The sequence below is a fragment of the Marinomonas sp. G8-14 genome, from assembly GCF_055808935.1.
In genome coordinates this window covers 4519326-4576996 of the sequence record NZ_CM147891.1, presented here as the reverse complement: position 1 = coordinate 4576996, position 57671 = coordinate 4519326, and the positions used below count along the sequence as shown (strand labels likewise).

Genomic DNA, 57671 nt, shown 5'->3' with positions numbered 1-57671 from the left:
TTGGGCCGTGACTACCATAAATTAATTCGCAAACGCCTTACTCAATTAGCCAAGAAAATAGAGCAAAAAGTCGGCGATCATGGCTATAGAGCGTTTGTCGATAGCGCCCCTATCTTAGAAAGACAAATTGCCGAGCAAGCCGGCATGGGCTGGGTTGGCAAAAACACCTTATTACTGACCCCTAAAGCCGGCAGCTGGTTTTTGCTCGGTGAAATATTTACTAACTTACCACTTCCTGTCGACAAACCTACTGAAACAAGACATTGCGGAAGCTGTACCGCCTGCCTAACTCAGTGTCCAACTGATGCCTTTGTTGAGCCTTGGGTTCTGGATGCGGGAAAGTGCATTTCTTATCTCACCATTGAACATAAAGGCGCCATTCCAGAAGAACTACGCAGTAAAATGGGCAATCGGATTTTCGGCTGTGATGATTGTCAGCTAGTTTGCCCTTGGACCAAGTTCGCAAAATACACCGAAGAAGAGGATTTCCAACCTAGACACAATCTGGATTCAGCAGATCTAGTTGAATTATTTGAGTGGGACGAAGAGGCCTTCTTGAAAAATACCGAAGGCTCCCCTATTCGTCGAACTGGTTTTGAAAACTGGCGTAGAAACATTGCTGTCGCGCTTGGTAATGCACCTACTAACCAAACCACCATACAAACATTAAAAAATGCACTCCCTCACTCCTCTGAGTTAGTGAAAGAGCACATTCTATGGGCATTAACGCAGCACGACCTTTGATACATAAATAGTGTTTGCTGATTGACAATTAACGTGAGTAACGCAGCAAACCTTCTTGAGCAGTAGAGGCCACCAACTCGCCCTTTTGATTAAAAATTTGCCCACGAACAAAGCCGCGAGCCGCATTCGCCGACGGGGAGTCCGCTACATACAGTAGCCATTCATCCAATCTAAATGGACGATGAAACCAAATAGCATGATCTAAACTAGCAACCGTTAGGTAAGGACTACCAATTGAAATACCATGCGGCATCAAGGCGGTTTCGATAAAACCATAATCTGTTGTATACGCCAGCATAGACTGATGAACTAATGCTTCATCGGGTAAAGCAGACACACTACGAATCCACATATGACGTTTCGCAATACCTGGACGCGGACGAAATGGATTCTGATTTTCCACGATTCGATATTCAATAGGTCGGTCTGCCGTAAACAAATCTCGCACTTTTGATGGAATTTCATCTGCATGCTCTCGATAAAGTGACAGCTCAGACTGAAAGGATTCAGGACCCGGAACATTGGGCATGGCATCCTGATGGTCTAACCCTTCTTCGGTGATGTGAAACGACACCGTCATCGCTAAAATACTTTTACCAAACTGCGAAGCAATTACCCGCCGAACACTGAAACTTCCGCCATCTCTAATCACCTCAACGTCATATTCGATAGGGTGAGCGGAATCTCCCGGCCTTAGAAAATAACAGTGCAGTGAATGTGGAAAACGTCCCTCTACGGTTTGAGTTGCCGCGCTTAGACCTTGACCAATAACTTGCCCACCAAATAGTTTCGGAAAACCAATATCCTGACTACGACCAATAAATTGAGTGGCGGAAACACGCTCTAGTTTTAATAAACCGATTAGATTATTCACAACTTGATTCACAACGTCCCTCCTACTTAATATACTACTTTCTATTATGCCGTCTTTTTTGCGACAGTCTGAACAGAAAATCTGCACAAAATACAGTAATACTAAGAATCTGATCAAAATCTTTTGTCTCACTTTGCTAAAGTGACATTTTTTTGCTTTGATGGACACCTAGATTGTGAGGTATTTTGTCCATGTCCGCTCTAATCGATCCATTTGGTCGAAAAATAGATTACCTACGTATTTCGGTCACTGACCGATGCGATTTTCGTTGCACCTATTGCATGGACGAAGACGTCACTTTTATGCCTAGAGATCACATATTGTCTTTAGAAGAGATCGTTTATGTAGCAAAAACCTTTATAGCAATGGGCACCAAGCGCATTCGTATCACAGGTGGTGAACCTTTGGTGCGCAAAAATATTCTCTGGGCCATTGAGCAAATAGCCAATACGAACGGACTAGAAGAACTGACCATTACCACAAACGGTTCACAACTTTATAAAATGGCGCAAACCTTGCTCAACGCTGGCGTCTCACGCATTAACATCAGTCTCGACACACTAAAAGCAGATCGCTTTTACGCCTTGACTCGCAGAGACAAATTTCAACAAGTAATCGACGGTATCGACACCGCCAGCAAACTGCCTTTTAAACGCCTAAAAATTAACAGCGTCATGCTCAAGAATCATAACGATGATGAACTTTTTGATCTTGCACAATTTGCCTTAGATCGCAAAATGGACATCAGTTTCATTGAAGAGATGCCGCTTGGAATAATCACCGACCATAATCGTGCAGCCACCTATTTATCTAGTGATGAGGTCATTAGAACCCTAGGGCGTCATTATGAATTAACCCCCAGCTCAGTGACCAGCAGTGGTCCAACACGCTATTATCAGGTAGCAGGTTACGAGCATAAAATTGGCGTTATTTCCCCTCATAGCCATAACTTTTGTGATACCTGTAATCGTGTTAGGTTAACCGCTGAAGGTCGTTTATTACTCTGCCTAGGCAATGAGCACTCAAAAGACTTAAAAAGTGTCATTCGAAACACATCAACAGACTCAATATCATTGGAAAGCGCTATTATTGAAGCGCTTGCACTCAAACCTCAAAAACATCATTTTAACCTCGCTGAAGCCCCGCAAATCTTGCGTTTCATGAGCGCAACCGGAGGCTAACTAAGGAATTCTTATGGCAAAAACACCGACTCCTTTTCGCCCACTCAATATCAGCGTTCTAACCGTATCCGACACTCGATCCATTGCCGAAGACACATCAGGGGATGCCTTGATAGAACGGCTGACTCAAGCGGGTCATAAACTCAATGAAAGAAAGCTGGTCAAAGACGATGTTTACCAAATGCGCGCTGTTGTTTCCAACTGGATCGCCGACAAGGAAACTCATGTCGTACTCATCACTGGTGGTACAGGGTTTTATTCTCGAGACAGCACACCAGAAGCAATGACACCGCTATTTGATAAAACCATCGAAGGCTTTGGGGAACTATTTCGACATATTTCTTACACAGAAATAGGTACATCAACCATCCAATCTCGTGCTATTGCGGGATTAGCCAACCAAACACTTATTTTTTGCTTACCAGGCTCAACTGGGGCTTGTAAAACCGCATGGGATGGTATTTTAGCCGAGCAACTCAACGCTTCACATCGTCCTTGCAATTTTGTCAGTATGTTGATCGGCCCAGATACCACTCATCAGCACGAGGCCTAACACTTATGTCTACTTTACTCGCCTTTGAAGAAGCTTTAGAGGCAATCAAACAGAGTGCCAATGTACGTGTAGGACAACAAATAATCCCCCTAGCAAGCTCGGTAGGTCGCATCCTTGCAACCGATGTTGTGGCAAGCATTTGCGTGCCACCTAATGCCAACAGTGCCATGGATGGCTACGCGCTCGCCACAGCCGATTGGCAAGCCGGAAAACAATTCAGCATCAGTCAGCGCATAGCAGCTGGGCACGCTCCTCAGCCTTTGATGCCAGGCACCTGCGCCCGTATTTTTACAGGGGCAAATATCCCAGCTGGCGCAGATACTGTGATTATGCAAGAAAACGCCCAAATCATGGGCGAAAAAGTGGCTTTTAATGAACAGCCTAGGCAAGGTGAAAACATTCGCCCAAAAGGACAGGATATGCAAACAGGCCAAACCGTTGTGCAAGCTGGTGAGACACTTTCAGCAATGCACATTGGCCTTTTATCCAGTTTAGGCATAACTGACATCACGGTTTACAAGCAATTGCGCGTGGGCATACTCACCACTGGCGATGAGCTGATCGCACCAGGTGAAACATTACAAGCTGGGCAGATCTATAACTCAAATGGTCCTATGCTGAGCGCACTTGTCACTCAGGCAGGTTATCTAGTGAGTCACTGTATTCATGCCGCTGACACCCCAAAAGACACAGAAGACGCATTGCAAATACTCCTTGAATCTTGCGATGTCATTTTATCTTCTGGTGGGGTTTCTGTTGGCGAAGAAGATCATGTGAAAAGTGTCTTAGAAAAACGGGGAACCGTACATTTATGGAAGATCGCCATCAAACCGGGAAAACCCCTTGTTCATGCCACTCTTCAAGGCACTCCCTTTCTTGGCTTACCCGGTAACCCAAGCTCCACGCTGGTCACCTATCATTGGTTCGCACGCCTTTTACTGTCTATTTGCTCTGGTCAGAAAGTACAATTGCCACAATCTTACCTAATTGATGCGGGCTTCAACCGATCAAAAACAATCACGCGTGACGAATTCCTACGAGTATCTATCGGTCAAGATGGTCTTGCTTATGCGCACCCTCAACAAAGTTCTGGCGCCTTGTTAGCGGCTTGCCAGAGCCAAGGCTATCTGCACGTCAAAGCAAATACGCAAATCGAATACGGCCATTCTTATTCTTTTTATCCTTTCTCTGGTTTCTGACTTTCCTGTTTCCATAGAACTCATCTAAACTGAAAGTAGTGCTCGGCAAGATTAGAGTGCTACTTTTTCTCGTTATAAGGCGAATTAATATGCGTAACATTGAGTGGGAACAATCTCTCTATGAACATCAACATGCGATGATCAAACGGCTCGATGCTTTCAGGAAAGCCTCAAAAACCGTTGCTTACTCAAAAGATGACATGATGATAATCGAGCATTCCTTTCAACTGCTTGTTGCTTCGATGTTAGATCTTGCCCAATACGTTTTAAAACACCATTACAAAACTGAGATTTCGTCACGCAAAGAAGTGCTTCACGCTCTTATCACAAACAAAGACGTCACCTATGAACAAGCGGAGCAAATACGCTCACTCATTCTACTAAGAGACAAAATCTTAAACGATTATCTCGAAGAACATTTCGCGGATTTAGACGAGGCGATGAAGCTTAGACGCTACAGCCTAGTGGAAGTATTAACAAAAGAATGGACTACGCGCTTATCAACTAAAGATTTGTAAACCTTTATGGCTGTGGCTTTCTAACCGAAGCATCAAGAAACGCTTTTCTTAATAGCCCCCTAAACCAAACATGAGCGGCATCGTGTTGGAAACGCTCATGCCAAATCATCGAATAATCAAACTCACGCGTTGCAAAAGGCAACTCATACAAGGCTATTTCAGAGACGGTTCCCACCATATCTTCGGCAAAAAGTCTTGGCACTGTCAGTAATAAATTACTGTCCATAACCACTCTTGCGGCAGGTACAAAATTAGGCAAATGCACAGCGACGTGACGCTTGTGGCCTATTTTATCCAATTCACGATCTACTGCAAAATACTCTCGACGCCCTAATACCACTTGAACATGGCTGGCCTGCACATAGCCTTCTAAAGTGAGCGTACCTTGGATACTAGGATGATCCTTACGAGCCAAACACACCATACGATCACTTTTTAAACGCATAGCTCGAATCCCCGCAGGAGGCTCTTTCGACAACACAGCAACAGCAACATCGATATTCGTTTGATCAAGCTCAGCAACCATGTCTTCATTCCAAGATTTAACATCCAAAATTGCGCTCGGTGCTTTTTGACGAAATTGATCCAGAATTTTAGGCAACACAGTTAAGGTACCAAAATCCGTCGTTGATAATATAAAGCGACGTTGACTGGTTTCGGGAGTAAACAAGCTAGGCTGAATAAGGCTCTCTAACCCTTTTAAAGTATCTGCCAAAAGCGGGGCTAAACTTTGTGTTTTTGCTGTAGCTGACAAACCATGAGAAGTACGAATGAACAAAGGATCGGCAAACACATCACGTAGGCGTGACAATGAGCGACTTACCGCTGGCTGAGAAACATTAAGCCGTGTCGCCGCCTTGGTGACATTGAGTTCTTCGATTAAAACCTGAAAAACATACAACAAATTTAAATCGATATCAGACAATTTTATCTCTGACAAAATAACACCTCAGCCAAGCTTGTTATCATTATAACTCCGAATCATAACAAGCTTTTTATAGGGACAATAGCGGTCTTTTACATTACTTATAAGACAGCAATGCCCGAATGTCCTTGGAGGTCATACCCAACAAATATAAAATACCATCCAGTCCAAGGTTGTTCATTGGGCAAGGAGCCTGCTCTCGCACTAAAGGCTTCGCATGCAAAGCCACGCCCAACGCGGCGTGATTCAACATTAGCAAATCATTCGCACCGTCACCGCAAGCAATTGTCTGCTTCATGTCGATCTTTTGTTTTTCGGCAATGCTCGTCAACAAGAATTTTTTACGCTCGCCGTCAACAATAGGACCTAAATGCTTACCCGTTAAGGTATGACTCTGAATTTCTAATACATTAGCGTGCACTTCAGCTATTCCATATTCGGCTTGAACTCGATCAGCAAAATAAGTAAAACCACCCGACAAAATCGCTGTATGCCAACCAAAATGATGCAGCACTGTCATTAACGTAGAAATACCATCCATATGTTCAATGCGGTTATAAACGCCATCCATAACATCGCTACTCAAACCTTTTAACAGCGCCAAGCGCTGAACGAAACTTTCGACAAAATCAATTTCACCACGCATTGCGCTTGCCGTAATTGCGGAAATTTGTTTGCCAATGCCAGCTTCAACGGCCAACTCATCCATGACTTCCGCTTTAATCAACGTAGAGTCCATATCAAAAACAGCCAAACCACCAGCCTGTATGTCCAACATCGTCGCTTGGTAGATATGATCAATACCGGTTTCATTTGATAAACTCAAAAGCGCAGCTCGAAAATCGTTGCTATCGGTTATCTCAGAGGTAAGGCGTATCTGCACCACAGACACATTATCACTCTCTTCCGTTAACACATGGCTCACTCCATACAAGCCTCGTTTATCCAACCAAACATTAAATTGATTAAGATATTCAGGGGTCAAAGACCCGATAAGAGTAATACTGGCTGACATAAAGGTTCCTCATTCGATAAGGTCGTTACTATAGCAAATCGTTTTCTTTTCGCTAAGCACCTGTTCTAATTTAAAGAATTTAGAAAATGGCCGTTATGGTGTATAGAGACACTTTAATGTGCAATAAAAGTGATGCTCAACCCGATAGATTAGTTATTTTGCTTGAATCGTCACAAAGTCACGGTCGTTACGATAGTTGAACAAAAGTCTCGTGTATACTTGAGTCGTTGTTTTACGAGTTACCCCTAAAGGAAGTGAATGGACACCCAACCAAAAACAAAAGCTATTACGGCTTTTATTCGTAAAAAGCTCAGTGCCTATACTGTCACTGTTGCTACTTTTATTTCACTTATGATTCTGACCGTCTGTATCTTTTGGTACACTATGACGCACGCACTTGGCAATTATTTGTCTCAACAGACGGAAGTATTAGGCAGTAGTTTAGCCACCCAAGCTGCTTTCAATGCCACACAATCCATTTTAAATAACGACTTGTTAAGCCTAAACGTGCTACTCAATCGTCTCGTCGTTGATGACAATATTTTAAGTGCTCGAGTTTACAATAAAAAAGACGAACTACTCGCAGAGGCTAATAGCGGCAGTACTAGTCGAATTTCAACAGAACAAGACTTACGCCCTAATGAGCAACGTCGTGTGTACAGTTCAAGCATTAAGTTTAGAGATGAAATAGTCGGACATGTCTTAATAACTTTGGATAAAACGCCAGCACAAGCGACCCTACAACACCTCAATAACTTACTAATTGGGGTAGCCATTTTTACTTGCACTATTGCCTTATTGTTGATCATACTGATAACAAAATGGCTTTTCTCCCCTATCAATGACGCCACGACCGCATTGCTATCCCATAGCAAAGGTCGTAAGCCAAAAGCACTACCTTCACCTATTTATAAAGAAGCAAGGCAGCTTTACGATGCCGTTAAAACTATACAGACACTCCCACAGACTAAAGAGGCAATCGAAAAAGCCCCCCAAGAAGATCTTACAAAAGCGACAAAAGTACAATTCGAGATCAATTTTGATGCCATTTTCGAAGAATCCAGACAACGTAGCTGCATTCTCTACTTTGATATCTTAAATTTAGAAACTTGGCATAAAGACCTGACACCACTCCAAGTAGCAAATTTACTGACACCCGTATATCGAGCTATGTTTCAAGCAAGCGAAGTGTACTTAGGTCAAGTACATCAATACAACAGTGACTCCGCTGTGATTCTCTTCAGCGCTCATCACTGTGAAGATAATCTATACATCAATGCAGTATGTACCGCTCAACTTTTCTTAGGTTTGATCAATAAGCTTTTAGAAAACGAGTTATATGCAGAGACACCGAAGCTTACATTCCATCTAGGATTACACCAAGGCAACCAACAAATAACCAATATGGTGAAAGAGAACAGCTTCGAACCAGAAAAAATAGAACCCTTACTAGAGAGTATCCACCAACTCAGTCGATCAGAAAGCGTCAACAAGCTTATCATTAGTGATGACATTTTTACTCTGCCTCACATACAGAACAGAGTATTTACTGGATTACCAGAAATAATAGAAGACAATGGCAAAGAAATTTTAGCTTATGAAGTAAAAGGTATGTCGGACAAATATAAGCGCCAAATTCATCAGCACATTACTAACATTACCAATCCAGACACAGAGCATTAAAAACACGGCGGTGAGCCTTAATAAAAAAGACCCGTTATGAAGTGCCCCCATAAAATTGGACACTTCATAGAACGGATCTTTTATATATCAGTTTATCTTTATTAGGGCTTTCCTAAGTTATCAGCACAACAGAAAACCGTACAAACTTCGCAGCAAAGCTCTTAATCCTCAAAACGAATCACATCATCAAGTGACAGCCCTTCTTTATCCATAATCAAGCGCAGTTTGCGCAGCGCCTCCACTTGAATTTGGCGCACTCTTTCACGTGTTAAGCCAATTTCAGCTCCCACATGCTCTAACGTGCTGGCTTCATGACCACGTAAACCAAAACGACGTGTTATCACTTCACACTGTTTTTCACTCAATTCATCTAGCCACAGTTCAATACTGTGTAAGACGTCACCATCTTGTCGATCTGCTTCAGGGCCTTGATGAATAGTATCTGCTAAAATCTCCACCAAGCTTTTGTCGTTATCATCTCCGCCAAATGCCGCATCAATAGAGCTGATTTTTTCGTTTAGACCAAGCATCTTTTGCACATCTTCAACGGGGCAATCTAGCATTTCGGCAATTTCTTCTGCGCTTGGCTCATGGTCTAACTTTTGCGTCAACTCACGGGCTGCTCGTAAGTAGACATTAAGCTCTTTCACAACATGAATTGGCAGGCGAATAGTTCGAGTTTGATTCATAATGGCACGCTCTATGGTTTGGCGTATCCACCATGTGGCATAAGTAGAAAAGCGAAAGCCTCGCTCAGGATCAAATTTTTCAACGGCTCTAATTAACCCCAAGTTCCCTTCTTCAATTAAATCAAGAAGAGAAAGCCCACGGTTCAAATAGCGACGTGATATTTTTACGACTAGCCGCAAATTACTTTCTATCATGCGCTTACGCGCTTTAGGGTCACCTTTTAGAGCAAGGCGAGCAAAATACACCTCTTCTTCTGCCGACAGTAAGGGTGAAAAGCCAATCTCACTTAGATAGAGTTGAGTCACATCAAGGTGACGACTCGTATCTGCCTCCGCATAACGAGCACTGACTGCCGACTCAAACTCTTCGTCAATCAGTTCATCATCTTCAACAAAATCCTCAAGCGTATCAAGATCAAAATCACCAGTGTCCGAAATCTTAGCTACTTCTTTATCCATATTGGCTAACTTCATGCCCCCTCCTTAAACGCTCATCTCGCTTAATTTATTTTAGGTAAAACATCTAGCGGATCGATCGGCCTACCATCACGTCGAACTTCAAAATGTAATAATGGCCTGTCACTTCCTTTACCACCAATCACAGCAAGGGAATCTCCAGCCCGAACACTTTGTTGTTCTTTTACTAAAATCCTTTCGTTGTAAGCATAAGCACTAAGGTATACATCATTATGCTTTACAATAACAAGGTTACCATAACCGATAAGACCACTGCCCGCATAGACAACGGTACCATCGGCGGCGGCTTTTACTAATGCTCCCTGCTCCGCTTTTATATCTATACCTTTACTACTAACGCCAGCATTTGAAAACCCCCTAGTGACCTTACCATCCACTGGCCAGGCCCAATTACCAGATATTTTCTCGTCTTTTTTGTCTTTAGTGACGCTTTTAGGCAACTTTTCAGACACTATAATGGCGTCAGCAGAAGCGGGTATAGAGGGAATCGTTTTCTCCGTTTCAACAACTGGCTCTCTCTGTTTGACAATACTTTCCGCTTTGGGTTCCTCATTATTCACGATAACCGATGACGACTTTGAGAGACCGCCTAGACGAATTTTTTGTTTTGGATAAATAGTATAGGGGGCAGCAATACGATTAAATTTTGCCAACTCTCGATAGTCCAAACCATACCGAAAAGCAATAGAAAACAAGGTGTCACCGCGTTGTACTATGTACACACCTGATGTCGGGATAGAAGAAACACTCGCACCATTAGACGCAAATTTTGAGTTGTCTTGTGTAGGGTAATGCAACACTTCATAGGAGCACCCAGTCAGCAAAAGACAAAAAAATACAAGCCTACTTAACAAGCAAGTAGGCAAGAAAAAATCATGACTTTTAAAGACAAGACAACGGATAGTGCTTTACCCCAATATTCGCTTAAATTGAATTATTACTATTTGTCTAATTTTGGTAAAAATATGTAAGAAATAAGAATCACACTCAAGAACCCAATCAAAACAAACACTAAAGGAAGTAATAAATCACTTGGCCAATAAAAACTTGGTAAGTTCCAAGGTAAAACAAGATGCTCTTCTAAAGGCAATTTTTTATCTCCGACCAACGTCCAAGTGTCCGTAACCTTCCAAGGCCAAACCTTTACTAGTGCCCCAAGCATAACACCCGTCAGAAAAGACAAGGTCATCGATCTGGCATGATTAAGCAAATAATGTAGAACTTTGGAAAAACTTAACAATCCGATCAAAGCTCCAACAGCAAAAATAAAGATCACCAAGAAATCCAAGTTTTTCACCGCTGACAAAATAAAACCGTACATCCCCATCATAAGCAGTAAAAAACTACCCGAAATACCAGGCAAAATCATTGCACAAATAGCAATCATACCAGAGGCAAAAACCATCACTAACGAAGTATTTAACTGCGTAGGAACAAGCAACGATAAGCTGGCTCCAGTGGCGACACCTAAAATAAGCCCAACAAAATGACGCCAAGAAAAGCCAATAATTTGATGAATCAAAAAATACGCCGAAGCCAAAATAAGACCAAAAAAGAAACTCCATAAATAACTAGGATATTCCGCCAGCAAATGCGTTATTAGGCCCGCCAGCAAAAAAATACTGGTCACAATACCGGAACCCAACGTCAATAAAAAAGTACCGTCAAAATGACGCCATAATGCCTTTAAATCACCTTTAAGCAGCATGCTTGCACTGTGTCTATTAACACCACTTAGTGCGCCAATCAGGCGATCATAGACCCCTAAAATAAAAGCAATGGTTCCACCAGAAACACCAGGAACAACATCCGCAGCCCCCATCAACAAACCACTCAAATACACTTTTAGCCATTTAGGCATGTTCCAATCCTTCTAATAACGGGACAAAAAACGCCGGTTCAGTTCCCAAACATTTCCAACGCTCACCCTCTTTACGCCAACAACCAATTTGTGGACTAGGATGATCGATCGGCATAATTAAAATGCCTTGTTGTTTTAGACACTCCGTCAAGGCTAACGGAATTTTGCTTGCCATCGCGGTAATAATCACAGCGTCCATTTCTACTTTGTGAGGCCACCCAGTTTGACCATCAGCAAACAAATACTCAACATTTTTAACCCCCATGGACAGCAAGCGCTGCTTTGCCTGCAAGTAAAGCCAATGCTGACGCTCGACGGTATGAACTTTATTAAAAAAGTGCGCTAAGATTCGAGTTTGATAGCCTGATCCTGTACCAATTTCCAACACACGACCAAGACGGGCGTGGGTCAAAAGCCATTGCGTCATTCTCGCCACGGTCAGCGGCTGACTGATGGTTTGATTACGCCCTATCGGAAGAGAGGTCGCAGAATACGCTAAATGGGAAAATGCCGGCTCGACAAACTCATGACGCGGAAGGCTTCCCATCAGCGCCAATAATTCGTCATGCGTAATACCCTGCTCCCTAAGATACTTAACCATTTGAGTTGCTTTGGGTTCAGGGTGTGAGATTAGCCAATTGAGATCATGCAAGCTCATAGCGTGACAGTGTCGGTCCATCCTTTGAGAAGAGGTTGAACCCCATAACAAGTCATATCTGTATGGATCGGTGTAATTGAGACATAGCCATTCTCAATCGCACAAAAATCGGTTCCCTCAGACTCATCATGTGGGCCTGACAAAGCACCAATCCAAAAGCTTGGCATTCCCCGAGGGTGTTGAGCCGAGATAGGTGCTTGCGCCTTATGACGATAACCAAGGCGTGTTACCTGTATGCCCTTAAGCTCATCATAAGGAATATCTGGAACGTTTACATTCAATAGAATTCCTGCAGGCAAAGTCAATGTATGAGCATCTTTCAAGAGTTGCATAACCACCTTTGCCGCCGTATCAAAATATTGACTCCCCACCAAAGAAACAGCCAACGCAGGACGCCCCAAATGTCGAGCCTCCATCGCCGCCGCAACGGTACCCGAATAAATAACGTCATCACCCAAGTTGGCACCATGATTAATCCCTGACACCACTAAATCAACGTCACCATCAATCACGCCAGATAAAGCGAGATTAACGCAGTCAGTAGGCGTGCCATCAACACGGTATTGATGGTCAGCAACTTTAACTGGCTGTACTGGACGCGTTAAGGTCAGAGAATTACTCGCCCCACTGCGGTTACGATCTGGTGCGACGATTAGAATCGAATATTCTTGCTGTAAATATTGTGCCAGCGTTTGTATACCAACCGCGTCTAAGCCATCATCATTGGCGATCAAAATTCTCATGGTATTTCTCAGCTGATTTATCCGTAAAATCTATCATTTCACGCAAAATACTCGTGGCGAAACAGCCCTTGGTTAAAGAAAACTCAACGATCAATTGCGCGCTCCCTTCCCTCTCCCTAAGCAATTCCCACGCCATGTTCATAGGCACAAGGCGCGCTAGTCGGCTGTCTCGGGAAAGATCAAAAGCAATCAGAGCGTCCACCAGCTCGGCACTGTCTGACAAGGAGTGTTTCATGACTTGCTCACGTTGAGCACCTGTACCGGCCTCCCAACCCTCACTAATCATAGGCAACACAGGACTTATGTGACCTCGCATCACACTTAAATGCATGAGTGCGCCAACTTCTTTTACGCGAAATTGCTCATCCTTATGCTGAAACTGTGCAATGTCACCATCACATAAACGCATCCACATACCGTTTTCCACCTGATCACTTAATGCCTCATTGAAACACCAAGAACGAATTGCCGATAACCAAAAGGATTCTGTTTTCGATAATTTACGGCGACTTTGCCGCCCTTTTAAGACAAAGTCTTTGCCGTTATGCAAATTATTACCGTTTATGCCAAAACGTTGGGGGCCATAATAGTTAGGAACACCTGCCTGCTTAATCAGATGTAAGCGCCCTTCTAGCTCGTCCAAATCGCCATTGATCTCACGAAGTCGAATCACAAAACGATTCGCTAAGTGTGTACCAGTGCGCAGTTTTTTTGAATGGCGTAGCTGTGCAATCACACGAACACTTTCCGGCTCCCTAAAAGCTTCCTGAATGGTCGAAAAATCCGGCTCGCGATTCAAAACATGCAAACAAAACCACTGACGTGTACAGGCATGACGATCTTTCACACCACTATAAGTCACCTTATCAGGACCTATGCCAGCAATCTGCGCCAAGCGCTTTGCGAGAAAGTCGGTATTCACCCCTTCCTTTTCTATAAATACAAAGCAAAATTCCCCTCTTCCATCAGGCTCAAAACCCAACTGCTCTTCGACATAAAAGTCTTGCACATGGGTTTTCAAATCCCCAGTGACAGTCGGCTTAGACCAAGCATATCGCCATTCGGTATTCATACATTACCTTGATTAAAAAGAGCTTGATTAAAAAGAGCTTGATTAAAATGAGCCTGTTTAAAAATAAGCGCAACGGCTTCAACAGCAATACCCTCTTTACGACCGGTAAAACCAAGCTTTTCCGTGGTCGTTGCTTTCACATTGACAACATTGATATCTACGGCTAAGTCTTCAGCAATATTAGTTCGCATCGCATCGATGTAAGGGCGCATTTTGGGTGCTTCAGCAATAATAGTGATATCAACATTACCTACACAAAAACCAAGAGCCTGTATTTCCTGGTAAGCACGCTTTAACAGAACCCGACTATCAGCGCCTGAAAAAGCAACGTCAGTATCTGGAAAATGTTTTCCAATATCCCCAAGAGCCGCTGCCCCTAACAACGCATCGGTCAACGCATGCAATGCGACATCACCATCGGAATGAGCAACCAGCCCCTGAGTGTAAGGGATAGAAACACCACCGATGACAATGTGGTCGCCCTCGCCAAATTTATGTACATCAAAACCATGGCCTACACGAAACGGCATCATGATAGTTACTCCTATGCTATGAATGGCACCTATTGTTTGAATTCAGAAGAAAAGAAAAAAGTGCTTCAGCGATAAGCAAATCTTCAGGAAGCGTTATTTTTATATTACTGCTCTCTCCTATAATAAGATCAGGATGCCAACCAACACTCTCCATCGCTGAACATTCGTCTGTGACTGAGATTCCTTGCGCTTGTGTTTTCTCTAATGCCTCTAACAAAGCGTGCGCAGGAAACTTCTGTGGTGTCTGTGCCAACCAGATAGCATTACGATCTAGAGTCGCATCAACCAAGGGCCGATCTGACATCTGTCGCTTTACGGTATCTTTGGCAGGCATGGCTAATAATGCACCTTGTGCAGAGTGATGATTGATGATCCGGTTCAATGCCGTTTGACTTAACAAAGGGCGTGCCGCATCGTGAACCAAAACCTCTTGCTGAAGACCATCCAAGCTATTCAATAAATAACGCAGACCTTTTTGTACGGTATCACTGCGCTCTTTACCACCAATAAAGCTGTGAACACAGTCATGCTGATACCACATAGAATCTAACCAATAAGGATCATTCTCACCAATACCCACGAGCACACCAGCAATAAGTGGATGCGATATGAAAATCTCGATGGTGCGGTCTAAAATAGTTTGTCCGGCAAGAGATAGGTATTGTTTTGGACAATTCGCTTGCATACGTTGACCAACGCCAGCAGCAGGAATAAGAACCCACAGTGGCTTCGTCATTTTTTATTCACCATACGATAAAATACTTCACCATCTTTTATATATTGCAGCTCACTACGCACATGCTCTTCTACCGCCTCTTCACCAAGACGTAGATCGTTCACTTGTGCTCTTAATGCTTGATTTCGATGTTTTAGACGTAGGTTGATACGCTCTTGATAGGCAATCTGTTTTGCTAGCTCTTCCTGACGTTTAATCCCCTGCTCACCAAAATACAAATGATAGGATTGATAGCCAACGGCACAAACAAAAAAGAAAATTAACAACCGTGCCATACAACACCCTCAACATCTTAAAAATACATTCCTTATTATCGAAGGAATTGAAGCAAAAAAATAAAAAAAGGGAGAACCAAGTTCTCCCTTTATTAAGTCAGACGAAATTACGCCTGACCTTTGATCTCAGAGCGACCTTTGTACGGTGCTTTACCACCTAATTGCTCTTCAATACGTAGCAATTGGTTATACTTAGCAACGCGGTCTGAACGGCATAGAGAACCTGTTTTAATTTGACCCGCCGCCGTACCTACAGCAAGATCGGCAATCGTCGCGTCTTCTGTTTCACCAGAACGATGAGAAATAACCGCTGTGTAGCCCGCAGCTTTAGCCATCTTGATAGCCTCTAACGTCTCAGTCAAAGAGCCAATTTGGTTAAACTTGATCAAGATAGAGTTCGCGATGCCTTCATCAATACCGCGCTTTAAAATCTTCGTATTCGTCACGAAAAGATCGTCACCTACTAGCTGGATTTTGTCGCCAAGAATTTTAGTCTGGTAAGCGAAACCTTCCCAATCAGACTCGTTCAAGCCGTCTTCAATAGACACAATAGGGTACTGTTCACAAAGCTCAGCAAGGTAATCAGAGAAACCTTCAGAAGTGAATACTTTACCTTCGCCTTTTAGGTTGTAGTTACCGTCTTCATAAAACTCAGATGCCGCACAGTCCATGGCTAACGTGATGTCTTTACCTAGCTCATAGCCAGCAGCCGAAACGGCTTCTTTAATAACAGCCAGAGCTTCAGCATTAGAGGCAAGGTTAGGAGCAAAACCACCTTCATCGCCCACTGCTGTATTTAAACCGCGGTCGCTCAATACTTTTTTCAACGCATGGAAGATTTCAGCGCCGTAACGCAACGCTTCACGGAAATTTGGCGCACCAACTGGCTGAATCATGAATTCTTGAATATCAACGTTGTTGTCTGCGTGCTCACCACCATTAATGATGTTCATCATAGGCACAGGCATCGAATAAACACCTGGCGTACCATTAATGTCTGCAATGTGAGCGTATAATGGCACTTTCTTAGAAATCGCTGCTGCTTTCGCTGCCGCCAAAGAAACCGCCAAAATAGCGTTAGCACCAAAAGTAGATTTGTTTTCTGTGCCATCAAGATCAATCATAATATGATCAAGCTCGGCTTGTGCAAGGGCATCTTTACCAATTAAAGCATCACGGATTGGACCGTTTACCGCAGCAACTGCTTTTAATACGCCTTTACCAAGATAACGACTTTTATCGCCATCACGTAATTCTAAAGCTTCACGAGAACCGGTAGAGGCACCAGACGGTGCACACGCTGAACCTACTGAACCGTCTGCTAAAATAACATCCGCTTCAACGGTAGGGTTACCACGAGAATCTAAAACTTCTCTGGCTTTAATATCAACGATTTGACTCATAACAAACCTCTTAAAATAAATGAAAAATCACAAACTGCCTGTTTGCTCTACTTATTTTTCTTTACCTGCATATTTCAATGCCGCATGTACAAAGGCGCTGAACAGGCCGTGTCCATATCTAGGCGTCGAAGTGAATTCCGGATGGAACTGACAAGCAACAAACCAAGGGTGATCAGCAATTTCAATCATCTCTACCAAGGAGTTGTCTTCTGAACGACCTGAAATCGTCAGACCTGCTTTTTCCAACGCTTCAACATAAAAGTTGTTCACTTCATAACGGTGACGATGACGCTCTTTAATAACTGCTTTACCGTAAGCCTCAAAGGCTTTTGTGCCTTCCGTAAGATTACAGTTCTGCGCGCCAAGGCGCATAGTGCCGCCTAGATCGGATTCCTCTGACCGGATTTCTTTGGAACCCTCTGCATTAGTCCATTCTGTAATCAGACCAACAACTGGGTTCTCTGCTTTTAAATTAAACTCGGTACTGTGCGCACCGGCTAAATTTGCCACATTACGAGCAAATTCGATTACGGCTACTTGCATACCCAAACAAATACCTAAGTAAGGCACTTTGTTTTCACGAGCATACTGAGCCGTCAATATCTTACCTTCAACACCGCGCTCACCGAAACCACCAGGAACGAGAATCGCATCCATTCCTTTTAGGGCTTCTGTGCCTTTTTCTTCAATGCTTTCAGAATCAATATAGTGCAATTTCACTTTTGTACGGGCATGAATACCAGCGTGATCCATTGCTTCAATCAAGGATTTATAAGCATCCAACAACTCCATGTATTTACCAACCATGGCGATGTTGATTTGCTTCTCAGGGTTCAATTTAGCCTGAGTCACTTTATTCCAGATGTCTAGATTTGGCATATCGCAATCGAGATTGAAATATTCAACGATCAGGCTATCTAAGCCTTGGTCATTTAACATCTGTGGAATGCGGTAGATTGTGTCTGCATCAGGAAGCGAGATAACCGCACGTTCTTCAACGCTAGTAAACAAAGCAATTTTCTTACGCTCTGGCGCTTCAATAGACACTTCTGAACGACAGATAAGAATGTCAGGTTGAATACCAATAGAACGAAGCTCTTTTACAGAGTGCTGAGTAGGTTTGGTTTTTGTTTCGCCAGCAGTGCGGATGTAAGGAACCAGAGTCAAATGCATAAACAATGCGCGACGTGGACCCAACTCTACTTTTAACTGACGAACCGCTTCTAAGAAAGGTTGTGATTCAATATCCCCTACCGTGCCACCAATTTCGACCAACGCCACGTCTGCGCCTTCGGCACCAGAAAGAACACGACGTTTGATTTCGTCGGTGATATGAGGAATAACTTGAACTGTTCCGCCCAAGTATTCGCCACGACGTTCTTTCTTTAAAACATGTTGGTAAACACGACCACTGGTGAAGTTATTGCGTTTGCCCATTTTAGTGGAGATAAAACGCTCATAATGGCCAAGGTCTAGGTCAGTTTCAGCGCCGTCTTCTGTGACATAAACTTCGCCGTGCTGGAAAGGGACTCATGGTACCAGGATCCACGTTAATATAAGGATCTAGCTTTAGCATGGTGACTTTTAGACCACGAGATTCAAGGATAGCGGCCAAAGATGCTGCTGCCAAACCTTTACCAAGAGATGAAACTACACCGCCTGTAACGAAAATATATCGTGTCGCCATGAGTGTTTAACCCGCCTTAAAATATAAAAAAATGAGATTTGATGGCACAGATCAATGCACCTTCAGGACGGGTGAAAATAATAACATTGTCAGCCCCTTCACTCAATGTAAAACACAGTTGTTTTACATTGAGTGAAGAATCAGTTACTCAGCAAGAAGAGGCAATATGATATGAAAAGCAACCCCCATGGACAGACATTACAAGTCTAGCTCTAAAATGGGCGTTTTTGAACGAGAACAGCATGGCATGACAAGCTTTCCTGAGGCGTGCTCTTGATCCGTTAAAAACACATCTCGATGGTCAGGAACACCGTCGATCACCCCCGTCTGGCACGTACCGCACACGCCCGATTCACAGGATACTGCTAAGAAAACACCATTGTTATCTAGTACTTCAAAAATACTCTGATCAGCACCGACATCAAAGACCTCACCAGTGCTATGAATTTTAACTTTAAATGGCGTATTTTCGCTAATATTTTCATCCAGAACAGGGGCTGAAAAAAATTCTCGGTGTAATCTATCTTCAGGCCAACCTAATATTTTCGCTTGCAATAACACATAATCAATAAAGGCAGCCGGACCACAGATATACAATTCAGAATCATGTGCATGACGAGATAAAACACTCACTACATCCATCTGACCAGATTCAGCGACTTCACTGAAATGAAAATGCATTTTATCCGCAAAAGAACCGCTTTTTAATGCCGATGCAAACGCCGCTGTCTCTGGGGTCCTTGCACAATAATGGAACTCAAAAGACAACCCCATTTTTTGTAGCTGTTGCGCCATTGGCAGTATTGGTGTTACACCAATACCACCAGCAATCAAGACACTATGACGTTTTGTGTCCATCAAAGGAAAGTGGTTCTTAGGTGCACTAATAGACAACTCATCACCAATTTCCAAGCAATGCACCTCTACCGACCCACCTCTTGACTGTGGGTCTTTTAATACTGCAATTTCATAGTACTGCGCTTCCGATTGCAAACGACATAATGAATATTGACGAACCAAACCACTTGGCAACTTAATGTCAATATGCGCACCAGCTTCAAAAGTGGGCAACTCTGAGCCATCCAAAGAACCTAGCACAAGCCGAACCACACCTTGCGCTTCGGTAACAACATTTCTTACAATGACCGGAATCATTTGGCTCTCCTGACCTATTATTTTTTTAGACCATAGCCAGAGAGTAAGTGAGAGCTACTCTCTGGCTGGCACTGATTATATTAAAATGACACTGTTTGAAGTGGCGCTGGCTGCGAAGGCGACACCGCAGTTGATGCTCTGGCGGTCTGCTCTTTAGCAATCAGTCGATCAATGATACGTCTTGACTGAACACCACCCGCGTCAATGTCTAACTTCAATAAATCATAATCAGGAAACGCCAAAAGGTTTTGTTGCTGACGTTCAAGCACCTCTAAATCTTCAGCAAAAATCTTACCTTGCCCTTCTCGAATAGTATCAGTTAACGCTTGGTCTTCCGGCTTGAAGCTACGCGCCATTCCCCAAAAATACCAAATTGAGGTCTCGGTTTCTGGCGTAATAAAGTCCACAACGGTACTGCTGGCTTTTTTATCTGCTGGCGCCTCAAAGCCGCCATTTCCTGCATGAGCTACGCCAACATCAATCATCACATGAGAAGGTGGACTGAATCGACAAATCTGCCAACGATCAACGGGGACATTATCGGCTAGCCCGTTACCACGAAGTGCGGCTTGCCAGAATGGTGGTGCCATAATATTTTCCATAAAACGGCTAGTAATAACCTTATCACCATCCACTTTTGTAGCAACAGGTGACTCATCAATTTCTTTTTGACCAATGCTGCTAGCATGCACATATGTTTCGTGGGTTAAGTCCATGAGGTTGTCTATCATCAAACGATAGTCACAGTTGATATGGTATAAACCGCCACCATAAGCCCATTCAGGACTGACCGCCCATTCCAAATGAGGAATCAAGCTTTTATCGGCTTGTGATTGATCGCCCGGCCATACCCAAATGAAACCATAACGCTCTTCTACCGCATAAGACTTCATGCAAGGAAAGCCTTTTACACGCTGCAACGGCATCTCTTTGGTTTTGCCATCAGCGCCCATTTTTAAACCGTGATAGCCACAAACTAAAAGACCCTCTTCGACATAACCTAACGACAACGCCGCACCACGGTGTGGACAAAAATCCAATACCGCAGCAATTTCATTATCGTGAGAACGATAAAAAGCAATGCTTTCGCCACAGATTTTACGGCCAAGAGGTTTGCTGCCCGCTACCTCTTCGGACATGGCGGCCACATACCATGCGTTTTTAAGATAAGTTTGCTGACTCATTTGAAGTTCTCCTGCTTTTATTTTTATTTATTGGATCCAATATAATCAAAATAATTGATAAGACAAGATTATTATGCATAAATTGGATCCAATGATTATATTATGAATAATAGTTCATACGCTAAACAGTTGAAAAATATAAGATTATCAATTGGATCCAATGGTTACTTTTTTTTCCGGTGTATACGTTATGATTATTTTTTACCAATCGACTAAAGGCAGACTCAATGAGCAAACCGGGCCAACATGTTATCAGCCGTTTACGACAAATGATTTTGTCGGGGGAGCTTGAGTCAGGACAACGCCTTGCGGAAATTCCCACAGCGGAACAATTGGGGGTTTCTCGAACACCTATTCGTATTGCTTTTCGCACCCTAGAGCAAGAAGGCCTACTAACCAAATTATCAGGTCGAGGCTATATGGTACGCCAAGTAACACAGGCAGAAATTAGCGGCTCTATCGAAGTGCGAGGCGTACTAGAAGGATTGGCAGCTAGACAAGCAGCGGAAAATACGTTATCGAACGCGCAGACCAAGGAATTACGAGAATTATTAAAACAAGGCGATGATTTGTTTTTGAAAGGCAGTATCAATGAACAAGACCTCGCCATGTACCATGACATGAACCAGCGCTTCCATCAAATTATCATCGAAGCCAGCTTAAATCCAGCCATCGCTGAAGCATTAAGCCGCAATGAACACTTACCTTTTGCATCGGTTAGTGCCTTGGCATTCGATCGCAACAACTTGGCTCAAGAGTATCGCCGCTTTAATTTCGCCCACATGCAACATCATGCCGTGTTTGACGCCATCCACAACGGACAAGGAAGCCGTGCTGAAGCAATTATGCGAGAGCATGCAAACGCCACCCATGGCTACGCGAAAATTTTTTCCCAAAAAGAAAAAAATGGCGAGAAGATGCAAGTTTTAAACAACATGAGGCTCAATCATTTAAGATAAGTCAGTATTTCCAAGTGGCACTTCTAGCGTGTTGCCAACACCAACTGGTTGACCGACCATTTCATCATAAGCACTCTGGTGACATAACACCATGGTGCCAACGCTCTTATCCTTAAACAAAGCCTGTAAGTCTAACTTGTTATGGCTGGTTAAAAAACGCCCTTCATTGGTTGTTATATACTCTTCTTTATCCCCTATGATAACGGACAGCTGATACAAATTTGACTCTAAAGAATGCAGCTTCACTTTATCGATATGAGGAATTTTTTTAAGCTCTTTTAGTTGCATGCTAATACACTCCAGTGATTTTCTTTAGGTACGGATCCAACCATCGATCAGTTCACTTAAAATGCCGAATCAACACAATAAGTTCATGCTAAAGTACTGCAATAAAAAACAACAACAGGAAAATTTATGGCCCTTGATATGAATGATAGCTATGCAAATTCAACAGATGTACATATTGCCTTAGATAAAATCCACGCTTACTTAAATCAACCTAACCGAACATTAATCGGGTTAACGGGAGGTCCAGGTTCAGGCAAAAGCACACTCGCAGATTATTTACTCAACTATTTCAGCAGACAACAAAACATGGAAGTCATTTGCCTTTCAATGGATGGCTTTCATCTATCGAAAGCCCAACTTAACGCCCTGCCTAATGCAGAAGAAGCATTTGCCAGACGAGGCGCTCCATGGACATTCGATAGCACCGCTTTTATCGAACGCGTTAAGCTTATTAAGCAAGGCTATCAGAAAGACGATATTTTGTGGCCAAGTTTTGATCATGCCATAGGTGACCCGATTGAAGACGATATAACCATCAAAAAAGACACAAAGGTCATATTAATTGAAGGACTCTACTTGCTGCATCAAAACGATGGTTGGCAAGCGTCTCAACCCCTCTTCGACGAACATTGGTTTTTAGACATCCCCGTTACAGTCGCCATCGAGCGCTTAGCAAAACGACACATGAAAGCTTGGAACTTCAATCATGAACAGGCTATGGACAGAATAAATCAAAGCGATGGACTAAACGCAGAATTAGTCGCAACGTATAAGGATCAGGCAGATTGGTTGTTAAGAGTCTAGGCTGTCTAGACTCTCTGAGCAGCAATGGCTTCCGCACTCCTTTCAAACGTCAGGTTGATCCGCAAGAACATACCTTGAATGACCTCAACCTGATTAGCATCCCCCACTAACCGAATCAACTCATCGTATAAAGAGTTGCAAGCTTTTTCAAAGCCATCATCACAGCGGCCTTTACTTGCCAATAAAAAAGCATTGGCTAAAGCTGCCTGCCAATTTTCTAATGAGTGCAATGGCTTTTTTCCAGCTAAGCTTTCACAGATCGAACGCAAGCGAATAGAAACATGCCCAAGGTTCAAGGCAGTCAATGCCAGATCTGTAATGGCTCGCGATGTAGAACCTTGATCATAGTTCGTTAAACGTAACAACCGATCCGCCATTCGACGGTTATACCAAGCTATTGGGCTAGCTTGCTGATTGAGCTCTAATAAATCTTGGTAGGTTGTTTTGAAAATACGATGGACTAACAACTGAATACTTGGTCCGGTAATGAGATGAAACACCCAAAATAAAATACACACGCCAGCAAAAATTGCCATCGCAGAACTCAGTGTATAGTCGATAGAAAAAGTCCGACTCATATCACGACTTGGACTCACAAGAATAGAAAAAGGGATACAAAACCCTAAGCCATAGGGCAACGTTTGCCTATCGGCCAAAAGCAATAGACCAATAAAAAACGGCCCAGCCAAAACCAGTAATAAAATCTCTAATTGACCTGAGCTTTGCGACAATACGTTAAGCGCAAAGAAAATCGCCACAAATGACGCCACGACAACGCCAATCAGCAGCCTTTTTAAAACCACTTTCAAAATCATCAGGGGCAACCTTGCTAGCATGATGGAAAAAATAACAGGTAGAATCATGATCATCAACGCAGCTGAAGAACCAGTGCCCACCCAAATAGTTGCACCAATCAAAAACACCATCGTGGTTCGAATACCAATAATTAATCCAGCCAATGGATCTTGATAAGTCTGCATACTTGGCGCATTCAATAACGTACTGTCTCGCTCCTCTAACGCGCGAAAAGCGCGTAACAATACTGTCAGCTCAGAAGTAATCTCTGCCCCAACATTCAACATATGAGATTCAAAAGGCAAATCCGAGTCATTATTCGAGCGATACTTGCTAAGGTCACTTCGCAAGAGTTTCACTTGCTCTAAGCAGTAATCAAAATCATCTGACTCCGCAATGCGCCCAAATGCGTCTCTCAATCGATCAAGAAGTTGAGTTAACACTGGCGTCATCAGTTCAGCATGACGCCGCTGCAAACGACCAAAAATTTGCACTAATGCCAACAAAGATAAGACTTTCTGAGCCAATTGGTTGGCGGCTCGTGTCCGCCCTGGCCCCTTTGGTCCCTCGTAACTGACCGCACTGGAATCCTCACTGACCATACCCAAGGTCGCCATGATGCTATCTATTTGCGTATGACGGTTCTCATGAGTACCGGATTTATCCAACTCCGTCACCAAATATTGCAGTGTCTGATTAATCACCGACCTGGCTTGTCGCTGCAAACTGTCTTTGACTTTGACAGGCCAAAACAGATGACTGACCACACCGGCACAAATAGAACCAATAACAATTTCACTGACTCGAGCCTGTGCAACCACAAACACCGCCTGACTATCGGCCGTAGATGGGACTCACCATGACCATTAATACAATGATTTCAGCGGTCACCGCAGCCATAGCAAAGGCATACACAAAATTAGCCTGACGAACCATAGCAGATAAAGCGGCATTCAACCCTAACCATAAGGCCAGCACCCCCAGCGCCACATAGGGATAAGACATAAATTGCATCAACAGCAAAATACCAAACAATCCACCAATGACAGTGCCAACAATTTGGCAAATGGCCTTTTCAATCACCAGACCACTTTCAGGTCGCATTTGTAAAAAAACAGCGGACACTAGCGCCCAATATGGTCGATCAAGATTTAAAGAAAGGGCTATCGTTAATGCAAGTGCCATGGCAATGACACCTTTAAGGGCAAAAATAACCGCCTGTTTTTCAGGTAAAAACAGATTACGAAGGACGATTCCCAAAACGATTCTCCTTACTACTCAGTAAGGTGAATCGTAGCGGTCATACCAGCACTCAACTGGGTACCATCTGGCAGGGAATCCAGTTTTATATCGACAGGGATTCGCTGCGATAAACGCACCCAATTAAATGTTTGTTGTATTTGCGGGAGAAGCTGCCCATTGCTCTGAGTATTGATATTCGCGATGGCTTTACCAATACTAACCACATGTCCTATCAAGGGCTCACCACCGCTTAATAGAGTGATCTTGGCTGATTGATTTAAATGCACAAGCGGAATCTTAGTTTCCTCAAAATAACCAGTCACATAAAATGAATCAGACTGTACGATGGCAAAAACCGCAACACCTTGAGCAACATAATTACCTTGATGTAAGTTCAAATTAATAATCTGCCCTGACACTGGTGCACGTATCTGGGTTCGATCTAAATTAAGCTGCGCCGTCATTTCTTGAGCCACAGCCAAATCATAATTCGCTTTCGCAATATCAGTGTTGATTCGAGCTGATTCCAAATCTTCATCACTAATAGCATGTTGGCTTCGCAGAGCAGTACGTCGCTCATATTTATGCTTTGCTAGCTGCCAAGAATATAAAGCATTTTCTGTGTTGGCTTTGCTTTGATTGAGTGCCGCTTGATAACGCTGCTGATCCACACTAAAGAGCAGGTCGCCTTTTTTAACCGCTTGATCATTAATCACATTCAGATTTGTCACCCATCCAGAAACATCAGGTGCTACTGTCACGATATCCGCTCGCACGCGGCCATCGCGTGTCCACGGTGAATGCATGTATTCATTCCACACCCAACGCCCAGCAAAAACAGCCAGCAATACCATCGACACAGTCAAAAGAATACGCAGATATTTCGTCATTGATTTACCTTCCATTTAATACATACACAGTGAACGCCAAGTAACAAACAAACAAGGACACTTCAAACCAAGCTACCCGCCAAATGCGATCATACCAGTTCAAACGATGGAGAATAAAACGTGTCAGCGCCGCCAATAAAAAGGCAATCGGAAAATAAATGACCAGTGGGCTAAACTCTAGCCCACCAAAAACAACAGTCTGAAGCATAATCAATACCCTGTCATAGAAAGAAGGCAGGCCGTGTAAACAAGATAAACAGTTTAGTGCTAAATTAAGGATAGGATTATATCGAGATAACACCAAAAAAATGTGCAGCTAACAGCTAAATAAAAGCACAATAACACGAAAAAACGAGATGAAAATTCTATTTTGGAAATGGCAAAATCCTGTTTACTTGCCATGTGATGTTGAGGTGCGAATAATGTGGATGCCGCCAAAGATCACCAATCGCCACCAAAGTATCCCCATGATACAAGTAAGGCAAATGATCTCGCCACCAGCTTGGAATCGCCTGGTCATTAAGCCATTTTTTAAATTTTCGGGTTTGACCATTGGGCATCATAAGATTTTCCCCCTGAGGACGAGCTTTTAAGACACAGCCATCGCTTCCACTGATACAAATTTGATCAAACGCACGTGACAGCATTTCACCGGACACCAATGGTGCCAGCGTCACATCTTCGTCCATAGGAAGCACATAGACCGCATTTTGGTGACGCATCACTCTTCCATGAGAGAACCTGAATTCAGGCTGCTTATCTTGTGCACTAGAAAACATGGCTTCGACGCTCTCTAACTGAGATTGCGACAATGAAACGCCGTTTCCCTGTAGAAAGTATCGCCACCAAAAAAGTCGTTCGTCTGTCGATTTTTCGACAAGATGCGACAAATCCAAACCACCAAATTCATTACACCACATGGTTAACTGTTGCTGAGCAAATTGAGCAAGCATCGCATAATCGGTTGTAATCCGCTGAGTGCTGGACACTATATTTTGCTCCATGCTAGGAAAACGCTCTGTCAGAATAGGCACAACACTTTGGCGAAGAAAGTTACGCGTAAAACGCCCATCAAGATTTGACTCATCATGAATCCAAACAAGTCCATGTTGCCGTGCGTAATCCTCAATATCATTTTTTGATGCGGTTAAAAAAGGACGAATCAAACGCGCCGTTCCATTACCAAGCAACCTTTCTTGCGGAATGCCTGCTAAGCCCTTTCCTCCTGTGCCTCGCAGCAAACGAAATAACACGGTTTCAACTTGATCCCCCGCATGATGGGCAAGCAATATAACATCGCGTCCTCTCATGTGCTTTTGGAATGCTTCATAACGAGCATTACGTGCGGCATCCTCGACTGAAGCTTGCGCCTTTAATCGTACCCGTTCAACGACATAAGGCACGCTAAGGCGTTCACAAATACACTCGCAATGTTTAAGCCAAGCATCTGCATTAGCACTTAAACCGTGATGAACGTGAATCACCGCGATTTTTTGTTTCTGCTCAATAGATACTTGATTAACCAAAGCGTGTAATAAAACATGCGAATCAACGCCGCCACTAAAACCGACCCATACTTTTTCCTCTTCGGAAAATACAGCATCAATCCAATTCATATTAAATCGAAGGGGAGACAAGGAAGATAGTGGTTTCAATGTAGAATACGTCATCACAGGCTCTATAGACAAAGCACACAAAACATAGGATGAGAGACAAAAAAGCCCCCTAAAGATAGGAGGCTTTTCATAATAGAAATATCTTACAAGCCGTAGGACATCAAACGGTTATAACGACGAGCCAGTAACTCTTCTGTCGTCAACGCTTCCATACGATCAAGCGCCGCTAAAATATTTTTCTTTAAACTTTGCGCCATTTCTTCATGAGAAATATGCGCACCACCAAGAGGCTCTCGAATGATTGTATCAACAAAACCTAGCTCTTGAAGACGCTGGGCGGTGATACCCATGGCTTTTGCCGCGTCAGACGCACGATCTGCGCTTTTCCATAAAATAGACGCACAACCTTCAGGAGAAATAACGGAATACGTGCCGTATTGTAACATCATTAGCTCATCACAAACGCCTATAGCCAATGCGCCGCCCGAACCACCTTCACCGATTACGGTCGAAATGATCGGTGTTTTAAGGCGAGACATTACCGCCAAGTTGAAGGCAATGGCCTCACTTTGACCGCGTTCTTCAGCACCGATACCAGGATACGCCCCAGGTGTGTCGATTAATGTAACAATAGGCATATTAAAGCGCTCTGCCGTTTCCATAAGACGCAGTGCCTTACGGTAACCTTCTGGGCGAGGCATACCAAAATTACGCAATACTTTTTCTTTGACTTCGCGACCTTTCTGATGACCAATAACCATCACTGAGCGGCCATCTAAACGGGCGATACCACCAACAATCGCACGATCATCAGCGTAATGACGGTCACCGTGCATTTCTTCAAAATCGGTAAAAGCATGTTTTATATAATCAAGAGTGTACGGGCGCTTTGGGTGACGCGCTAATTGAGAAACTTCCCATGCCCCTAAATTACTAAATAGGCTCTTGGTTAATGCTATTTTCTTATCTTCAAGACGACTAATTTCATCGCTTATGTTGAGTTCATTGTCATTACCAACTAAACGCAACTCTTCAATTTTTTGTTCGAGGCTCAGCAATCGGCTGCTCAAAAGGGAGATAATTTAAATTCATGTTTAATTACACTACTGTTTGGTTGCCATCAAATTCAAAGACAAAAGGCGATAGCCTATTGTCCCACAGCTCTACTAGGCGCGTCTCGACGCCGCATTCCATTGCAAAAACTATTAAATGAGACTAAGTATACACTAACTGAACATTTTGTTTACCGTATTGTTTCTGAAGTTGATGAATTAATTCGTCATCCGGCCGAACTTTCCAACCACTTCCTAAACGAATATCACCGCACGCTTGGGGCGTATCAAAGCCTATCACCACATCACAACCCTCGCCACGATATGACGCCATGGCGTTTGCCAAGGCTTGTATTTCGTTTGGCGTGACGGTTTCGGATGTCCACGTAATACGCAATGCTTCCACATACCGCACACGTGCCTGAGCAATATCAAGAATATTACGAGCAATCACTTTCTGACCGCCACGAAATTCATCTACGGTAATTTCCCCCTCAACAACCACCACTTCATCTTTAACGATTACGTTTTTAAAAGTGTCGTAATTATCAGGAAACACCGTTACTTCAATCCGAGCAGAACGGTCATCTAATGTAACAAAAGCGATGTTACCACCTTTTTTACTCTTGGTAATGCGCAAGTCTACAATCAAACCTGCCATAATCTGCGTATCACCACGCTTAGGCTGTAAATCCACAATTTTTGAACGAACAAAGCGACGAATCTCTTTTTCGTACTCATCTATCGGGTGGCCTGTCACGTACAAACCAAGTGTATCTTTCTCACCATCAAGACGCTGACGTGGCGTCCATTCATGCTGGATACCTATTTCTTTATAGGCATCCTGTGCATTGTCTTCTACCGCGACACCAAATAAATCCATCATGCCTGCATCTTGGTTTTTAGCATCTTGAACAGCTCGTTTCAGTGCCTCATCAATACAAGCAAATAACGTCGCTCGGTTCGGACCTATGGTGTCAAACGCTCCAGAACGAACCAAAGCTTCCATAACACGCTTATTTATTTTACGACCAACACGCTGGCAAAAATCAAAAATATGTTCAAATGGCCCTTCTTTCCGTGCTTCTACAATCGCTTCAATCGGCCCTTCACCCACACCTTTAATCGCGCCAAGCCCATAAACAATCGCACCTTTTGGATTCACGGTAAATTTAAAAACGGACTCATTCACATTAGGCAACTCTAACGCCAGCTTCATTGAGCGACATTCTTCAATGAAAATAACGATCTTATCCGTATTCTGCATATCAGCAGACAAAACTGCTGCCATAAAAGGTGCGGGATAATGATTTTTTAACCACGCGGTTTGATAAGAAACCAGAGCATAGGCAGCCGAATGCGATTTGTTAAAACCATAACCGGCAAATTTCTCCATCAAGTCAAAAATGTTACCTGACAAGTCTTTATCAATATTGTTTTTCAGCGCCCCTTCCATAAAGATTAAACGCTGCTCAGCCATAACCTCAGGTTTTTTCTTACCCATGGCACGACGCAGTAAGTCAGCGCCACCTAGAGAGAACTTAGCCAGCACCTGAGCAATCTGCATTACTTGCTCTTGATACAAGATAATGCCGTAAGTTGGTTCCAACACCGGAATCAAATCTTCATGTTGATAATCAGGGTGGGGGAAGGCAAGCTCTGCACGACCATGCTTACGATTGATAAAGTCGTCCACCATGCCTGAGTCCCAATGGTCCAGGACGATACAAGGCCACCAAGGCGATAATATCTTCAAAGCGCGAGGGTAGAAGCTTCTTGATTAACTCTTTCATACCACGAGATTCCAGCTGGAAGACCGCGGTCGTCTCTGCGCGTTTTAGCAGCTCGTACGTTGACTGATCTTCCAAATCAATCAGCGCAATATCTAAGGGTGGTTTTCCTTCTAGGGCATTGATCGCATCAATGTTTTTTACCGCCCAATCCACAACGGTCAGTGTTTTTAATCCCAAAAAGTCAAACTTGACTAAACCGGCTTCCTCAACATCGTTTTTGTCGTATTGGGTAACCAGACCCGAGCCGTCTTCTTCACAGTAAAGGGGAGCAAAATCAATCAACTTAGTTGGTGCGATTACCACACCACCAGCGTGTTTACCAAAGTTACGCACCACCCCCTCTAAAGAAATCGCCATTTCCATCACTTCGGCGGCATCTTCATCACCAGCCAAAAACTCAGGTAACGCAGGCTCTTCTTCCAAGGCTTTTTTAAGCGTCATACCAATTTCAAACGGGATGAGCTTCGATAACTTATCCCCCAAACTATATGGCTTACCTTGCACCCTAGCAACATCTCGAACTACCGCTTTTGCCGCCATGGCACCAAAAGTAATAATCTGAGACACCGCATCTCGGCCATAAGTGCGAGAAACATAATCGATCACTCGATCCCGATTATCCATGCAGAAATCAATATCAAAGTCGGGCATAGATACCCGTTCTGGATTTAAAAAACGCTCGAATAGTAAATCGTATTCCAGTGGATCAAGATCGGTAATTTTAAGCGCATAAGCCACCAAAGAACCGGCACCAGAACCACGACCAGGGCCAACCGGTATACCGTTATCTTTCGCCCACTGAATAAAGTCCATTACAATCAAGAAATATCCGGGAAATCCCATCTGATTGATAATGGTCAACTCAAAATCCAAACGATCCCAATATTCTTGACGACGCTTTTCGATGCGCTCGCCATATTTTTTGGTTAGAAAATTGAAACGCTCTACCAGACCGTCGTAGGATAGTTTGCTAAAAAACGCCTCCATCGTCATGCCTTCTGGCACAGGATAATCTGGTAAAAAATACTCACCCAATAGAACATCGACACTGCAACGCTTGGCAATTTCTACTGTATTTTCTAGCGCCTCAGGAATATCTTGAAAAAGCTCTGCCATTTCTTCTGGCGTTTTAAAGTATTGCTCTTCTGAATAACGACGCTTGCGCCGAGGATCATCTAAGGTCACACCATCGTGAATACATACACGCGCTTCATGTGCTTCAAAGTTTTCTCGTTTCAAGAAACGTACATCATTTGTTGCCACGACGGGACAGTCAAGCTCACTCGCCAAAGGGACAACAGCATGTATATAACTCTCTTCTCCTGAGCGACTGGTTCGTTGTAATTCAATATAAAATCGATCAGGAAATACCGACATCCAATGAGCCATTCGGCTTCTGGCCTGCTCATTACGGCCTTTCTGTAATAAATAACCGATATCGCCAAACCCTGCACCAGACAGAGCAATCACATCTTCACTATGGGCCTCTATCCATTCTCGCTGTATAACCGGACGCCCCTCCACTTGCCCTAGCTGATAGCCTTTCGAAATAATGGCAATAATATTTTTATAGCCTTTATTAGACATCGCCAATAAAGTAAAACGATATCTCGACTCTACCTCATCGTCTTCAGCAACCATAACATCAGCACCACAGATGGGCTTAATGCCTTTTTCCATCGCACCTTTGTAAAAACGCACAAAACCACAAAGATTATTTTCATCCGTAATGGCAACCGCTGGCATGGACATAAATTCAGTCGTACCAAGTAAGCCTTTGATTTTTACTAAGCCGTCGACTAAAGAAAATTCCGTGTGGACTCGTAAATGTATAAATGATGTGGACAAAATATTATCCCTCTAAAATCTTTTTAACTGGGCCAAAGCTACGTCTATGAATGGGCGTAATACCATGTAGACGAATCGCTTCAAGATGCTGTGCAGTTGGGTAGCCCTTGTGCTTTTCAAAGCCATACTGCGGATAAATTTCTGCAGCTTTAACAATATCTCTATCTCGAGTGACTTTTGCTAAAATAGATGCTGCCGAAATCGCAGCATGCCGAGCATCCCCCTTAACAACGGCTTCTGCCGAACAAGGTAAATTGAGAGGAATACGATTACCGTCGATAAGAACATGTTCCGGCACAATAGAGAGTAAAGCAACCGCACGAGACATAGCTAGCATACTGGCGTGAAGAATATTGATAGCATCAATTTCTTCTATAGAAGCGCTGGCAATACCGTAAGCTAACGCTTTTTCTTGTATTTCAATAAACAAAGCATCACGTTTTTTTTCACTGAGCTTTTTAGAGTCTGCTAACCCTTTAATAGGACGTAATGGATCAAGAATCACGGCGGCCGCCACTACCTCGCCAGCTAACGGCCCTCGCCCAGCTTCATCAGCCCCAGCCAACAAATCGCCAAAATATACCTGACTAACAAAAGGCTCCATTATTTTGTCTCTTTATTAAGCATAGACACAATCGCCTGAGCAGCCTGGCACCCCGCATTTTTACGTAACATTTTATGCAAATCCAAATACTTAGCTTGGATCGCTTTATCTCCTATAAAAGACCGCCAAGTCTGCAATAAACGTGCGGCTAAATTATCAGGTGTCGCAGCATCTTGTAACAACTCTGGCACTAACGCCTCGTTGGCCAACAAATTTGGCAAAGACACATAAGGTACTTTCACCATCCTTTTCATAATAGCGTAGGTCAGTGCATTAACACGGTATGAGACAACCATAGGTCGTTTTACAAGCATCGCTTCTAATGCGGCCGTACCCGAAGCCAACAAAATAGCATCAGCGGCCATCATCACGGTACGTGACTGACCGTCAATCAAAATGGCTTCTGCATTCGCCTCTTGCAACATCGCCTCAATCTGTAATCGCCTTTCAGCGTTTGCAGCTGGTATTAAAAAAGTGGCCTCTGACTCTTTGTGTTTAATTAACTTCATCGCCTCTATAAAAAGCGGAGCCAGACGAGCCACTTCACCTTCTCTGGAGCCGGGTAAAATAGCAAACACCGGACCTTGAATTCCTTCCAACCCTAACGCCTTGCGAGCAGTAACAGCATCGTTTTCAAAAGGAATATCGTCGGCCAACGTATGACCAACACAAACCACAGGGATATCATGTTGATGATAAATCGGTAGTTCAAAGGGGAACAAAGCCAACATAAGATCAACGGATTTTTTAATATTAAAAATACGCTTCTGACGCCATGCCCATACAGAAGGGCTAACATAATGCACAGTTGGTATACCCGCCTGTTTCAATTTACGGGCTAACGGCATATTAAAATCAGGAGAATCAATACCAATGAAAGCCGTTGGCGGGTTCTGTAAACAGGAAACATACAACCGCTTGCGAATACCAAGCAACTCCCGTAGACGACCCAAAACTTCGACTAACCCCATGACCGAAAGGCGATCCATAGGCACCAAGCTTTTCAACCCCTGAGCCTCCATTAGCGGCCCGCCAATTCCTTCAAATACGGCATCAGGTTGCAACGCTTTTAAATGGGCAATAAGGTTAGCACCCAAAATATCACCAGATGCTTCACCAGCAACCAATACATAACGTGTCACAGACGTCATTTGCATCTATCCAACCTCTATAATAAAAAACCCCGAAACAGTCCGGGGTTTTCTTTTTTAAAATATGACGTCTATCGGACGATCCCACGTTTTGACTGCCGGATTGACAAAGTGAAGTCCGCTACTTCAGGAATGCCAAACACGCCTTCTTTTTCTAATTCTTGTAAGGCTGCCTCTAACGTTAAACCTTTAAGGTACACTGTCTTATAAGCCGTTCGTAATGCTCGAATGATCTCAGCAGGCACACCTCGACGACGCATACCCTCAAAGTTCATACCATGTGCTTTCGCGGGACTACCAGAAACCATAACATACCGAGGTACATCCTTAGCCACCATAGATCCCATGCCACACATACTGAAAGAGTTAACCTGACAAAACTGATGAACTCCCGTATAACCGCCAAGAATGACATGGTCACCGACTCGAACATGACCCGCTAATGCTGCAAAATTAGCCATAATATTATGGTCTCCCACAATACAGTCATGCCCAACATGCGTACTCGCCATAAACAGGTTATGATTACCAATTACGGTGACGCCATTATCCTGAATAGTACCCCGATGGATCGTCGCATTTTCACGGATAACATTATTGTCACCAATTATAAGCTGTGTGGGTTCACCCTTATACTTTTTGTCTTGGTTCGCTTCTCCAACAGAGGCAAACTGGTAAATTTCATTATTACGCCCAATTGTTGTGTGACCATTAATAACAACATGAGATTTAATAATACTACCAGCCCCAATTTTTACGTTCGGCCCGATCACGCAAAAAGGGCCAATCTCCACACTGGGATCAATCTCTGCTTTCGAATCGATTAAAGTAGTTGGATGTATCGCCACTATATTTTCCTGTCTGCACACAAAATAGTCGCAGAGCAAGCCAGCTGTCCTTCAACCGTTGCTCTACATTCAAACTTCCAAATACCACGCTTCTCAGCAACGATTTTTGCCTCTAATTGCAAACGATCCCCAGGCACTACAGGGCGTTTAAAGCGCGTATTATCGGCACCAACAAAATAATAAATAGAGCCATCTTCCGGCTTCTTATCCATTGTTTTGAACCCTAATATGCCCGCCGCCTGAGCCATGGCTTCGATAATCAGCACACCCGGCATAACTGGGTGATTAGGAAAATGACCATTAAAAAAGGGCTCATTTATCGTTACATTTTTATAGGCGATAATGGAATCGTTCAGATTTATCTCAACAACACGATCTACTAGTAAAAATGGGTACCTATGAGGTAAATACTGACGAATTTCATTTACGTCCATCATTAAACATCAACCTTTATCTGAAAGCTTTTTAATTTGTTGTTCCAAGTTTGAAATTTGCTTCGCCATACTATCAATTCTTCTAAACCTTGCGGCCGAGCGACGCCACTTAGCGGTTGGCTCCATCCCCATACCAGAAGAATATGAACCAGCCTCTAAAATAGACTTAGTCACCATAGTCATAGCGGTAATATGTACGTGATCCACTATAGTGATATGACCAGCAAGACCCACACCACCGGATATAGTGCAAAACGCACCTATTTTTGCACTACCTGCAATGCCAACACACCCCGCAACCGCTGTATTATCACCAATTATAACGTTATGAGCAATTTGAACTTGATTATCTATGATAACCCCGTCACCAATTAACGTATTTTCGATAGCACCACGATCAATGGTGGTATTAGCACCTATTTCAACATGATTACCTATAACCACAGATCCCAATTGATCAATTTTTTCCCAACGCCCCTGATCCGGAGCAAAGCCAAAGCCATCAGCACCAATCACAGTTCCACTATGAATAATGCAAGACTCACCAATCACGACATCATGATAAAGCGTAACATTGGGGTACAGTCGAGTATTTTGACCTACTCTAACGCCTCGCCCAATAACACAGCCTGCACCAACAATGCAGCCATCAGCAATAATTGTGCCATCATCAATAACGGCATTAGGACCTATTGTTACATCCTGACCTAATAACGCATTAGATGACACAACGGCACTTGAGTGGATCCCAGTCCAACACTGTGTGGCGGGAACGAATAAATGTGACAATTGAGCAAACGCCAAATAAGGGTTTGGAACAATAATGGCGTTATCCACTAGTTGAGCAAGCTCTTCTGTTTTAACAAGTACAGCACCAGCCGAAGTCGTCGATAGATGATTCTGGTATTTAGGATTCGCTAAAAAACTCAACTCTTGTTCAGTGGCTTTTTCGAGCGTACCTAACTTTTCTATGATGAGATTTTCATCTCCTTTTACTATACCGTGAACATTGGCTGCCAACTGCCCTAGCGTATAACTCATAGATTAATTGTCCTTATTAATACGTTTTACTAGTTCGTCAGTAATATCTGCATCCGCGTTGGCATATAAACTTAGTTGTCTGTTTAACACTAAGTCCAGTTTTCGTTCTTCAATCAATGATTTTAAAGCTGCTTCGCCTTTTGGTGTCAACGACTGTATCAACTGCTGTTCAAGCTCTTTCGCTTGACGCTGCATGTTAGCCGCCAAAGCTCGTACCTGATTTTGACGCTCTCCAAGCTGTTGACGACGTTTTTTGAACTCTTCTTCAGATAAAGTCAATTCATCACGCTTTAAGTTTTGTGCAGACGCTTCAAGATCCTCTTGCTCTTTTTTCAAACGAGCATCCATAGCGGCCACTTTTTGCTTAGGTTCTTTGGCCGCTTCCTGACCAATATTACTTTGCAAAAGAGCCGCCCTAAAGTCTACGACAGCAACCTCTGTTGCCTGAGCCGTGGCTGTCAAACACAGAACAAAAATGACCATTAATATATTTTTCATCTTACATCCTACTAAAAAAAGCTATCTAAACTAAAATGTGGTACCTAGCTGAAACTGGAAGAAGTCTGTTTTGTCGCCATCTTTTGAATTTAAAGGTTTTGCAAAATTGAATGACAGTGGCGCGATCGGTGTAATCCAAGTCCAACTAAAACCAACACTGTAGCGAATTTCGTCCAAATCAACACCTTCATTACACTCGGTATTACTAGCCAAACAGGTATCAGTGAATACGTTACCACCGTCTAGAAAAAACGCTGTTCTAACTGATTTATGATCTTCAACCATGGGTAAAGGAAAGATCAATTCCGCCGTTCCAGTCATCAGAATATTACCACCTAACGCAGAACTGCTGTTTGTCGAATCTGCATCGTATGAGTTCTTTGGACCCAATGAAGATGCACCATAACCACGTACCGAATAAGAGCCACCAGCGAAGTAGTTTTCAAAGAATGGTAAAGTATCCGTGTCACCATATCCAGAACCATAACCTAAACGACCTTTTAAGCGGAACAGCCACAAATTCGAATCGGTCATACTCCAATAACGCTGAGAGGTCAAACCAAGCTTAGTATATTCTTGGTCACCTACTGGCAAAGCCACCTCTAAGGTTGCTCTGGTTGAATAACCATCTGTTGGCAACACACCACCAACCAAGTCACTATCACTCCAAGTCAAACTAGCAATAACATCGTCATAGTTATCACCGTGGGTTTCAACATAGTCTTTTGTTTCATTAGAAGGGTCATAGCCCAACTTCACTGTACTTTCTTTTACTGTCAAACCAAAAGCCAAGCGTTGGGTATCCGATATTGGGTAACCATAACTAACGCCAGCACCGATCGAATCAAGATCATAATCCTCAACATCATCATCGGCATGATCACTGGTTTTATAAAATATTTCAAAACCACGACTCACGCCATCCACTGTAAAATAGGGATTGTCATAACTAATCGAGTAATCTTGCGTCTGATTTGTTCGCGACGCATTAAAAGATAACTTATTACCTGTCCCTAAAAAGTTACGCTTAGAAATACCAAAACCCAGCACGGTACCATCTTCTTGAGAATAACCAATGCTTGCTTGAATACTGCCAGATGCTTGCTCTTGAACGACAACATCAAGATCCACCTGATCTGACGTGCCCGCCACAGGTCGAGTTCTTAAATCAACACTGCCAAAGAAGCCCAATCGTTCAATACGACGCTTAGAGGATTGAATTTTAGAATGCGTTGCCAAAGCCCCTTCAAACTGAGTCATCTCACGACGCAATACCTCATCTTGAGTCTCGCTATTACCACTAAATGTAATACGACGTACGTAAACCTTTGGACCTGGCGCGATTTGATAACTGAGATTCACCGTATGATTATCAAGCTTCTCTGGAATAACATTGACGTTTGTGAACAAATAGCCATCATCACCTAATTCCGTCGAAATCCCTTCAATAATCTTTGTCACTTCACTACGAGAAAAAACGTCGCCGCTTTTCTGCGTGATTTGTTTCCATATGCGATCTTCTGCAATCGGCAGACTACCGCTTAAAGAAACGTTATTAATGTTATAAGGTTGACCTTCCTCGACGTTAATCACGATATAAACATCACGTTTATCGGCCGACAAGCTCACCTGACTAGACACCACATTAAAATCCAAATAGCCTTTGTCTAAATAAAAGCTCTTTAGGGTATTAATATCACCTTCTATTTTGGCTTTGGCATATTCGTCTGCCGAGCTAAAAGGATTCCAAGAACCTGTCTCTCTTGATTCAAAGTCTTTGGTTAAGGTTTCTTCGTCAAAATCCTTGTTACCGACAATGTTAATATGAACGATTTTTGCCGTATCACCTTCATCAATGTTAATAACAATACCTGTACGATTACGAGGCATTTCCTCAACAGAAATATCCACCTTAGCGCTATAGCGACCAAGTGCATAATATTGACGCTGGAGCCTCTTGAACAATCTGGTTCAACGTTTCTGGCTTGTATATTTCACCAATCTCCAAGCCTGATAACTTCAGACCTCGCTCCAAATCTTCTGTTTTAATGAGGCTCATTCCCTTCAATCGTCAAGTTACCTATGGAGGGACGCTCTTCAACATCAAACACTAATACATTGTTGTCTTCATACACATCAATGTCGCTAAAGTAGCCTGTGTTAAAAAGAGCGCTAATCGCTTGATAGACCTTGCCCGAATCATAAGACTCACTTTTATCAAAGCCGATTACATCAAACGCTCTAGCAGATGGCATTTGAACTAGGCCATCAATTCGAACATCCTCTACGGTTTTTGCAACACTCTGCACGCTTATTAAAGCCAAAAATACTACTGAAACGACTTTCACATATACCTCTCTACAAGCGGGCAATATCATTAAAAATGGCAACAGCCATTAAAGCAAATAAAAGAGAAGCACCAACCCGATAAGCCATAGCCTGAATTTTTTCAGAAACTGGCTTCCGGCGTATAGCTTCAATGCCGAAAAATACTAAATGCCCACCATCCAACATGGGAATAGGCAACAAATTAAGCACACCCAAACTGACACTGAGGTAAGCCATGAATTTCAAAAAAGACTGCAAACCTGAATCTGCAGATGCACTCGCCACCTTGGCGATCGTTATCGGCCCAGATAAATTATCAACCGATATCAAACCCTGTAGCATCTTACCGACTGAAGAAACTGTCAAAGATACCATCTTAGACGTTTGTTCAACACCATAAGAAATTGCCTCAAACGGACCATAATGGCGCTCTCTGACAACACTCTCATCTAATTGAGGCGGAACAACAGCGAGTCCAGCATACCCTATCAGTTTACCATTTTGCTCCGTAGATTTGGGCAATAATAATAATTTAACAACGTCTTGCCCTCGCTGAACCTCAACATCTAGTGCTTTATTAGGACTGGCTTGCACCAATGCAACGACCTGCTGCCAATTTGATATAGACTGGTCGTTCACACTAAGAATTCTGTCATTAGCCTGAAAACCAGCACTCGCTGCAGCCCCATCCTCTACAACCTGTGCAATGATAGGTAACACATCAGGTCGCCATGGCACGACCCCAAACGCCTGGATTAAGTTGTTAGGCTCCTCTCCTACCAGCCAACGATCTAATCGAATCGCCTCCTCTTGCTGATAATCTCGACCATCTACCTGATAACGAACGATAATGGTTCCTGTTTTTCCGATCAAGCCTGCTAGCACTAAATTTACATCTTCCCAAGAGACAACAGCTTGATCCGCAATAGAAATCAGCTCATCCCCTGCTTGAATCTGGGTCTGCGCCAATGGCGAATTAGCCGCAACATGACCGACTTTAGGCGCAAGTGACTGAATACCAAGTAAAGCAACTAACGCGTAAATAATGACCGCCAAAATGAAATTGGCAATAGGCCCTGCCGCAACGATAGCAATGCGCTGCCAAACTGTTTTTGTGTTAAACGCCTGACTGCGTAAGGATGCAGGCACATCACCCTCACGCTCATCTAGCATACGAACATAACCACCCAATGGAATCATTGCTAGCGTGTATTCAGTCCCTGTCTTCCCCACATAACGATAAATGGGTTTTCCAAAACCAACCGAAAAACGCAGCACTTTCACACCGCAACGACGCGCAACAAAAAAATGACCAAACTCATGAAAAGTAATTAAAAGACCTAAAGCAACAACAATAGAAAGGATATTTAGTATCATAAAAAACGACCGCGATTGATCACATCAAGAGCTAGGCGGCGTGCATAAAGATCCGCCTCGAATACATCGTCAAGGGTATTAACCGCTACGATATTAGCACCAGCCAGTACCTGCTCATTAATACGAGCAATATCTAAAAAGCGAATCTGACGATTTAAGAAAGCCGCTACAGCAACCTCATTAGCCGCATTCAAGACGGCCATAGCCGTACCACCTGCAAACCAAGCATCAGCCGCTAATTGCAGGTTCGGAAAACGCATTAAATCAGGTGCATCAAAGTTCAAGCGAGATATATCCACAAGATTTAATGGTGCCACGCTAGTATCAATCCGATCAGGCCAACTCATACCATAAGCAATAGGTATCTTCATATCAGGGTTGCCCATCTGCGCTAGCACAGAGCCATCAACATAAGAAACCATTGAGTGAATAATGCTTTCCGGATGAACCACAACATCTATCTCATTTGGCGTCACATCAAATAACCAACACGCTTCGATTAACTCCAACCCTTTATTCATCAAAGTCGCTGAATCAATCGATATTTTTTGCCCCATAGACCAATTAGGGTGTTTGCAAGCTTGCTCGGGGGTCACCGAAGCCATGTCTTCTAAAGACCAAGCTCTAAAAGGACCACCTGAAGCAGTTAGGATAATTTTAGCAACATCCTTCTTGTGAGCGCCAATAGAGGCTCTGGGGCAAGCTTTGAAAAATAGCATTATGCTCACTATCAATGGGCAGCAATACTACATTATGCCTTGCAACTTCATCCATAAACAATTTGCCTGCTGTCACCAGAGACTCCTTGTTTGCCAGAAGTATGCGCTTACCCGCACGTATACCGGCTAGTGTTGGCTTTAGCCCGGCAAACCCCATGATAGCCGCCATCACCTGATCAACATCGGGATCAGCAGCAATAGAGTCCAGTGCCTCTTCGCCCCACTCAAATGACGTTGGCAAACCTTGACACTTTAGAGCCAGCTGGTCACGAGCCTGCCTAGACCCCACCACCACTCGCTTAGGTTTAAAGCGGCGACATATCTCCGCCATTTTATCAACGCTTTCATTGGCCGATGCGCTAACCAAGGAAAATTTATCTGGGTGCAGCGCTATGATATCTAACGTGCTTTGACCAATGGAACCTGTCGCGCCTAATAAGCAAATACCTTGCATCAAAGCCATCCAGTCAAACTTAATAATAATACATAAATAGGTGCCGCCGCCGTCAAACTATCGACACGATCCATAACACCACCGTGCCCAGGTATAAGGTGACTTGAATCTTTTAATTGCTCATGACGCTTGAATAGACTCTCTGTTAAATCGCCTAAGACAGAGACGGAAGAAGTCAGTAAAGCAATAAACGACAATACACACCACTGTACAAACGTAAAATCACTCAATAAGGCAAACACAGTCACACCGATTTGCGTCAGCACCAAACCGCCTGCCACACCTTCCCATGACTTACCAGGACTCACAAAGCGAGCCAGCTTTCTTTTACCAAAAGCTCGCCCAACAAAATAGGCGCCTGAATCAGCTCCCCATATTAGCCCCATCAACAGCAGCACCCACACTAAAAAATTGTCAGACTGCCTTAACATAACCAATGCTGACCAAGTCGTTACTAGCACCAACATACCAAACAATAAGCGACTAAAGGTATGCTGCCAGAAAAGAAGCACTGGATATTTCATTACCCAATACAAGGCAACCCCCCATAAAATTGGGACCAAATACAGTGACATTTCATGAATATTTAAGTTCAAAATAGACAAGCAAAGAACGCCGATAAAGACCGCAAACGCAATACGCCCCACCTGATTACGAACACCAGATAGACGCGCCCATTCCCAACCTGCTAAAACAACCACTCCAGCCATAGCAAAAATAAAATGCGCAGCGTTGAGAACAAAAACGGCATAAACAAACAACACTGCCATCACGATGGCACTTAAAATTCGAGGGAGTAACATGGTTATCGACCACCATAACGACGTTGACGATTTTGATAAATTTGAATTGCTTCATCAAAATGTTGTTGTTCAAAATCCGGCCATAACACCGGAAGAAAGACAAATTCAGAGTAGGCGGTCTGCCAAAGTAGAAAATTACTAATGCGCTCTTCCCCTGATGTTCGAATCAACAAATCTGGCGGTGGCAAATCGGCTAACTGCATATGCTCACCCAATACCGCCTCATTAATATCTTCTGGAGAAAGCTCACCTAACGCAACACGTTCAGCTATCGACCTTGCAGCCTGAGCAATATCCCAACGACCACCGTAGTTCGCAGCAATAACCAGCGTCATTTGAGTGTTGCTTGCTGTTGCTTCTTCAACATTCTTAATTTGATTCTGCAAACCGTGACTAAAGCCAGAAAGATCACCAATCACTCTAAGTCTTATTTTGTGCTCGTTTAAACGTTTTAGCTCTTTTTTCAAAGACCGCATAAAAAGCGTCATCAACCCATCCACTTCTAGCTTTGGACGCTTCCAATTTTCACTGGAAAAAGCAAACAACGTTAACACTTTAACGCCGTCTCTAGCGGCAGCCTCAACTACACGCCTGACAGCTGAAGCACCTGCTGTATGACCCGCAATACTCGGAAGATGTTTTTTTGGCCCAGCGATTGTTGCCATCCATGATAATAGCAACATGCGCAGGCACGACAACTGAATCAACGTCAGCGCCATCTAATTCAGACATAGCGTCACCCTAGTCGATAAAAAAAGCGAGCCGAAGCCCGCCTCCTTTATTATATTTCCATCAAGTCTTTTTCTTTCGCAGCAAGACGCTCTTCTACTAAAGCCACATACTTATCTGTTATTTTTTGAACTTGATCTTGAGCACGACGCTCTTCGTCTTCCGAGATTTCTTTTTCTTTCACTAAGTCTTTCAAACTTCCGTTTGCATCACGACGAATATTACGAATCGCAATACGACCATTTTCCGCTTCATTCTTCGCCTGTTTGAAATAATTTTTACGAGTCTCTTCCGTCAAGGCTGGCATAGGGATGCGGATAAGACCACCGCTAGTGGAAGGATTCAACCCCAAATCGGATTTAAAAATCGCTTTTTCGATCTCTGGCACAAGATTGCTTTCCCAAGGAGAAATCCCCAGAGTACGCGCGTCCTCGACTGTAATGTTTGCCACTTGGTTAAGAGGCGTTTCTGTACCATAGTAGTTCACTTTAACTGGATCTAATATACTTGGGTGTGCACGACCTGTACGGATTTTTTTAAACGCAGATTCAACAGAAGAAACCGCTTTATTCATTCGATCTTCTGCATCTTTAAGAATTTCGTTAATCATAACTTCCTCACTTAATCAGTGTACCTTCATTGCCACCAACCATGATATTTATCAAGGCTCCCGGCTTATTCATATTAAAAACACGTATCGGCATAGCGTGATCACGAGTCAAACAGATAGCAGTTAAGTCCATGACACCCAACTGTTTTTCAAGTACCTCATCGTAACCCAATGTATCATATTTCACCGCGGAAGGGTCTTTCATCGGATCCGCAGAATAGACACCATCCACTTTTGTTGCCTTCAGTACGACATCAGCATCAATCTCAATGCCGCGCAAACAAGCAGCAGAGTCTGTCGTAAAGAAAGGATTACCTGTCCCAGCCGAGAAAATAAGCACATCACCTTCTTTCATTAAACGCATAGCACGACGTCTATCATAAGGCTCGACAATACCTGTCATGGTGATGGCCGACATCACTCGAGTTGCGATATTGGCACGTTCCAGTGCATCACGCATCGCCAATGCATTCATTACCGTTGCCAACATCCCCATGTGATCGCCCGTCACACGATCCATACCCGCTTGACTCAGCGCTTGACCACGAAACAAGTTACCACCACCAATAACAATACCGACCTCAACACCAATACCGCGCAACTGACCGATTTCAAGCGCTATGCGATTCAATACCTTAGGGTCAATACCGAAGGACTCATCACCCATTAAGGCTTCGCCGCTTAGCTTAAGCAAAATTCGTTTGTATTTTGGACTCTTTTCTTTTGACATATCAACCTCCGGCAATGGTTTTCTTTCTTAACTCACTGAGGTCAATCCTATCACCGACACTCATCAAACCTAGCTCTCATAAAAAGGGGCAGTCAAGCTGCCCCTTTTTTTGCAAGACATTACAACTCAGAATTAACCTCTAAGCTGTGCTGCTACTTCTGCGGCAAAATCCACCTCAGCCACTTCAATACCTTCACCCACTTCTAGGCGAATGAAAGAAGTCACTGTTGCACCAGCGTCTTTCACTAATTGACCCACTTTTACGTCTGGGTTCTTAACGAAAGGTTGCTCAGTTAAGCTGTTTTCAGCCAAGAATTTCTTCATACGACCAACAATCATTTTATCAACGATCTCAGCTGGCTTACCAGCCATGTCTGGCTGCGCACGAACAATTTCTTCTTCTTTTGCAAGAACTTCAGCAGGCATATCTTCACCGCGAACTACGCGAGGAGAAACAGCAGCAATGTGCATAGAAACATCTTTAGCTAGCTCGTCAGAACCACCTTCCAATTGAGTCAATACAGCAATCTGGCCGTTACCGTGTAGATAACCACCTACCAAACCACCTTCAACAACGACTGCGCGACGCGGAGAGATGTTTTCACCGATTTTTTGAACCAATGCTTCACGTGCTTGGCCGATTTCACCCGCCAACAACACTTCCATATCGGTTTGTTTTGTTGTGAAAACAACGTCAGCTACCTTGTTGGCAAAAGCAATAAAGCCTTCGTCACGAGAAGCAAAGTCTGTTTCAGAGTTTACTTCAACCAAGATACCGTAAGAAGCATCATCAGCAACGCGCATGATGATGGTACCTTCAGCTGCTGTACGGCCCGCTTTCTTAGCTGCCTTCATGCCACTTGATTTACGTAGCTCTTCAATTGCCACTTCAATGTCAGCGTCAGCAGCGACAAGTGCTTTTTTACACTCCATCATGCCAAGGCCAGTACGTTCACGTAGCTCTTTTACTAATGCTGCAGATACTGCGGCCATGTTAAATCCTCTTTATAACAATTCAAATTTAAAAAAGGAGGTAAGAAACCTCCCTTTAGAAACCAGAACAAACTAAACAGTTTGCTTACGCTTCAGTCGCTTCGTTTACTTCAACGAATTCATCAGCAGTACCAGCAGTCGCATTACGACCTTCTAGAACCGCATCAGCAAAAGCACCAACGTATAACTGAACAGCACGGATAGCGTCGTCGTTAGCAGGAATAATGTAATCAACACCATCTGGATCACTGTTTGTATCAACGATACCGATAACAGGAATGCCTAATTTATTTGCTTCTTTGATCGCAATACGCTCGTGATCAACGTCAACGACAAACAATACATCTGGAAGACCGCCCATATCCTTGATACCACCCATAGAAAGCTCTAGTTTTTCAAGCTCACGAGTACGCATCAAAGCTTCTTTTTTAGTCAGCTTATCGAATGTACCATCAGACATTTGTGTTTCAAGCTCACGTAGACGCTTGATAGACGCACGAATGGTTTTGTAGTTAGTCAACATACCACCTAACCAACGGTGGTTAACGTATGGCATACCAGAGCGAGCAGCTTGCTCTTTGATCGTTTTAGATGCAGCACGCTTAGTACCAACAAACAATACCTTGTTTTTGTTCTCAGCCATTTTTTTAACAAGCTCAAGAGCGTTGTTAAGAGCCGGAACTGTGTGCTCAAGGTTAATGATGTGAATCTTGTTACGAGCACCGAAAATGAAAGGCTTCATTTTTGGGTTCCAGTAACGAGTTTGGTGACCGAAGTGTGAACCAACCAATAATAGGTCGCGCATAGAAACTGTAGGCATTTTACTATCCTTTAAATTTGGGTTATATGTGCTTACCAGCTAAAAGCGTCAATCGAATAAGGTTTAAAGCAACCTAAGACACCCAAGACACTTTTATTTAATTGCGGCAAGATCGTTGATTTTAAAAAAACGCTTGTTTTAGGTACAATCCTAACAAGCGGGCGTTTTATACCATATTCAACGACAAACCAAAAGACTTGAACGTGTTTTTACACATCATTTGAAGCGCGTTTTTTTCCATGAGAGAGGCGATTCTGGCGCTCAAGTCATGTAGAATGTCTCGCAACTTACTCTCAATGAGACCTTCGCACGGCGTCGCGAGCAAAGTCAAGACGAGGCAAGAACAGACAAAAGGCGGATAACTACATGGATGTAGTTATTAGGGCGACGCAGGAAGCCAAAGCCGAGCTTATGGGTTATAAATGAGCATTTTGAGTCTGTTTTTAACAAAGTATTGACGAGCACAGTAGTCGTGCAAAGGTCTCAATATAGACATAAACCTATCTAAGACACCTACATTATGAGCAATGAAATACTACAGAAAGTTGAAGCATTAACCCAAAATGGCCGCATTGAAGTGCCAAGCTGGACGCCTCGTCCTGCTGCAACGCGCTTCACCGACATCAGCGATATTGAAGGCATGCGTACCGCTGGCAAACTGGCTGCAGATGTTTTAGTCATGCTCGAAGAATTTATTGTGCCAGGCGTGACAACCGAACAAATTGATATCATTGCCCACAACTACATCGTTGAAGTACAAGGCGCTATTCCAGCTCCCCTCAACTATCATGGTTTTCCAAAATCATGCTGTACTTCAGTCAACGACGTTATTTGTCACGGCATCCCAAACGACAAGCCACTCAAAAAAGGCGATGTGGTTAACGTCGACATCACCATTATCAAAGATGGTTATTACGGCGATACCAGCAAAATGTTTTTTGCCGGCCCAGCCCTCCCCCATGCAGAGCGTCTTGCCCAAGTAACTCAAGAATGTCTTTACCTTGCCATTGATATGGTAAAACCCGGTGTACGCCTTGGTGATATCGGCGCAGCGATTTCCGCCCACGCACACAAACACCATTATTCAGTGGTCGAGGAATATTGTGGGCATGGCGTTGGCACAACGTTTCATGGCGAACCGCAAGTAGCACATTACGGTAAAGCAGGAACAGGGGTGATGTTAGAAGAAGGCATGACATTGACCATAGAACCCATGATTAATGCAGGTAAAAAACAGGTGAAACATACTGGCCCGGATAACTGGATCGCTAAAACCAAAGACGGTCGATTATCAGCACAATACGAGCACACCTTACTGGTTACCGCAACTGGTGTTGAAGTTCTTACTCGTCGACCTGAAGAAACGCGCTTCGCTTAAATGAAGCGCGATACCTTTTGGGTTTACCGCTATGTAGCACCCCAACAAATCAAACAGTACTAACATAATTATTTATTCTTCGAGGCTTTTGTATGGACTTCCCTGCTTTTCCAGACGCTCCGCCACTTCTTACTCAGGAAGAAAAACAGGAGCTAGCCCAACCAAGCTGCTCAGTTTCGCGCTATCGAGCCATTATTGAAGAAAAAACACACCTTTATAACGATTTTTTTCATTCTCTTCATCCGATAGAAAAACTCGTAAAGGGATTATCGTCTTTTTACGATGAAATTATGTTAGCTGCATGGACTGCCAAAGGCTTACACCTAGAAAGCAATGTCAGCCTTGTTGCTGTCGGAGGATATGGGCGGAGTGAGCTACACCCCAAATCCGATATCGATTTACTTATCTTAATCGATAACGAAGCACTGGCGCCTAAAGACAAAATAGAAGCCTTTATCACTTTCTTATGGGATATCAATTTAGATGTTGGCCACAGCGTTCGTACCATTGACGAATGCACCGAGATGGCGGCAAAAGACATCACCATTATCACCAATCTAATTGAGTCACGCACACTCACTGGCCCAGTCGATCTATTAGCCACACTGAAACTGCATATTGATATATCACAAATGTGGGACGGTCACTCGTTTTATCAAGCCAAGCTTGCTGAGCAAAAGCAACGTCATGCTAAGTATCAAAACACGGCCTACAATCTAGAACCCAATTTAAAAGAATGCCCTGGCGGGCTCAGAGACATGCAAGTGATCGATTGGGTTGCCAAGCGCCATCTACATACACACCGACTTAGCGCCTTAATTGAAAAGCACTTTTTATCTGAAGACGAATACATACAACTAAAAGGCGCCGTCAGCCATTTATGGCGGATCCGCTGGGCTTTACACATGGTGGCTGGCCGCAAAGAGGATCGCTTACTTTTCGACCACCAAAGAACTCTGGCTAAGCTATTTGGCTTTGACGATGACGACCTAAAGCGCAATGTAGAACGCTTCATGCAAGGCTACTATCAAAGCGTGGCTGCCATTCAACAGCTTAACGATCTACTATTGCAGCACTTTGAAGAGTCATTTTTAACAAAGGACGCCATCAATAGCATCGAGGTGATCAACGACCACTTTCAAACGGTTAACGGGCAATTAGAAGCTCGTTCTACCACGCTGTTTCAAGATAACCCTTCAAGTATGCTGGAAATATATGTTTTATTGGGCTCCCATGAGAATATCAAGGGTATTCGCGCCAATACGATGAGACAACTGCGGGATAACCTTGATCTAGTTGACGACGAATTTAGAAACAACAAAAAAAACACCGATCTCTTTCTAGACATCATATCCAGTCGATATAGGCTCACCAGTATTTTAAGATCCATGAAACATCTTGGACTACTTGGACGTTATTTACCTGAATTTGGTGCAATAATAGGCCAAATGCAGCACGATCTCTTCCATATTTACACAGTTGATGCCCATACACTTCAACTGGTTGAAAACCTACGTCGTCTCTGGCTGCCAGAATTTAAACAAAAATTCCCAATTTCAGCACAAGCCATTCGCCATGTTGCAAAAGTCGAACTGCTCTATATAGCAGGTCTATATCACGACATAGCAAAAGGTCGCGGTGGTGATCATTCAGAACTCGGCTGTGTCGATGCCCAAGCGTTTTGTGAACGCCATGGACTCTCTAAACGAGACACTGAACTTGTTGTTTGGTTAGTCAGAAACCATCTATTCATGTCGGTTACCGCACAACGCAAAGACATTTCAGACCCTGAAGTGATCTGGGAATTTGCCAGCTACGTAAAGGATCAAGAGCATCTAGATTATCTTTTTATCCTGACTGTTGCCGATATAAACGCAACAAATCCGACCATGTGGAACAGCTGGCGAGCTTCATTGATGCGCCAACTCTATTTAGAAACGAAACGCGCTCTTCGTCGTGGATTGGATTTCCCGATTGATGCAGACATGATTAGTGATGAACATAAACAACGCGCCTTAGAAATCATTATTGAACGCAACGTTGACATCATGGAAGCGGAAGCCATCTGGGAAACCATCGAAGAGGAATACTTCATCCGTTCAAATGGTGATGAAATTGCCTGGAACACTGAAGCCATACTGCGTCATCGCCCAAGCGATAAACCGCTAATTGCTATCACCCCCCTTGGTGGACGTAATTTTTCTGGTGCCAGTAAAATTTTTATTTACACCTTAATTAGCAAGCATCTATTCGCTGTGACCGCCGCAACATTTGAGCAACTAGGGCTAACCATATTAGACGCTAAAATTAGCCATACAACCGACAATTACAGTTTAGATAGCTTTGTAGTGATGGATAGCAATGACAGTGACACCAATTTACATCTCGACAAAGAGCGCATCACTTTAATACGAAAAACATTGATGGAACAACTCGAAACCCCATCATTATACGAAAGCGTAGTGCAACGTCACACACCACGCATTCTAAAAATATTTAACTCTCCTGCCACTGCGCATTTTGTTAGCCAACCAGAAGAGGTTTGGTCAGCACTTGAAATAACTGCCCCCGACAGACCAGGTTTGCTGGCTTTGATTGGCCAGTTTTTTATGAACAACAACATCATGCTACATAAAGCCAAAATCGCCACACTAGGTGAGAGAGTAGAAGACACCTTTTATATTACAGAAGAAAATGGCGATCTTATTACGGACGAAGAGAGTATGAATAAGATTTGCACCCTTTTAAAAGAGAAAATAGACCGTTTTTCTCAAGCGATGGAATAAAGACAATGAACCCTCTTATACATTCTTTACACCCATATCCTTTTCAAAAGCTCGCTGAGCTTATCGAAGGGATAACACCGAACCCAGCCAAACCGCTTATCAAGCTCACTATCGGGGAACCTCAACACGAAGCACCCGCGATCGTCCTTGACACACTAGCCAAAAGCCTAAGTGGCATCAGCAAGTACCCGAGTACGAAAGGCGAATTACCATTAAGAGACTCGATCAGCCAATGGGCAAAGCGTCGTTTTAAGCTAGAAAGCCTCAACCCTGACACACAAATTTTACCTGTAACAGGAACGCGTGAGGCATTGTTCGCCATCACTCAAACCCTAGTTGGTGAAAAACAAAACTCGCTTGTTGTTAGCCCCAACCCCTTTTACCAAATATACGAAGGCGCAGGCATCCTTGCGGGAGCCGAGATGCATCTTCTACCCTGCAGCGCCGAAACAGATTACAAAGTTAACTACCACAATGTCAGTGACGATGTTTGGAAACGCTGTGAAGTCTTGTTTGTGTGCTCACCCAACAACCCAAGTGGTGCGATCACAACCCTAGAGGAATACGCTTTTTTGATTGAAAAAGCCAAAGCCTTCAATTTCACTATCGTGGCAGACGAATGCTACTCTGAGATCTATTTTGGCGATCAAGCCCCTTTAGGACTATTGGAAGCTTGCCAAATATTAGGCAACAAAGATTACCAGCACTGCCTAATATTCCAATCACTATCAAAACGCTCAAACATGCCAGGACTACGTTCAGGGTTTGTTGCTGGCGATGCCTCAATCATGAAGCCATTCTTGCTATACCGCACCTATCAAGGCTGTGCCATGCCGATCCATCACCAAGATGCTTCCATTGCTGCTTGGGATGATGAAGAGCATGTCATCAAAAATCGTGAAATTTACACCCGAAAATTTGATGCTGTACTAGAAATATTATCGCCTGTTATGCCAATTAACAAACCAGAAGCCGGCTTTTACCTTTGGCCTAAACTCACCATGACAGACGAAGATTTTTGTACTGCTCTATACCAAGAAGAGTCAGTTCTGGTTTTACCTGGCAGCTATTTAGGTCGAGAAGTAGAAGGCATAAACCCTGGTAGCCATCATGTTCGTATGGCACTGGTTGCAGAAGAATCTGAATGCGTTGAGGCAGCCAAAAGAATCAGAGACTTCCTCAATCGCAGATAACCCCCTTAGCTCTTAGTTGGAGAAATAATATGAGCAATACCATTTTCGCGTTCGGTCTTGGCATCGGCACACAAAATAAAGAAGGCAATTGGCTAGAAATTTTTTACGCCTCCCCAAGCCTAACCCCTGAAAAAAACACCGTAGATGCGCTATTAGAAAGCACCAACTATGAGGGTGGAAATAACACCCTAGTGCTAGATGAAAGCGACCTTAATCGTCTACACATGAATCTTTTAAAAGCGGGCAACATAGAGCAAGCCGAATTAGCATCTCGCCTAAAAGCCTCAACCAAACCTGTCATTTTATGCGTATTAGCAACAGATGAAGCCCCAACCAATCCAGCAGAAGTGTATTTAAAACTTCAACTAATTTCTCATCGTTTAGTGACACCGCACAATACCGTCTTAGATGGCATGTTTGGTTTATTGATCAATACCGCTTGGACAAGTGAAGGCCCAATCGACGTAAGAGAACTCGCCGATCGTCAATTAAGCGCTCGCATGGAAGGCCGCACAATCGAAGTATTCAGCGTTGATAAATTCCCTAAAATGCTCAACTTTGTCGTTCCTACGGGCATCCGCGTTGGCGATGCAGCTCGCGTCCGTCTGGGTGCACATCTAGCGGAAGGCACAACCGTCATGCACGAAGGTTTTGTAAACTTTAATGCTGGCACACTTGGTAACAGCATGGTTGAAGGTCGTATTTCTGCCGGTGTTGTGGTTGGTAATGGCTCCGATCTTGGTGGTGGCTGCTCCACGATGGGAACGCTATCCGGTGGCGGAAACATTGTCATTGCTGTTGGTGAAAAATGCTTGATTGGCGCCAATGCAGGTATTGGTATTGGTCTTGGTGATCGCTGTATCGTTGAATCTGGACTTTACATCACAGCGGGCTCTAAAGTTGCCGTACTAGATGAAAACAACCAAGTCGTCTCTACGGTGAAAGCACGCGAGCTGTCAGGTCAATCTGACCTGTTATTCCGTCGCAACTCCGAGACAGGCACAATTGAGTGTAAAACCAACAAAGCAGCCATCGCATTAAACGAAATGCTACACGCTCACAACTAATACTCAACACCTTAACCAATCAACAACCAAGCGCCATATTGAACACTCAACTCAATATGGCGCTTTGTGGATGAGACTATGATTCAAATATTTGGCATCAAAAACTGCGATACAATGAAAAAAGCCTTTCGTTGGCTAGATGAAAACAATATTGAATACTCTTTTCATGACTATAAGAAATTAGGACTAGATGAGACAACAGCAAAAGCTTGGGTAGATGCAATCGGCTGGGAAAGCATCATCAACAAGCGTGGTACCACGTGGCGCAAGCTAGATGAAGAAATAAAAAGCAGCATGAACGACGACAGCGCTATTCATGTTATGGTAACGCAACCCTCTATTATCAGGCGACCTTTAGTCATCGCCAAAGGGTCTATTCATTTGGGCTTTAGCCCAGAAGAGTATGCCAACCTTTTTTAGCGCAAAATAGGCGTGTAAAGTCGAGGTCTTTCTTTGTTAGACTTAGGTGGCACCACAGGGGTAACACTCGGTACATATCCCGAAGTAGAAACATCCGAGCGAATGACTGGAACGAAATACGACTCTTGAACGACAGGCTGCTGGAAAAGGCTACAACCAGAACCAAGTAACCCCAAAAAAACAACGACACCCAATTTCATAACGCCACCTTATAAGAATCTACTGCTATAGTAACAGAATCTTTATCTAAGGTAGCGAAAACCAACGCAAAGGTAAAGAATGTCTGACTTGTCATCCACACTAAAACTTGCCATGGATCTTATTTCTCGCCCATCTGTCACTCCAGAAGATGCTGGCTGCCAAGATCTAATGATAGAACGATTAAAAAAATTAGATTTTGAAATCGAATACATGCCTTTTGGCGATGTAAAAAACTTTTATGCTAAACGAGGTACATCTGGCCCCAATCTTTGTTTTGCTGGACATACTGATGTCGTACCGACAGGCCCAGAAGCAGAATGGAAAGTGCCACCGTTCTCACCAAGGATTGTTGATGGCATGTTGTTCGGCCGTGGCGCTGCTGATATGAAAGGCAGTCTTGCGGCTATGGTGACCGCCGTTGAAGATTTTGTTAGTAAGCATCCGAATCATCATGGACAAATTTCCTTTTTGATTACCAGCGACGAAGAAGGCCCTTTTGTAGATGGCACAACCCGAGTTGTTGATGCGCTAATGGCACGCAATGAAAAGGTAGATTGGTGCATAGTTGGAGAGCCCTCCAGCACCAAAACACTAGGTGATATTATTAAAAATGGGCGTCGAGGCTCATTTAGTGGCGATTTAACGATTTATGGCAAACAAGGGCATGTCGCTTACCCACATCTCGCCGAGAACCCCATCCATCTAGCCGCCCTGGCCCTGGCTGAAATGGCTAGTACTCATTGGGACGATGGAAATGACTTCTTCCCTCCCACTAGCTTCCAAGTGTCTAATATCCATTCAGGAACTGGTGCAACTAACGTTGTGCCAGGTAAATTGAACGCCCAATTTAATTTCCGCTTTTCTTCAGAGTTAGACTTTGACGCCCTTAAACGTCGTGTCATTGACATTTTGGATAAACACAACTTACGCTACGATATTGAGTGGACGTATAACGGCTTACCATTTTTGACGCGACCTGGAGAATTGGTGGATGCCATTGTTGAAGCAGTGCAAACAACGGTCAACATTACACCAGAACTCTCTACTTCTGGCGGCACTTCTGATGGTCGATTTATTGCCAAAATGGGCACACAAGTTGTGGAACTTGGTCCTATCAATGCCACCATCCATCAGATTAATGAATGTGTTGAAGCCGAAAGCCTTAATCGTCTTTCTGAAATATACGCACGCATTCTAAAAAATCTATTTGCCAATAACGCTTAGATTCATACATAAATGAAAAACGCCATACATAAATTAGCCATGAAGCTAGGCAACAACCCAAGGTCGGCACTGATCAAAATGATTCAAGGCGGATTAATTTTCGTTTTCGGCATACTGATGCTCATGGTGGCAGATCGCGTCCTTGCCGATTCTTTTTCCCAAGAGATTATTGCATTATTTGGATTAATACTGGCGGGATGCGGTGTGCTTTGGACGCTTGTTGGCTACTTATCTATGAGCGTTCTTAGAATTTATCACATGATCAAAAATAAGGATTAAGGTAATGCAAACAGACGTTGAAGTATATGTATTGTCTTGCCCGACAGAAAACATCATCGCTTGGCTGGAAACATCATTCACCCTTGTCAAAAAAAGTACCAGTGGACCTCTTTGTTCAAAATTGACCCTTCTGTGGCAAAGCAATGAAGTAGAAGTTACCATCCTTGAACAGGCGGCAGGAAAACGCTTCACCTCGATCTGGTTCGACTCGGATAAAACCCCTTGGGAAGATGATATAACCTGTGCAAGACAAGTGTTTAAAGCACTAGACTGCGAAGTACGCTGCAATTTCCAAGGATGGGAAGAAGAAGGCAATCAGGATCCAGATCTATGGTGGCGAATTAACCACCACGGTGAAGGTCCATTTATTTGGAATTAACCCCCTTTGATAACATACGCTCCACAGACACCTTAATAGAGATTTTACACATGCAAATTACACTTCTTAAAGGCAAACTTCACATGGCTAGCGTTACCCAAGCAGAGCTTTGGTACGATGGTTCCTGCGCCATAGATAAAGACCTTGTAGAGCTAGCGGGGTTCAGGGAATTCGAACAAATAGACATTTACAACGTCGACAACGGCGAGCGCTTTCATACCTACGTCATTCTGGCTGAACCTGGCTCCGGCACTATATCAATGAATGGCGCAGCTGCGAGAAAAGTACAAGTCGGTGATCGAGTTATTATTGCGGCCTATGGACAAATGAACGAAGCACAAGCCGACGAGTTCAAACCCAAATTAGTCTACTTAAATAAAGACAATAGCGTTGAACGTACAACTAACACGATTCCAGTTCAAAAAGACTAACAAAATTCTTTTTTAAGAAATAATCAGTCGTCCCTGAATAATGGCGTTTCAAGCAAGAAGCGCCATTCTATTTTTGGGTCTTTCAAGTGGAAAAGTTATTTTCAGCCATAATCGTCTTAAAAATGCTCCAAAATATGGGGCACAACAAAGCCACTTCAGTAGCTTACGTAGGTTCTGACCACAGGCACTTAAGATCACGTTGATCGCATCGCCTAGCACACCTTTTAAGAAGCATAGTCTGAGTTTTCCATCGGATTTGAGATGCCCTATGATGGGTTCTACGCTGTTTCGTCTTCCCATCCAGCGCTTCTCTTTCTTGGGGACTCCGCGTTTTTGACCTGCAATCAAGACGCTAATGTCTTCCACGCCAGACCCTTTATACCCTCTGTCAACAAAACAGCTGTCCGGTTTCGTGCCTGTCAGGGTTTCTACTTGTTGCAGTTGATCTTTTAACGTATGGCCATCATACGGATTGCCAGGATAGCTTCTTGCGCCCACGATGAAGGATTCTTTCGCGGTAACGGCTACACTGGCTTTTACGCCAAATTCGTAGCGTTTATGCGCTTTGCCTTTAGATATACAGTCCACATTGGGTTCATGTAGGCTGTACAGTTTATTCTTGCTCTGGCGAGTTTGTTTTAGTAATCGATAAGCTTGGTTGAGTATATCTTCCTGTTTTTGGGTGAGCGTTAATCCTTGTCGCTTTACTTGCCGATCTATGTCACGCAATACTCGCCCTAAGAAGCCTTTGACTTGCTTAATCGCTTTTCTCATCCGCTTATATTGTTTGGCGTGGCCATAGCGTCCAATTTTTGGCATTAACTCATGGCAGACTTTGTCGTAGGTTTGTCTTAACGTGATATTTTGTTCTTTGGCTACCTGCGTGAGCTGTTGTCGAGCCTTGTTGTAGAGCTTGGCATCTGTTGGGAAGGTGATGTTTTTTTCTTGTACCGTGGTGTCTACTACGACTCGTTTTAAGCTCGCTGGTTTGATAACTTTTAGTTTTAGCCCTGCTTGTATCGTCTGGGTAAGCAGCCATTCGCAGCCTTCTTCTCCTAACCGTTTTCGCCATTTAACAAGACTCGTTGGATGGCACGGGAAGTCGTGTTGGAAAAAGGTTTCGCCACAAAAATATTGGTAATAAGGCGATTCAAGCCATTGCTCTAATACCATTTCGTCAGACAAGTTATGCAAGTGTTGCAAATACAGTAACCCCGTCATAAGGCGCGTTGGCAACGCGGCTGCACCAACCGTTGAGAAGTGTGCCCCCAATTCGTTATCCAACAGGTTCCAATCAATGATCTTAGCCAGTCGAACTAAAGGATGATTGGGATTAATGATGTCTACGAGCTGAGGTTGGAACAAATCTTTTTGCGGCATGGTCTTTCTCTGACGAGGCTTCATAAAACTCACCCATTCTGCAACTTTTTAGGTCTAAAGGCGTATTTATCGTAAGGTTTAAGCATTAACTATCTTATAAAAACCTATTAGATTCAATAGGTTGAGAGTTTTTCAGGGGCGACTAATCACTTTAATTAAAAAAGGCCGCTTCCAATCAACTCAGAAGCGGCCTTTTTTTGTAATGGTAAACTACGCCAATACAGCCAATGCGGCTTCGTAATTCGGCTCATCAGCCGTTTCAGCCACTTGCTCAGTATAGATTACCGAGCCGCTCTCATCCAAAACAACAACGGCACGTGACAATAGACCAGTCAATGGACC

54 protein-coding genes and 6 pseudogenes (2 of these 60 cut by a window edge) are annotated in these 57671 nt (G+C 43.5%); 17 read left to right on the top strand and 43 right to left on the bottom strand.

Annotated features, from left to right (window positions below):
• Nucleotides 1-744, top strand: partial view of a tRNA epoxyqueuosine(34) reductase QueG gene (gene queG, locus AC0L6V_RS23390; RefSeq protein WP_265220724.1) — the 3' portion only. 330 nt of this gene lie to the left of the window's left edge; the window shows 744 of its 1074 coding nt (coding positions 331-1074); its start codon lies off the left edge, out of view; its stop codon occupies nucleotides 742-744.
• A 28-nt stretch (nucleotides 745-772) separates the two neighbouring features.
• Here queG and AC0L6V_RS23385 read toward each other — a convergent pair whose 3' ends face one another.
• Nucleotides 773-1630 carry an acyl-CoA thioesterase domain-containing protein gene (locus tag AC0L6V_RS23385; protein ID WP_409419167.1) on the bottom strand — a complete coding sequence of 286 codons (858 nt, stop codon included), beginning with the start codon at nucleotides 1628-1630 and terminating at the stop codon, nucleotides 773-775.
• 179 nt (nucleotides 1631-1809) lie between these two features.
• On the opposite strand from AC0L6V_RS23385, the gene moaA reads away from it, so the two are divergent.
• From moaA to AC0L6V_RS23365, 4 genes are all read left to right on the top strand, one after another.
• Entirely contained in the window at nucleotides 1810-2799 is a 990-nt protein-coding gene (gene moaA / locus AC0L6V_RS23380; RefSeq protein ID WP_409419166.1) for a GTP 3',8-cyclase MoaA, read from the top strand.
• Between the two features lie 13 nt (nucleotides 2800-2812).
• Nucleotides 2813-3352, top strand: a complete 540-nt coding sequence (gene moaB / locus AC0L6V_RS23375) for a molybdenum cofactor biosynthesis protein B (RefSeq protein WP_265220721.1) — start codon at nucleotides 2813-2815, stop codon at nucleotides 3350-3352.
• A 5-nt stretch (nucleotides 3353-3357) separates the two neighbouring features.
• Nucleotides 3358-4551 carry a molybdopterin molybdotransferase MoeA gene (locus AC0L6V_RS23370; protein WP_409419165.1) on the top strand — a complete coding sequence of 398 codons (1194 nt, stop codon included), beginning with the start codon at nucleotides 3358-3360 and terminating at the stop codon, nucleotides 4549-4551.
• 89 nt (nucleotides 4552-4640) lie between these two features.
• Nucleotides 4641-5069 carry a hypothetical protein gene (locus tag AC0L6V_RS23365; RefSeq protein WP_265220718.1) on the top strand — a complete coding sequence of 143 codons (429 nt, stop codon included), beginning with the start codon at nucleotides 4641-4643 and terminating at the stop codon, nucleotides 5067-5069.
• A 4-nt stretch (nucleotides 5070-5073) separates the two neighbouring features.
• Here AC0L6V_RS23365 and AC0L6V_RS23360 read toward each other — a convergent pair whose 3' ends face one another.
• A complete protein-coding gene (locus AC0L6V_RS23360; RefSeq protein ID WP_265220717.1) occupies nucleotides 5074-6009 on the bottom strand; it encodes a LysR family transcriptional regulator in 936 nt (311 codons plus the stop codon).
• Nucleotides 6010-6091: 82 nt separating this feature from the next.
• On the bottom strand, nucleotides 6092-7009 hold the full coding sequence (serB, locus tag AC0L6V_RS23355; RefSeq protein WP_265220716.1) for a phosphoserine phosphatase SerB: 918 nt from the start codon (nucleotides 7007-7009) through the stop codon (nucleotides 6092-6094).
• A gap of 258 nt (nucleotides 7010-7267) precedes the next feature.
• On the opposite strand from serB, the gene AC0L6V_RS23350 reads away from it, so the two are divergent.
• A complete protein-coding gene (locus tag AC0L6V_RS23350; RefSeq protein ID WP_409419164.1) occupies nucleotides 7268-8692 on the top strand; it encodes an AhpA/YtjB family protein in 1425 nt (474 codons plus the stop codon).
• 161 nt (nucleotides 8693-8853) lie between these two features.
• On the opposite strand, the gene rpoS is transcribed toward AC0L6V_RS23350, so the two are convergent.
• The 13 genes and pseudogenes from rpoS to AC0L6V_RS23285 form a co-directional block, all read right to left on the bottom strand.
• The gene (gene rpoS / locus AC0L6V_RS23345; RefSeq protein ID WP_265220715.1) at nucleotides 8854-9855 is read right to left on the bottom strand and encodes an RNA polymerase sigma factor RpoS; all 1002 of its coding nucleotides are present in this window, start codon (nucleotides 9853-9855) and stop codon (nucleotides 8854-8856) included.
• Between the two features lie 26 nt (nucleotides 9856-9881).
• Nucleotides 9882-10658, bottom strand: a complete 777-nt coding sequence (locus tag AC0L6V_RS23340) for a peptidoglycan DD-metalloendopeptidase family protein (RefSeq protein WP_265220714.1) — start codon at nucleotides 10656-10658, stop codon at nucleotides 9882-9884.
• Between the two features lie 140 nt (nucleotides 10659-10798).
• Complete coding sequence (locus AC0L6V_RS23335) at nucleotides 10799-11719, bottom strand: DUF368 domain-containing protein (RefSeq protein WP_265220713.1); 921 nt, start codon at nucleotides 11717-11719, stop codon at nucleotides 10799-10801.
• Nucleotides 11712-12377, bottom strand: a complete 666-nt coding sequence (locus tag AC0L6V_RS23330; protein WP_265220712.1) for a protein-L-isoaspartate(D-aspartate) O-methyltransferase — start codon at nucleotides 12375-12377, stop codon at nucleotides 11712-11714. The genes AC0L6V_RS23335 and AC0L6V_RS23330 overlap by 8 nt, the downstream gene beginning before the upstream one ends.
• Nucleotides 12374-13120, bottom strand: a complete 747-nt coding sequence (gene surE, locus AC0L6V_RS23325) for a 5'/3'-nucleotidase SurE (RefSeq protein ID WP_265220711.1) — start codon at nucleotides 13118-13120, stop codon at nucleotides 12374-12376. The genes AC0L6V_RS23330 and surE overlap by 4 nt, the downstream gene beginning before the upstream one ends.
• On the bottom strand, nucleotides 13098-14192 hold the full coding sequence (gene truD, locus AC0L6V_RS23320; protein ID WP_265220710.1) for a tRNA pseudouridine(13) synthase TruD: 1095 nt from the start codon (nucleotides 14190-14192) through the stop codon (nucleotides 13098-13100). Before truD ends, surE begins: the two co-directional genes overlap by 23 nt.
• The gene (gene ispF / locus AC0L6V_RS23315) at nucleotides 14189-14725 is read right to left on the bottom strand and encodes a 2-C-methyl-D-erythritol 2,4-cyclodiphosphate synthase (protein ID WP_265220709.1); all 537 of its coding nucleotides are present in this window, start codon (nucleotides 14723-14725) and stop codon (nucleotides 14189-14191) included. Before ispF ends, truD begins: the two co-directional genes overlap by 4 nt.
• 16 nt (nucleotides 14726-14741) lie before the next feature.
• Complete coding sequence (gene ispD, locus AC0L6V_RS23310) at nucleotides 14742-15461, bottom strand: 2-C-methyl-D-erythritol 4-phosphate cytidylyltransferase (RefSeq protein ID WP_265220708.1); 720 nt, start codon at nucleotides 15459-15461, stop codon at nucleotides 14742-14744.
• The gene (locus AC0L6V_RS23305) at nucleotides 15458-15736 is read right to left on the bottom strand and encodes a septum formation initiator family protein (protein WP_111639602.1); all 279 of its coding nucleotides are present in this window, start codon (nucleotides 15734-15736) and stop codon (nucleotides 15458-15460) included. Before AC0L6V_RS23305 ends, ispD begins: the two co-directional genes overlap by 4 nt.
• 107 nt (nucleotides 15737-15843) lie before the next feature.
• On the bottom strand, nucleotides 15844-17139 hold the full coding sequence (eno, locus tag AC0L6V_RS23300; RefSeq protein WP_265220707.1) for a phosphopyruvate hydratase: 1296 nt from the start codon (nucleotides 17137-17139) through the stop codon (nucleotides 15844-15846).
• 51 nt (nucleotides 17140-17190) lie between these two features.
• A pseudogene (locus AC0L6V_RS23295) lies at nucleotides 17191-18826 on the bottom strand (CTP synthase).
• 198 nt (nucleotides 18827-19024) lie between these two features.
• Entirely contained in the window at nucleotides 19025-19981 is a 957-nt protein-coding gene (locus AC0L6V_RS23290) for a PDR/VanB family oxidoreductase (protein WP_409419162.1), read from the bottom strand.
• Nucleotides 19982-20061: 80 nt separating this feature from the next.
• Nucleotides 20062-21165: an aromatic ring-hydroxylating dioxygenase subunit alpha gene (locus tag AC0L6V_RS23285; RefSeq protein ID WP_265220705.1), complete on the bottom strand. Its 1104-nt coding sequence runs from the start codon at nucleotides 21163-21165 to the stop codon at nucleotides 20062-20064.
• 227 nt (nucleotides 21166-21392) lie between these two features.
• On the opposite strand from AC0L6V_RS23285, the gene AC0L6V_RS23280 reads away from it, so the two are divergent.
• Nucleotides 21393-22124 carry a GntR family transcriptional regulator gene (locus AC0L6V_RS23280; RefSeq protein ID WP_418138656.1) on the top strand — a complete coding sequence of 244 codons (732 nt, stop codon included), beginning with the start codon at nucleotides 21393-21395 and terminating at the stop codon, nucleotides 22122-22124.
• Here AC0L6V_RS23280 and AC0L6V_RS23275 read toward each other — a convergent pair.
• The gene (locus AC0L6V_RS23275) at nucleotides 22116-22412 is read right to left on the bottom strand and encodes a DUF6482 family protein (RefSeq protein ID WP_265220703.1); all 297 of its coding nucleotides are present in this window, start codon (nucleotides 22410-22412) and stop codon (nucleotides 22116-22118) included. The two genes, AC0L6V_RS23280 and AC0L6V_RS23275, sit on opposite strands and share 9 nt — an antisense overlap.
• 126 nt (nucleotides 22413-22538) lie before the next feature.
• On the opposite strand from AC0L6V_RS23275, the gene AC0L6V_RS23270 reads away from it, so the two are divergent.
• Nucleotides 22539-23216, top strand: a complete 678-nt coding sequence (locus tag AC0L6V_RS23270; protein ID WP_265220702.1) for a nucleoside/nucleotide kinase family protein — start codon at nucleotides 22539-22541, stop codon at nucleotides 23214-23216.
• 5 nt (nucleotides 23217-23221) lie between these two features.
• On the opposite strand, the gene AC0L6V_RS23265 is transcribed toward AC0L6V_RS23270, so the two are convergent.
• The 23 genes and pseudogenes from AC0L6V_RS23265 to rpsB form a co-directional block, all read right to left on the bottom strand.
• The gene (locus tag AC0L6V_RS23265; RefSeq protein WP_418138655.1) at nucleotides 23222-24832 is read right to left on the bottom strand and encodes an FUSC family protein; all 1611 of its coding nucleotides are present in this window, start codon (nucleotides 24830-24832) and stop codon (nucleotides 23222-23224) included.
• Between the two features lie 13 nt (nucleotides 24833-24845).
• Nucleotides 24846-25271 carry an FUSC family protein gene (locus tag AC0L6V_RS23260; protein WP_418138654.1) on the bottom strand — a complete coding sequence of 142 codons (426 nt, stop codon included), beginning with the start codon at nucleotides 25269-25271 and terminating at the stop codon, nucleotides 24846-24848.
• A gap of 14 nt (nucleotides 25272-25285) precedes the next feature.
• Nucleotides 25286-26143, bottom strand: coding sequence for an efflux RND transporter periplasmic adaptor subunit (locus AC0L6V_RS23255; protein ID WP_409419159.1), 858 nt, complete (start codon nucleotides 26141-26143; stop codon nucleotides 25286-25288).
• A gap of 4 nt (nucleotides 26144-26147) precedes the next feature.
• Complete coding sequence (locus AC0L6V_RS23250) at nucleotides 26148-26351, bottom strand: DUF1656 domain-containing protein (RefSeq protein WP_111608007.1); 204 nt, start codon at nucleotides 26349-26351, stop codon at nucleotides 26148-26150.
• Between the two features lie 157 nt (nucleotides 26352-26508).
• Complete coding sequence (gene tilS / locus AC0L6V_RS23245; RefSeq protein ID WP_265220699.1) at nucleotides 26509-27813, bottom strand: tRNA lysidine(34) synthetase TilS; 1305 nt, start codon at nucleotides 27811-27813, stop codon at nucleotides 26509-26511.
• Nucleotides 27814-27902: 89 nt separating this feature from the next.
• Nucleotides 27903-28851, bottom strand: a pseudogene (accA, locus tag AC0L6V_RS23240) (acetyl-CoA carboxylase carboxyl transferase subunit alpha).
• Between the two features lie 123 nt (nucleotides 28852-28974).
• A pseudogene (gene dnaE / locus AC0L6V_RS23235) lies at nucleotides 28975-32452 on the bottom strand (DNA polymerase III subunit alpha).
• 4 nt (nucleotides 32453-32456) lie between these two features.
• Complete coding sequence (gene rnhB, locus AC0L6V_RS23230) at nucleotides 32457-33056, bottom strand: ribonuclease HII (protein ID WP_265220698.1); 600 nt, start codon at nucleotides 33054-33056, stop codon at nucleotides 32457-32459.
• The gene (gene lpxB, locus AC0L6V_RS23225) at nucleotides 33056-34213 is read right to left on the bottom strand and encodes a lipid-A-disaccharide synthase (RefSeq protein WP_418138653.1); all 1158 of its coding nucleotides are present in this window, start codon (nucleotides 34211-34213) and stop codon (nucleotides 33056-33058) included. Before lpxB ends, rnhB begins: the two co-directional genes overlap by 1 nt.
• A gap of 65 nt (nucleotides 34214-34278) precedes the next feature.
• Entirely contained in the window at nucleotides 34279-35055 is a 777-nt protein-coding gene (gene lpxA / locus AC0L6V_RS23220; protein ID WP_265220697.1) for an acyl-ACP--UDP-N-acetylglucosamine O-acyltransferase, read from the bottom strand.
• Nucleotides 35055-35492 carry a 3-hydroxyacyl-ACP dehydratase FabZ gene (gene fabZ / locus AC0L6V_RS23215; protein WP_111608013.1) on the bottom strand — a complete coding sequence of 146 codons (438 nt, stop codon included), beginning with the start codon at nucleotides 35490-35492 and terminating at the stop codon, nucleotides 35055-35057. The genes lpxA and fabZ overlap by 1 nt, the downstream gene beginning before the upstream one ends.
• 6 nt (nucleotides 35493-35498) lie before the next feature.
• A complete protein-coding gene (lpxD, locus tag AC0L6V_RS23210) occupies nucleotides 35499-36530 on the bottom strand; it encodes a UDP-3-O-(3-hydroxymyristoyl)glucosamine N-acyltransferase (protein WP_265220696.1) in 1032 nt (343 codons plus the stop codon).
• 3 nt (nucleotides 36531-36533) lie between these two features.
• Nucleotides 36534-37028 (bottom strand): OmpH/Skp family outer membrane protein, encoded by a 495-nt coding sequence (locus tag AC0L6V_RS23205; RefSeq protein ID WP_265220695.1) that lies wholly within the window; start codon nucleotides 37026-37028, stop codon nucleotides 36534-36536.
• Nucleotides 37029-37058: 30 nt separating this feature from the next.
• The gene (gene bamA, locus AC0L6V_RS23200; RefSeq protein ID WP_418138652.1) at nucleotides 37059-38939 is read right to left on the bottom strand and encodes an outer membrane protein assembly factor BamA; all 1881 of its coding nucleotides are present in this window, start codon (nucleotides 38937-38939) and stop codon (nucleotides 37059-37061) included.
• A gap of 134 nt (nucleotides 38940-39073) precedes the next feature.
• Complete coding sequence (locus tag AC0L6V_RS23195; protein ID WP_418138651.1) at nucleotides 39074-39376, bottom strand: POTRA domain-containing protein; 303 nt, start codon at nucleotides 39374-39376, stop codon at nucleotides 39074-39076.
• Between the two features lie 10 nt (nucleotides 39377-39386).
• On the bottom strand, nucleotides 39387-40733 hold the full coding sequence (gene rseP, locus AC0L6V_RS23190) for an RIP metalloprotease RseP (protein ID WP_265220692.1): 1347 nt from the start codon (nucleotides 40731-40733) through the stop codon (nucleotides 39387-39389).
• Nucleotides 40730-41906 (bottom strand): annotated as a pseudogene (gene ispC / locus AC0L6V_RS23185) (1-deoxy-D-xylulose-5-phosphate reductoisomerase). Before ispC ends, rseP begins: the two are co-directional and overlap by 4 nt.
• Complete coding sequence (locus AC0L6V_RS23180) at nucleotides 41906-42709, bottom strand: phosphatidate cytidylyltransferase (RefSeq protein ID WP_418138650.1); 804 nt, start codon at nucleotides 42707-42709, stop codon at nucleotides 41906-41908. The pseudogene ispC and the gene AC0L6V_RS23180 overlap by 1 nt, the downstream one beginning before the upstream one ends.
• 2 nt (nucleotides 42710-42711) lie before the next feature.
• Nucleotides 42712-43441, bottom strand: a pseudogene (gene uppS, locus AC0L6V_RS23175) (polyprenyl diphosphate synthase).
• Nucleotides 43442-43490: 49 nt separating this feature from the next.
• Nucleotides 43491-44048: a ribosome recycling factor gene (frr, locus tag AC0L6V_RS23170; RefSeq protein WP_111608020.1), complete on the bottom strand. Its 558-nt coding sequence runs from the start codon at nucleotides 44046-44048 to the stop codon at nucleotides 43491-43493.
• A 7-nt stretch (nucleotides 44049-44055) separates the two neighbouring features.
• Nucleotides 44056-44778, bottom strand: coding sequence for a UMP kinase (gene pyrH / locus AC0L6V_RS23165; RefSeq protein WP_265220688.1), 723 nt, complete (start codon nucleotides 44776-44778; stop codon nucleotides 44056-44058).
• 132 nt (nucleotides 44779-44910) lie between these two features.
• On the bottom strand, nucleotides 44911-45771 hold the full coding sequence (tsf, locus tag AC0L6V_RS23160; RefSeq protein ID WP_111608021.1) for a translation elongation factor Ts: 861 nt from the start codon (nucleotides 45769-45771) through the stop codon (nucleotides 44911-44913).
• Between the two features lie 85 nt (nucleotides 45772-45856).
• Nucleotides 45857-46591 (bottom strand): 30S ribosomal protein S2, encoded by a 735-nt coding sequence (gene rpsB / locus AC0L6V_RS23155; RefSeq protein ID WP_265220687.1) that lies wholly within the window; start codon nucleotides 46589-46591, stop codon nucleotides 45857-45859.
• 520 nt (nucleotides 46592-47111) lie between these two features.
• On the opposite strand from rpsB, the gene map reads away from it, so the two are divergent.
• From map to AC0L6V_RS23130, 5 genes are all read left to right on the top strand, one after another.
• Complete coding sequence (gene map / locus AC0L6V_RS23150; RefSeq protein ID WP_409419152.1) at nucleotides 47112-47969, top strand: type I methionyl aminopeptidase; 858 nt, start codon at nucleotides 47112-47114, stop codon at nucleotides 47967-47969.
• Between the two features lie 92 nt (nucleotides 47970-48061).
• A complete protein-coding gene (gene glnD / locus AC0L6V_RS23145; protein WP_409419151.1) occupies nucleotides 48062-50755 on the top strand; it encodes a [protein-PII] uridylyltransferase in 2694 nt (897 codons plus the stop codon).
• A 5-nt stretch (nucleotides 50756-50760) separates the two neighbouring features.
• Nucleotides 50761-51948 (top strand): succinyldiaminopimelate transaminase, encoded by a 1188-nt coding sequence (gene dapC / locus AC0L6V_RS23140; protein WP_265220682.1) that lies wholly within the window; start codon nucleotides 50761-50763, stop codon nucleotides 51946-51948.
• A gap of 29 nt (nucleotides 51949-51977) precedes the next feature.
• Nucleotides 51978-53015 carry a 2,3,4,5-tetrahydropyridine-2,6-dicarboxylate N-succinyltransferase gene (gene dapD, locus AC0L6V_RS23135; protein WP_409419150.1) on the top strand — a complete coding sequence of 346 codons (1038 nt, stop codon included), beginning with the start codon at nucleotides 51978-51980 and terminating at the stop codon, nucleotides 53013-53015.
• Between the two features lie 78 nt (nucleotides 53016-53093).
• Complete coding sequence (locus tag AC0L6V_RS23130; RefSeq protein WP_265220681.1) at nucleotides 53094-53435, top strand: ArsC family reductase; 342 nt, start codon at nucleotides 53094-53096, stop codon at nucleotides 53433-53435.
• Here the strand turns inward: AC0L6V_RS23130 and AC0L6V_RS23125 are convergent.
• A complete protein-coding gene (locus tag AC0L6V_RS23125; RefSeq protein WP_111639572.1) occupies nucleotides 53432-53635 on the bottom strand; it encodes a hypothetical protein in 204 nt (67 codons plus the stop codon). The genes AC0L6V_RS23130 and AC0L6V_RS23125 overlap by 4 nt on opposite strands.
• 79 nt (nucleotides 53636-53714) lie before the next feature.
• On the opposite strand from AC0L6V_RS23125, the gene dapE reads away from it, so the two are divergent.
• From dapE to panD, 4 genes are read left to right on the top strand one after another with little or no spacing between them, the layout of a single operon-like run.
• Nucleotides 53715-54860: a succinyl-diaminopimelate desuccinylase gene (dapE, locus tag AC0L6V_RS23120; RefSeq protein ID WP_418138649.1), complete on the top strand. Its 1146-nt coding sequence runs from the start codon at nucleotides 53715-53717 to the stop codon at nucleotides 54858-54860.
• Between the two features lie 12 nt (nucleotides 54861-54872).
• Nucleotides 54873-55139 (top strand): hypothetical protein, encoded by a 267-nt coding sequence (locus tag AC0L6V_RS23115; protein WP_265220680.1) that lies wholly within the window; start codon nucleotides 54873-54875, stop codon nucleotides 55137-55139.
• A gap of 4 nt (nucleotides 55140-55143) precedes the next feature.
• The gene (locus AC0L6V_RS23110; RefSeq protein ID WP_265220679.1) at nucleotides 55144-55518 is read left to right on the top strand and encodes a hypothetical protein; all 375 of its coding nucleotides are present in this window, start codon (nucleotides 55144-55146) and stop codon (nucleotides 55516-55518) included.
• 50 nt (nucleotides 55519-55568) lie between these two features.
• Nucleotides 55569-55949, top strand: a complete 381-nt coding sequence (gene panD / locus AC0L6V_RS23105) for an aspartate 1-decarboxylase (RefSeq protein WP_265220678.1) — start codon at nucleotides 55569-55571, stop codon at nucleotides 55947-55949.
• A 48-nt stretch (nucleotides 55950-55997) separates the two neighbouring features.
• Here the strand turns inward: panD and AC0L6V_RS23100 are convergent, their stop codons facing one another.
• Nucleotides 55998-57353, bottom strand: a complete 1356-nt coding sequence (locus tag AC0L6V_RS23100; protein WP_265220049.1) for an IS5 family transposase — start codon at nucleotides 57351-57353, stop codon at nucleotides 55998-56000.
• Nucleotides 57354-57539: 186 nt separating this feature from the next.
• A pseudogene (gene tpx / locus AC0L6V_RS23095) lies at nucleotides 57540-57671 on the bottom strand (thiol peroxidase); it runs 367 nt beyond the window's last position.

Bases quoted from the DNA above. Each gene is read 5' to 3' on its own strand.
- moaA (WP_409419166.1), top strand. From the start codon at position 1,810: ATGTCCGCTCTAATCGATCCATTTGGTCGAAAAATAGATTACCTACGT.
- moaB (WP_265220721.1), top strand. From the start codon at position 2,813: ATGGCAAAAACACCGACTCCTTTTCGCCCACTCAATATCAGCGTTCTA.
- AC0L6V_RS23370 (WP_409419165.1), top strand. From the start codon at position 3,358: ATGTCTACTTTACTCGCCTTTGAAGAAGCTTTAGAGGCAATCAAACAG.
- AC0L6V_RS23365 (WP_265220718.1), top strand. From the start codon at position 4,641: ATGCGTAACATTGAGTGGGAACAATCTCTCTATGAACATCAACATGCG.
- serB (WP_265220716.1), bottom strand. From the start codon at position 7,009: ATGTCAGCCAGTATTACTCTTATCGGGTCTTTGACCCCTGAATATCTT.
- AC0L6V_RS23350 (WP_409419164.1), top strand. From the start codon at position 7,268: ATGGACACCCAACCAAAAACAAAAGCTATTACGGCTTTTATTCGTAAA.
- rpoS (WP_265220715.1), bottom strand. From the start codon at position 9,855: ATGAAGTTAGCCAATATGGATAAAGAAGTAGCTAAGATTTCGGACACT.
- AC0L6V_RS23335 (WP_265220713.1), bottom strand. From the start codon at position 11,719: ATGCCTAAATGGCTAAAAGTGTATTTGAGTGGTTTGTTGATGGGGGCT.
- AC0L6V_RS23330 (WP_265220712.1), bottom strand. From the start codon at position 12,377: ATGAGCTTGCATGATCTCAATTGGCTAATCTCACACCCTGAACCCAAA.
- surE (WP_265220711.1), bottom strand. From the start codon at position 13,120: ATGAGAATTTTGATCGCCAATGATGATGGCTTAGACGCGGTTGGTATA.
- truD (WP_265220710.1), bottom strand. From the start codon at position 14,192: ATGAATACCGAATGGCGATATGCTTGGTCTAAGCCGACTGTCACTGGG.
- ispF (WP_265220709.1), bottom strand. From the start codon at position 14,725: ATGATGCCGTTTCGTGTAGGCCATGGTTTTGATGTACATAAATTTGGC.
- ispD (WP_265220708.1), bottom strand. From the start codon at position 15,461: ATGACGAAGCCACTGTGGGTTCTTATTCCTGCTGCTGGCGTTGGTCAA.
- AC0L6V_RS23305 (WP_111639602.1), bottom strand. From the start codon at position 15,736: ATGGCACGGTTGTTAATTTTCTTTTTTGTTTGTGCCGTTGGCTATCAA.
- eno (WP_265220707.1), bottom strand. From the start codon at position 17,139: ATGAGTCAAATCGTTGATATTAAAGCCAGAGAAGTTTTAGATTCTCGT.
- AC0L6V_RS23290 (WP_409419162.1), bottom strand. From the start codon at position 19,981: ATGATTCCGGTCATTGTAAGAAATGTTGTTACCGAAGCGCAAGGTGTG.
- AC0L6V_RS23285 (WP_265220705.1), bottom strand. From the start codon at position 21,165: ATGAGTCAGCAAACTTATCTTAAAAACGCATGGTATGTGGCCGCCATG.
- AC0L6V_RS23280 (WP_418138656.1), top strand. From the start codon at position 21,393: ATGAGCAAACCGGGCCAACATGTTATCAGCCGTTTACGACAAATGATT.
- AC0L6V_RS23275 (WP_265220703.1), bottom strand. From the start codon at position 22,412: ATGCAACTAAAAGAGCTTAAAAAAATTCCTCATATCGATAAAGTGAAG.
- AC0L6V_RS23270 (WP_265220702.1), top strand. From the start codon at position 22,539: ATGGCCCTTGATATGAATGATAGCTATGCAAATTCAACAGATGTACAT.
- AC0L6V_RS23255 (WP_409419159.1), bottom strand. From the start codon at position 26,143: ATGACGAAATATCTGCGTATTCTTTTGACTGTGTCGATGGTATTGCTG.
- AC0L6V_RS23250 (WP_111608007.1), bottom strand. From the start codon at position 26,351: ATGCTTCAGACTGTTGTTTTTGGTGGGCTAGAGTTTAGCCCACTGGTC.
- tilS (WP_265220699.1), bottom strand. From the start codon at position 27,813: ATGACGTATTCTACATTGAAACCACTATCTTCCTTGTCTCCCCTTCGA.
- rnhB (WP_265220698.1), bottom strand. From the start codon at position 33,056: ATGGAGCCTTTTGTTAGTCAGGTATATTTTGGCGATTTGTTGGCTGGG.
- lpxB (WP_418138653.1), bottom strand. From the start codon at position 34,213: ATGCAAATGACGTCTGTGACACGTTATGTATTGGTTGCTGGTGAAGCA.
- fabZ (WP_111608013.1), bottom strand. From the start codon at position 35,492: ATGATGGACGTAAATGAAATTCGTCAGTATTTACCTCATAGGTACCCA.
- lpxD (WP_265220696.1), bottom strand. From the start codon at position 36,530: ATGAGTTATACGCTAGGGCAGTTGGCAGCCAATGTTCACGGTATAGTA.
- AC0L6V_RS23205 (WP_265220695.1), bottom strand. From the start codon at position 37,028: ATGAAAAATATATTAATGGTCATTTTTGTTCTGTGTTTGACAGCCACG.
- rseP (WP_265220692.1), bottom strand. From the start codon at position 40,733: ATGATACTAAATATCCTTTCTATTGTTGTTGCTTTAGGTCTTTTAATT.
- AC0L6V_RS23180 (WP_418138650.1), bottom strand. From the start codon at position 42,709: ATGTTACTCCCTCGAATTTTAAGTGCCATCGTGATGGCAGTGTTGTTT.
- frr (WP_111608020.1), bottom strand. From the start codon at position 44,048: ATGATTAACGAAATTCTTAAAGATGCAGAAGATCGAATGAATAAAGCG.
- pyrH (WP_265220688.1), bottom strand. From the start codon at position 44,778: ATGTCAAAAGAAAAGAGTCCAAAATACAAACGAATTTTGCTTAAGCTA.
- tsf (WP_111608021.1), bottom strand. From the start codon at position 45,771: ATGGCCGCAGTATCTGCAGCATTAGTAAAAGAGCTACGTGAACGTACT.
- rpsB (WP_265220687.1), bottom strand. From the start codon at position 46,591: ATGCCTACAGTTTCTATGCGCGACCTATTATTGGTTGGTTCACACTTC.
- map (WP_409419152.1), top strand. From the start codon at position 47,112: ATGAGCAATGAAATACTACAGAAAGTTGAAGCATTAACCCAAAATGGC.
- glnD (WP_409419151.1), top strand. From the start codon at position 48,062: ATGGACTTCCCTGCTTTTCCAGACGCTCCGCCACTTCTTACTCAGGAA.
- dapC (WP_265220682.1), top strand. From the start codon at position 50,761: ATGAACCCTCTTATACATTCTTTACACCCATATCCTTTTCAAAAGCTC.
- dapD (WP_409419150.1), top strand. From the start codon at position 51,978: ATGAGCAATACCATTTTCGCGTTCGGTCTTGGCATCGGCACACAAAAT.
- AC0L6V_RS23130 (WP_265220681.1), top strand. From the start codon at position 53,094: ATGATTCAAATATTTGGCATCAAAAACTGCGATACAATGAAAAAAGCC.
- AC0L6V_RS23125 (WP_111639572.1), bottom strand. From the start codon at position 53,635: ATGAAATTGGGTGTCGTTGTTTTTTTGGGGTTACTTGGTTCTGGTTGT.
- dapE (WP_418138649.1), top strand. From the start codon at position 53,715: ATGTCTGACTTGTCATCCACACTAAAACTTGCCATGGATCTTATTTCT.
- AC0L6V_RS23115 (WP_265220680.1), top strand. From the start codon at position 54,873: ATGAAAAACGCCATACATAAATTAGCCATGAAGCTAGGCAACAACCCA.
- AC0L6V_RS23110 (WP_265220679.1), top strand. From the start codon at position 55,144: ATGCAAACAGACGTTGAAGTATATGTATTGTCTTGCCCGACAGAAAAC.
- panD (WP_265220678.1), top strand. From the start codon at position 55,569: ATGCAAATTACACTTCTTAAAGGCAAACTTCACATGGCTAGCGTTACC.
- AC0L6V_RS23100 (WP_265220049.1), bottom strand. From the start codon at position 57,353: ATGAAGCCTCGTCAGAGAAAGACCATGCCGCAAAAAGATTTGTTCCAA.